The organism is Undibacterium sp. TC4M20W (assembly GCF_049340245.1).
Taxonomy (GTDB): Bacteria; Pseudomonadota; Gammaproteobacteria; order Burkholderiales; family Burkholderiaceae_D; genus Undibacterium.
The window spans coordinates 115,344-173,014 of record NZ_JBMPPI010000010.1; the positions used below are offsets into that span (position 1 = coordinate 115,344).

The following is a 57,671-nucleotide window of genomic DNA, read 5'->3' on the forward strand; positions in this document are numbered from 1 at the left end:
GGGCCACCATCAATACGCATGCCCGTACCCTTGTAATTGATTTGTCCGGTGTGGCAAGCAGCGCAGGTAAAGCCCATGAAATTTTTGCTCAGGTAATTGTCTTTGACAAAGCCCACTGGCAAGGCATCAGGATTGCTGGAAGTCTTTTTCTGCGGCAGGTAACGGTAGCGGTTGATGTTCTCATCACTGCGGAACAACTCCGGCTTGTCAGCTTGTTCCAGCACCAGGAAAAAATCATAAGGCAGCAAATTTGACCCCTGTGTCGTCGTGTAAAACCACAGGCTCTGCTCAGGCTTCCAGTTCTGCTGCAGATACACAATCTTGCTTGCACTGTCTCCAAACACATCCTGCTTGACCGTCATCGCACCACGATCAGGATCACTGTCAGACACTTCCCATCGCTGCGACAAAGTGATGATCAGGGGCGGGATGATGAACAGCAAAATCAGCAGCAAGAAGCCATGCCATATTTTGAATTTTATTTTTGGAAGTTTCATGATTTTTCCTGGCTGAATAAAGGCGGGGGGTTTATGGCTGTGCTTGAGTTTTTTTTATATTTAAGATTGTTCTTTTTGCATGTTCATATTTTAAGTCTTTTTTGCAGACTTGCTGCACAAGTCGAAATGCTTGTGTATTTTTAACAACGCCATTAAGAGTGGCAAGGGTGTGCGTACCTGATGCATCTGGTTGTCGTAGTGAGATGCAGTGCTTTTAAGAAAGGTTTATTGATTAGCTTAAATAAAAGGCCAATTATTTTTCGAATTTGTAATGAAAGTTGTCATAATGCGAACAATCTATTTTTATACTAATGAGTGATGCAAAATGAAACAAATTAAATTAGCTGGTTTAAGCGTAATAACGGCAATGCTGCTGGCAGCCTGCGGCGGCGGATCAGGTGGCAGCACGCCTGCTACGGTGACACCTGTTGATACCAGCACAGGTCCTTTGAGCAAATATGCTGGCGTCTGGAACCAGGGCTGCCAGAACCATGAAATCGACACGACCACGATCACGGCCACCAGCGCTGGGTCGGCGCTGTCGATGTCACAAAAAATTGAATTCTACGAAAACGCCAACTGTACAGGGGCTATCGTCGCAACTGGCACCTATGCCTCGCCGGTTGTGGTGGCACAACATATCAGGACAGAAGCCAACGCCACCGTCAAAATGTTGACTGGCGAAACCGTCGCCTCTTCGGTCGATCTTGTCAATGCGACTGCTAACGGTGCAGTGATCAACTTCGTTGGCAGTGCCGTGTCATCTTCCGTGGTCAATGGTAAAACCACATGGAAATTTGTTTTCAAGGACACAACAATTACCCAGACCATAGAAATCTCATCTGGCAGCGCCCAGGGCGGTTTCACGCTACGTAATGGCGAGCTGTTCTTTGTACAGGCGATTGGCAGCTCAACGACTGCCTTTGCAGTTGATAGCCGCTATGTGCGTGGCTAAGCTCAATAGAAGTGAAGTCCGGTATTGAAGACAATAAGCCACCGCGAGGTGGCTTATTGTTTTTGTGTCTGAAATTTAAACGGACGGACTATTGTTGAGATTGAATTGCCACTGCGAACAAGAGATGGTCGCCCTGACTTCATCTGCCACCCACGATCTTATTTAGCGAGCCGGTTTCTAATCATTTCAACTCTGCAAGTGATTGCATTTTTAATATAGTCGGCAAATAATGAGCCTTGCCGCTGGATGGAAGCATTTGATTGAATACCTGTGGACGCGCAGAATTGGGCCAGGCATGTATTTGCTGCGTATGGCCGGGGTGGTCTTGGTCATACGCAGACTACCATGCGAGATAAATTCCTGGACAACGCGAACATCATCAACTCACACATTTTTCAAGGCGTAGCTCATGTCACTCACACTATACGGTCATCCATTCTCGTCCTACACCCAGAAAGTGCTTATCGCGCTGTACGAGAACGACACGCCTTTTGAATTCTGCTGCATAGGGCCAGATACGCCTGCCTACACAGCAGAGTGGCTGCAACGCTGGCCGCTGGGCAAATTCCCCTTGCTGGTTGACGGTGAGCGCAATGTCGTCGAGACCAGCATCATCATCGAGTATTTGCAACTAGCCCATCCTGGTCCAGTGCGTCTGCTGCCCGCAGATCCCATGCAGGCACTGGACGTGCGCTTTCTTGACCGCTATTTCGACCTGCACGTCATGACCCCGGTCCAGCATGCGGTTGGTGCAGCACTCACTGGCGATACCGTAAAAAGACAGGAAGGACTGGCCCACGCAGCCAGCAAACTCGACCTCGCCTATGCATGGTTGGAAAATAACCTCAAAGGCGACGCATGGGCCAGCGGCGAGAATTTCACACTGGCAGACTGCGCTGCAGCACCTTCACTTTTCTATGCAGACTGGACCCAGCAGATCGCAGAAAAATATCCACGACTGCGCGCCTACCGCAGCCGTTTGCTTTCCCTCCCATCATTCGCCAGGGCAGTGGAAGAGGCGAGGCCTTATCGGCAGTTATTTCCGCTTGGGGCGCCGGACAGGGATTGAGGTGGGATGAAGGAGGGATTGATTTTCCTGAACGCTTGAAGACCTGCAAGCTGGAAAGAGTTGTGAATTTTTTGCGTGTGATTTTCTTGTCTTTAGATAAGAAAATATCCTATGCAACAGATAGCCAATATCATGAAAGGCAGGCCAAACAAGGCGATCCTGGCAAAACCTGTTTGCTGTGGGCGGGCTGGAAATCCCGGTTCAAGAAAAGAAAATGTCACGCCCCGGCCAGCTCTATATTCCAGATTCCATAGCAAGCCCGCGCTAAAATAAAGCACCGAGGATGCATAGATATTTGCCTCCCAGGTAATCGGGTATTGGCCATCTCTGATCAACAGATACAAGTCATAACACCAGCTCGCCGAGAACATCCACAAGCCAATTGCGACCAGCACATGCCTGAGCCTGGCCTTGCCTCTTATTCCCAGGTAGAGCATTCCCGTTGCCCAAGGTGCTGTCAGAAACGTGAGTACTGACATCATGGCCGCATCAAAATAATCCCAGGTCGGGTCAGCGGTGTAAGGTGCGACAACAGTAATCCCAATTGCAGCGATGCTGAAAGTAATCAGCTTCCAGGGTACGTATAAAAATGCTTTGTACGCTAGCAGAGGAAAGGAAGCGCGCTCAGACATGTATAGCCAGATGCAAAGGATGCAGTAGCTGATCCAGGCTGCGAGGTAAAATTTGAGTTCTATGGTCATAGATAATAATGCTCAATCTGAATTCAGCAGCCGTGTAGCGTTCGTCAGTCGCAGCACTTCATTCATGACGTACTCAAATTGTATGCGTTCTTGTTCCAGCCTTAGATTCTTTCCCAAGCGTTGTTCGCGCAAGTCTTCGAATAGTGTCTGTTCTTCAGCATTGAGGCAATTCATCGCATGGGTGACTTGATTAGCTTCTTCACCCCAATGTATTTCATGTCTCAGCAAGCTCTCTCTGTCCATTAAAAAGGAGGTGACATGCTGGAAATGATGGCGCAGCTGGTTGAGAATGGCAAAACCATGCGTATCGATATCACCCCAATAGTAAATTGCACAGCTATTCAGCCATTGAGCGGATGCCAGCGCATCCCAGCCATAGCCAGAGCCGAAAATAACAATCGCATTGGCGACTTTAGGAAAAGCCAAAAAATTAATTTCGTTCTCGGTAATAAAGACAGTTTTCCCAGATAAATCAAGACGGGAAAAACTGTCTGCATCAAGCATGATGTCCGGGTGGCTTATGCCCGCTAAAATTTGCATACTCTGGTCAAGTACCCTGAAGCGCAATCGTAATGGCTTGTCCAGAAATCCATAACGCGACGCAAATTGGCCTATGCCTGTGTAGCGCTCATCAATAGCATCCAGAGGTAATGCCAGATCCAGTAGTTCTGACAATACCGCACGATTTGCCTCAATGAATTTGCTGTGTATGCCAGTAATATCAACTTGACGCAGATAAATTGCAGGGCGTGGATGTTCGCATAACCATGCGATAATCGCCAGCAATTGCGGCCATCGGTCATGCAAGTCGAGTGCCTGCATGGGGCGTTTTTTTAACCATGACTGCAATACCTGGCGCTTGTTCAGTGTTTCATCAAACAGCAACTGAAAACGCGCAGCTTCCCGTTTTTTGCCTGTTATCGCCAAAGCTGCTTCAAGGCTATTTATCCAGACTTGATCTGGCAAGCGTTGCAAACCATGTATGCGGTGGCGCACCTCGCGCCATTCCAAGCGTATATGTGGTAATGAGGCTAGTTCTGTTATCCATTTTCTTACGGCATCAAAGCGGTCGCTGATATCGCTGGAGGTTGGTGCCTTCAAGCTCAAACGTAGCGGGAAGTGCAATTCAGGTTCCAGTTGCATACGCAATAAATCACCACGCTCCCACAGACTTTGCAACTGGGCCTTTAATTCAATTGAGCCAGTCCAATTCATGTAAGCGCATCCGTCAGCACATGTAATTTCTGTTCGCGATACTCTTCTATCGATAAATTACGCAATTTGGATTCCTGACCATTTTCGTTATGCACAAAGCCAACGCTGGATACATAAGGTTCAATAATATGGATTTTTTGCAAAGGCGTGACGATCAGTAATTGCAGATTCAATTGCTGAAACAGATTCAGGCCATATTGCGCAGATTCATCAGAGCCGCGTCCAAATGCCTCATCAATTACCACAAAGCGGAAAGAGCGAGAACGTTGCTTGTCCCAGCCCAGGCCAAATTGATAGGCAAGGCTGGCGGCTAAAATGGTGTAAGCCAGCTTTTCTTTTTGGCCGCCTGATTTGCCGCCAGAGTCGGAATAGTGCTCATGTTCTGCATCATTGCTACGCCATCTTTCACTGGCCGCAAACAAGAACCAGTTACGCACATCGGTGACCTTGCCAGTCCAGCGTTTGTCCTGTTCAGACAGACCTTCACGTCCGCGAAAGCGGTCTATGATTGCTTTCACTTGCAGGAATTTTGTTTCTGAATACTGTGCTTCGTCTGAACCGCTCAAAGTACCCTCGGTACAAGCCCGCAAATCAGACTGAAAATCACGTATGTCAGCATCTGGGCTGATCTGCGATTCGACGATGATGTAACGCTCAGGGTTATAGTCTATCTGTATCAGTGATTCATTGATGTGAGCAATACGCTCTTTGATGGTTTCACGTTCCCGTGCCAATTGCGCATTGAAATTGGCCAGTTCATTGATGGTGTTGACGTTCAACATCTCTTTGAAGCGTGCTTCAAAGCGTGGCAGGTCGTCGCGGTTCAATTGCTCGAGCAGTTTCTTGTATTCAAATCCGGCATCGACATGGGTATCAAAGTCAGTGGTTTCCAGCTTGAATTCGTTCTTGAAAGTGAACATGGCTTCACTGATTCTTTTGCCCAACTTTCTCAATTTGTCGTCTTCTGTTTCCAGATTTTTGTGAATGAAACTGCGCACCTCATGCTCTTGTGGATCACAAGACTCAACCGTGAGTGTGTGCTTGCCCAAAACCTGGTTGCGTATTTTCTCCAGCAGGTGTGTTATGTCGGCTTCCATAGCCTGCTTTTGCAGCACTGCCAGCGCAGCAGCCTGCAGGCCTTCAGCCTGTTGCTGCAGCCCTTCGTTTTTTGAGCGCTTGTCCTTGAAGCTGTCGAGCTGGCTTTCCAGCTCCTTCAGCGCCTGTCTGGCGTTGTGCAAATCCTGATTCAAGGATAGCAGTACATCAGAGGCAGCTTCCAGTCTTTGTTTTTCAAGCTGAAGATTGGCAATCTCTGTAACCAGGCTGGTCCAGTTGATTTCTTCAAAATCTTTGAATTCTTCCAGTTTGTCGAGCACAGTGATCCTGGCTTTGGCGGCGTTTTGCGCAGCTTTGGCATCATTCATCAAGGTCATGACACGGTGCATGTCAGTTTCCAACTGACTACGTTTCTTTTCCAAGGCGGCTATCTTGGGTGCATTCGACCAGCCCAGTACATAGCGGCTGCGGTCATTGATGCTGTGGCTATCGTCTTTCTCGTGGCGGCCACTGGGGTCTTTTATCTGACCAGCCATGGTAATTGCCCTGGCTTCCTGACGGAACTGCGCCTGGCTTGCGCAACAGGCGACATCGAAACGGTGCAACAGCTCGGCTTCCAGCCATTCATACAATGCAGAATCCGGCTTGATGGCGAGTTTCCTGACCAGTGAATCAGCATGCGGGCTGGCCGGTTTGCCACGTCTTTGCTGATGCACCCGAAAATACACGAAACGACCGTACAGATGGTTTGTGTTGACCCACTCTGCAACCTGCTGGTAATACTTTTCTGGCACCAGCATGGACAAGGCAAAGCCACGCATGAGCCGCTCTGCTGCACCTTCCCATTCTTGTTCGCTATCGCGGATTTGTATCAGCTCACCGCAAAAGGGCATGTCATCTTCTGCGATGTTCAGCCCACTACACAAGAGTTCACGTATCTTGATTTGTTTGCTGTCTATATTATTCGGGCGGCGCTTCAGGCTGTTGATTTCAGTCTGTAATTCATCCCTCTCAATCTTGGCTTGCCTGAAGCTGACACCGTGTTCTGCGTGTATGTTTTGAAGGCGGCCTTCATCGGCATGCAAATCCTCAGCCAATGTGCGCAAGACCTGGTTTTTCGCATGGAAATCCTGTGAGTTATCAGCAGGTTTCTCACCAAGGTCGGCCAATAGCTGGCCGTAACGCTCAGCCTTGTTCTTGCGACTGTCGCGCAGGATTTCTTTTTTCCTGATATCCGCTTCCAGCTTACTCAGGCGGTCGCCACCATTATTGGCAATGGCGAGCTTGATATCGTCTATCTCAAAACCTTGCTTTTCACGTTGCATTTCCAATTGCGATATCTGGGCATTATGCCCTAACCATTCTTCCCCTAAATGATTCAGGCGTTGTGTCAGCAAGTGTAATTTCAAGTTGGCAAAATGGCTAGGCAAGCCTTCGCGGCATTGTTTCAGTTGCGCAATGTCGGCCGCTTTCACGATGTGCAGTTCATAATCTGCGACCAGTGGCGTCAGCATATCGGTCTGGCGCTTGGCCTTCAAGACCGCTTCATGGGCGCGGTTCAAGTCTTCAAAGTGAGAGATCAGGGCATCGGTACGGCTGGCTACATCAAAGGGTTCCAGCATGTGGGTTCGTACAAAGTCTGTCAGATTGCCAACCGACTTCATGGACACAGTCTGATGAAACAGTTCCATAGCCTGCTCATTCTCTATGCCAAAACGCCGCCGGAACCAGGCTGCATATTTAAAGAAACTCTCTTCTACATCTGCACCTGAGGCACGTAGTCTTTTGCGCAACTTATTGACATCTGCATCAAAATTGCCAAAGTCAGCGGCTATGGATAATTCTTTTTCTGCCCCGACAAAAAAACGCGCAGGCTGACCGTGTGGTTCTTTCATCCAGAACATCTGCGCCAGCGTCACTGTCTGGTCAAAACCGGCATTGCGAAACACGGCCAGGATGACGGAATAGCTATTGTCCTTGCGCAGCGACACTGGTCTGGCGGTACCACTGACTTCATTACGCTCTGACTTGAAATAGCCGAGCACATAAGAGCGCAAGTTTCTTTCCCGGCTGTCTGCACCTGCAGCCTTGTTATAGGCTGCTTTTTGTGTCGGCACCAGCAGGGTAGTGATCGCATCCACCAAGGTGGATTTGCCTGAGCCTATATCGCCCGTGAGCAAGCCGTTTTTGCCACCCAGATGCAAACTCCAGACTTTCTTGTCAAAGGTGCCCCAGTTAAGCACTTCCAGTCTGTGCAGGCGAAAGCCTGACAGCTCGACCTCTGCCATCAGTTCGGTATTAGCTTGCATCACGTCATTCATCAGTTTTGTCCGATACATCTTCTTCGCCAGCGAGTTGCGCCTGGTAGCTGGCCAGCCTGACATCAAAATCAGCCAGCCATTGTGCATCAACAAAGGCTTTCAGTATGCGCCGCACCTCATAAGTTTGTGGGCTGCTGCCGGTTTTCAATTTGCGTATAAAACCCAGGTCTATCACTTTGTTGATATGGGTTTCGACCTGATCGACCAGTCTGGCTTCGTTACTGCTGTCGGGTAAAAACACACGCATGAGTCCGGCGATGTCTTCCTTGCTTAAAACCAGGCGTGTGTCACCGCCATTGGCATCAAATTCTGCCAGCCTCTTCCTGAGTAACGCTAATAGCAGACTGACAGGAAATGACAAAGGCCGTCGCGCCACCAGACGGGGCAACCGGGTTTTGGTTTTTGCTTCTTGTTCTTCTGGTTCAGGTCGGCTTTTGAGAAAGGCATATCCTTCTGCTTCATCCAGCACCAGATCAAGATTGAGAACATTAACATAGTCGCGCACCCTTGCTTGCAGCTTCAAGAGCGCGCCCCACAATTGCTCATCATCTTCACGGTACAGAACCGTCTTGAGCAAATTGATCAGCAACGGGGACAATGCATGGTCTTGATTAGGCGTGGATTGTTTAGTTGTAGCGTGGCCAGCAACGGAGGCGGTGGTATCCATGCTCACCTCACAAAAATGACGCGTGGCAGGGTAGCCTGTTTTTGTACTTGCTCGCCACGGGATGTGATTGCGTGCCAGCCTATGGTTTCTGCGTGCTCTTCATCGATCACTGTATTGAAAGAGTCATTACCCAAATGCAGGTAACTGACGAGCTCAGCCAAACCATGTTTCAAGGGGTATTTGCTTGTGATTTCTTGCAGCGTCGCTTGGGATTGCAGTTGCAATGCATGTCGTATATGTAGCATCAACTCTGCTTTGTCGATAGTGAAATAATTGTAGAGCGCATTGGTATCAAGGTCAGCATCACCAGCCTGCAAGATCAGGTCAGCAATTACTGGTTTGAAAGAGGGTGTGTGCAAAGGGCGCTCCATCGGCAATTCTATCTCTGCCGTCATTTCATCTATGCTAAAAAATTCACCAGATGGTTGTTGCTGGCGCAAAGCCAGTGACCTGGATTCTATGCCGCGCAAAATGTCCATGATGCGGCGATTTTCCAGCCAGGTCTGATCATCCAGGAAGCGCCTTAGCTGTTGCGATAATTGGGCGACTGTACGCTGGGTATGTTCACCCGCTTCCAGCCAGTCATAGTGCACACGCCTGGTACGTGGTCCAGGTGCAAGTTCCTGTACAGGTGTCAACGTAAGTACGTGATCGAGCAACTGCGTCAGTTCTTCCTGCCTGCGGCTGGACATCAAAAAATCCCAAAAGGCACGAAAACTCTTGCCCTGATCTGAGTCGCTGATCGCATCACGCTCACCCATGATCTGCTCCAGCAAGGCTCCCTTGGAACCCTCCCACAAAGCGATGTGCTCACGCACCCGCCGGTCAAGCTGGCGGAAGTTATATTCAACCTCACGAAAATCCGTCAGAAGATCACGTGAAATCTGCATGAATTGCTGGAAGCGGTCCTTGATACCCGTGTCATCCAGCAAGCCCAGATCACCGCTTAAGACCCGGCTAATCTCCGCATCAATGTCTTCACGTTTCTTTTGCAACTCGGCGATGCGCTTTGCGGGGTCAACTTCGCTACCTTCACTCATTTGCTTGAGCAAGTCAAACAAGGTCAGCAAGCGTGACTCAGTACCGACGAAGCTGCGCTCAGTCAGGCTGCTGAGCCAGTTGATGGCTTTTTCTGTCGCTGGTGTCAGGTCAAATTGTGCCTCGTCCGAGCCCTGTTGATAGAATTTGCGTAACCAGCCTTTATCCGGGCTAGCCCAGTCATTCAAATACTCCTGCGCCCGCTTGGGGAATTCGTTTTCACCCAGACGCTCACGTAGGGCAAACAATTCATCTTCCAGCATCTCAGCCAGATCAGCGGCACTCACAACCCTTACATTGGGCGCGACAAAGATGCGATGCAAAAAACTGGCAATCAAGGGCGCATGGTCAGAACACAACAAGCGCCAGGCGGGATGATGAGTGCGCAGGGCGGACAGAGTAGAAAAGTCCAGGGACATGCAGGCTTGCTCGCTATTCAAATTGGTATATGGGCAGGCAATAATCCTACTGTATAAAGATGGGGGTTGTCATGTATAGTTAATAATGATGCGTCAGTATGAGCCCAAAGTTTTATCACTTGTCGGTTGCATGTAGTTATGGATTGTATTGACAACAGCTATACAATTGATTATCGTGTATATCTATTGTCATTACGAGGAGGTGAGTTATGCGTGCTGCTGCAATTAATATCCGTGCCTTGCCAGAGCAAAGGGATCTCATTGATCAGGCTGCCAACTTGTTGGGTAAAAACCGTTCAGATTTCATGCTTGAAGTAGCCTGTGAACGTGCTCAAGCTGTGTTGCTGGATCAGGTTTTCTTCAATCTTGATGATGAAAAATTCCGCCAATTTAATGCCATGCTTGATGCTCCGGCAGCATCTAATCCTGGCCTTGAGCGACTGAAGGCTGTGAAGGCGCCTTGGGGCAAGCCCGAATGATGTTGGTTTTGTCTTCGCCCCAGCCTTTGGCGGCCGGCCACAAGCTGGACGAATTTTCCTGCGGTGAAGTATCACTGGATGACTGGCTCAAGCGTCGCGCCATGAGTAATCAACTCGCGGGCGCCAGCAGATGCTTTGTCGTGCTTGATGAGCAAACCAAGGTGCGCGGCTATTACGCCATGGCTGCAGGGGCAGTTGCTCATCAGCTTGCTACCGGCAATATACGCCGCAATATGCCTGATCCCATTCCAGTATTGGTTCTTGGTCGCCTTGCGGTCGATCGCGAGGCGCAAGGCATTAAGCTGGGGGCAGCTCTTTTGCAGGATGCAGTGAACCGGGCATTACTTGTCGCACAAAACACGGGCGTGCGCGCTTTGCTGGTTCATGCCTTGAATGACAGGGCGAAGGCGTTTTATGAATACTATGGTTTTCAGGTGTCGCCGCAGGATGGGATGACGTTGATGTTGGGGTTAAATTCTGATCAACTAGACAACATTCATCACATATAGTATTTTGTAATGATTGTCACGCAAAGATTGGGATGTATATATTGCAGCTAAGCAGGATAACTTCATCGAAGAATAAGCACAGTATTCTCTACTTGGGAACTGACCGATGCTGAGATTTCTGTTGAAGAGCTGTTCAAAAGCTTATGAATTTGAAGCCGCTAGGGTCTTCGAAATGTGACTGGCGGCGCTCGTTGAGCCATTTCAATAATACTGAAAGCTATAACATGATTTGTTCACATGGCCGGATTGCGCCGACACCAATTACCAAGCTTCGTTTGTTTGCGGATTCTGGAGGCTATTGTGCTAATCCCAATTGCTCTGAGCCAATATTTAAAGAATTTGATGATGAAGTTATTCACATTGCCGAGATCGCACATATCATTAGCGCAGGAGACAAAGGCCCTCGTGCGGATGCGAAACTAACCGATGAGGAGCGAAGCAGATATGAAAATCTTCTTTTGCTTTGTCCAAATTGTCACACAACGATTGATAAGGCTGAGGATAAGTTCTCGGAAGGATTGATTCTTGAATGGAAAAGACGGCATAAGGAAAAGCTAGCAGTTCTATTTGGGATAAAACTTTTCCCTTCCAGAAAAGAAGCAAGATACGCAATAGTCCCACTTCTTTTGGGAAATAGAGCAATTTTTGATAAATACGGACCAAATACAGACGAGCGATTTAATCCAGAAAGTTCAGTACCAACTCAATGGCGTCGGAAAATAAGGGAAAGCATTATCCCCAACAACCGAAAAATTCTAGATATTCTTGATGCCAATCGCACTTTACTTCGCGAGGAGGAATTCCTCATCATTGAGACTTTTCGCGAGCATGTTAATGACTTTGAGGCAAAGCATTTAGGAGGTGCTTTGCACAGTGGTGAACGATTTCCGGAGCAACTTAATAAAATATTCGAATGAGTTAACACATGACAGTCACAGATGGCAGCACTAATTGGGTTGCGGGCAAATTGTCACACGAGCATGTTTCAAGCGTGCGTGCCCTAGAAAACAATCTGATCGAGCTAGATATTGAAGAGATGGGCTCTGTTTTGGTCGCGGTTATGTCGCTGCGTGTCGCAGGATTGGCTAATATTCCGACTGCAGCTCGCCGACCAGATGTAGAATTTATTTTAAACATACCCAAGGATGCACTTTTCGATGGGGATCTTATAAATTTTGCCTATAATGTCCCGGTTGGACTTGGGGGGATTGGAGATTTGCTTAGGGCGGTCAATCAAAAAGACTTGCGAGGATATATCTGCCCGGAGAGGAGATTTATTTTTCGAGCGTTGTCTCAACATGATGCCGTTTCTCGTGTAGAGATGTTGAATAACAATACGTTTCTTATTCATCGGCACACGATGGCTGCGTATCAAGTTTTGGCTATAAACGAGTATGAAATCACCGCCGATGTAATCAGAGATAATATTCAGAGATTCGGAAGAAGTCGAACCATTCTTGTTAATAATCCAAATGGACGTGTCACGCCCGAAGCCATTGACGCTGCCAGAAGTGCAGGGGTTCGAATCGTAGATGTTCGGCAGTTACTAGGAGCCTTAAATAGTTAAAAAAGAGGAATTACTGCTTGAAATTTACTCTTTCATCTTGGATGCCGCTACTGCATTTACTGGAGGAAAGATTTATTTATTCGGTTCAATTTTAACTAGCAAACCCCAGGTTTCAGATGTGGATATCTTGGTGGTTTATGAGTCGGTGAATGGCCTTGCTGAGTTAAAGGAACATTTTTCCTCGCTAGGCTTAATGGCGCCAATCGATGTAATTTATATGACTACTAATGAAGAGATTTACCTTGACTTCATAAGAAAACAAAATGCTACGCTTATTGCTCCGCGCATTGAGAAATGTTAATCAGTTAATAGTCGGCTTCAATTTTAAAAATTGAAGCACGCAGGTGCTTTCACCTGCCCACACTCATCCCCACGTCCCGCGGATTCAATTTACACAGATCATCAAAATAAAAAAGCCACCCAATAAATTGGGTGACTTTTGTATTTTGGTGGAGACGGCGGGAATCGAACCCGCGTCCGAAAGCACTCTACAGACAGTTCTACATACTTAGTGCTGCCATTTGATTTAATCCTGACGACGCGGACGCACACGCTGCGGCAGGACGAGTTACCTATTATTTAATCGAGAGTCAAGTAACCCGGCTCAAGACGATTCCATATGAATGTCCTTACTGCTGTTGCCAGCCCACCCTATGGACGAAGTGGTGTAAGGTTAGCCGGTATTAAGCGGCTAATGCGTACGAGTTATCGTTTGCAGTTATATAGTTCAGATTGTATTTACGAGGTAGTCTGGCCTCGGTATGCCCTGCGCTGCTTTGCAACCCCCGTCGAAACCTGGTCGTCCCCAAAGCTTTATCAGTATACCCCATTTAGGGGTAGTCCTGCAGTATTCAAGAGGCCATGGCCTGTAAATGTTTGGCGCGTACCAGTTCCAGCAGCTCCAGTGGGCTGTCGATGATGGCGTCGGCTTTCCAGTGTTTGGGCTCGGTCGCGCCGCAATAACCCCAGGCGGCGGCGATGCTGGTCATGCCGGCGGCTTCGGCTGCCTGTATGTCGCGCAGGTCGTCGCCTACGTACCAGCAGTTTTCTGAGCGTATGCCTAGTTGTCTTGCTGCTTCCAGCAAGGGGGCCGGGTGGGGCTTGGAATGAGGGGTGGTGTCGCCAGAAATCACGCAGCGCGCTTCCTGTAAATCCAGCAGCGGGATCAGCGGGCGGGTAAAGCGCATGGCCTTGTTGGTGACTATGCCCCAGGATACGCCCATGACATCAAGACCGCGCAAGAGGTCTGGCACTTGCTTGAACAGTTTACTGTGCCCGGCAATGGCGGATTCATATTGGTTCAAAAATTCAACGCGCATCGCTTCGTAATCAGGGTGTTCTGGCTTGATGCCAAAACCCGCGCCCAGCAAGCCACGGGCACCGGCGGATGCATGGGGGCGCAAGCTTTGATAATGAACAGGTGCCAGTTGCCTGTTTTCTCGCATGACATTGACGGCGGCTGCGAGATCAGGGGCGGTGTCTGCCAATGTACCGTCGAGGTCAAACAGGATTGCTTGTGGAGTTTGCATAATAAAAAATCAAAAACACGCCTTCATGATGGATGAAGGCGTTTTGTTGGCTTCACAGCGGACGTGTACAGGCAACCATGTAGTTGACACTGGTATCAGCATTCAGCGAGTAGATTTGGGTCAGGGGGTTATAACTCAAGCCCTTCATCGCATGTAATTCCATGCCTGCATTGCGTATGTCTTGCGACAATTCTGCCGGGGTGATGAATTTGGCGTAATCATGCGTGCCCTTGGGCAGCATTTGCAGCAGGTATTCTGCGCCGATGACGGCAAACAGGTAGGCCTTGGCATTGCGGTTGAGAGTGGAGAAGAACACATGTCCACCTGGTTTGACCATTTTTGCACAGGCCTTGATGATGGATGCGGGGTCGGGCACATGTTCCAGCATTTCCATGCAGGTGACGATATCAAACTGGCCAGCTGCTGCTTCTGCCATGTCTTCGGCAGCGATTTTTTTATAGCGCACGCTCACGCCAGATTCAAGTCCATGCAGGTCGGCTACCTTGAGGGCCTTGTCAGACAGGTCTATGCCGGTGACGGTCGCGCCTTTTTTTGCCATGGATTCGGCCAGGATACCGCCGCCACAACCTACGTCGATGACTTGTTTGCCTGCCAGCGGTACACGCTGGTTGATCCATTCCAGTCGCAGTGGGTTAATTTCATGCAGTGGTTTGAATTCAGAGCTGGGGTCCCACCAGCGATGGGCAAGTTCACTAAATTTCTGGATTTCTGCGGGATCAGCGTTCAAGGTGGACATGATGTGGTTTGAAGTGCCGGGTCGGGGCATGAGCTGCGAAACCGCTATTGTAGGCGATTCAGGGCTGTACCGCATTGACGGAAAATAAACATAGTATGGAAATACTCTGGGAGCGTTTCCGGCCTTAAGCAAGAATGAATGGCGCGAGCCACAAATAAAAAAACCCGCCGAAGCGGGTTTTTCAGAAGCCAGGCTTCAAGTACTGAATTACTTAACGTTGCGTGTACCAACAACTTCGATTTCAACGCGACGATTTTTTTGGCGACCATCAGCTGTTTTATTGTCAGCTACTGGTTGTTTTTTGCCTTTGCCTTCAGTGTAAACACGGTTGGCTTCGATGCCTTTGCTTACCAGGTAAGCTTTGACAGCTTCAGCACGACGAATAGACAATTTTTGGTTGTATTCTTCAGAGCCTACAGAGTCAGTGTGACCAACAGCGATAACGACTTCCAGGTTGATGGATTTCAGTTTGGATGCCATGTCGTCGAGTTTGACTTTAGCTTCTGGTTTCAGAACAGCTTTGTCAAAGTCAAAGAATGCGTCAGCTGCAAACGTTACTTTTTCAGAAGTAGGTGCAGGTGGAACAACCGGTTTCGGTGGTTCAACTGGAACAACAGCTGGTGCTGGTGTTGGTGGTGCTGGTGGAGCTGGTTGTACTAAAGGTGCATCGCAACCTGGAACTGCGTCAGCAGGAGTCCAGTAGCCAGTACGCCAGCACAGACCAAATGGGTCACGTGCAATTACACCGCGACCATCTTGTACATAGGCGCTGTGTGGCTTGTTAGCCATAATGTCTTGCTGTGCGGAAGCAGAAAAGGATGCTACTGCGGACGCTGCGATAACGAGCTTGACTAAATTTTTCATATTTCTCCTCTCGGGTGAGATTATTACCGCAGATGAACTGCGCAAATTACTGCATAAAACCAGATAGTACCACGGCGATGATGACATTACTATTTCGTCAAACATCATGTCAGCCATAAATCAGCATTCGTTCTATTTTGCCATAATCATCAATATAAAGACGAAAATTGTTAAATCGACAAAGTTACAGTTAGTTAAATATGTCGTATTTTGACAACGAAATGTATGCTTTGGCAAGCTAATACCAGTTCCGGAGCAGAAATGTTTTGTTTTTGACCAGAAAAGCGAAGGATTTTTGCACCGAAATTATTTAGCGAGACCGCGTCCTTCGACGACGATGCGCCTGTTTGGTGCAAGGCATTCTGCCAGTTTTGCCTTGGGTAACTTGTCATCGCAAGACTTGATCTGTTGTGTTTTGCCCATGCCCATGGTTTCCATAGGGGCATTGATGCCTTTGCTGCCCAGGTAGGCGACTACGGCATCGGCATTCTTTTCAGATAATTTCTGGGCTTGCGCATGGCTGCCTGATAGGTCGGTATGACCACTGACGACAATGAGATCGACTTTGGCGCAGGTGGCCAGCTTGGCCATGACTTCATTGTCTATGCGCTCTTTACCCTTATCATTCAGTACAGATAATTGTACGGATTTTTTTTGTTCAAAAATTTCATCGCTTTGCAGAGTGAGGGCAAAGTCGCAGCGTTTGGGTGCAGCAGCAGGGGCTGGGGCGGGTGGAGTAACTGCTGGGGTTGCAGCCGGGGTGGCAATTGCGGCAGATGCAGGGGCTTCGCCAGTTTGTGCCGATGATGCTGGTGCTGTAGCGGTTTGGGCCAGGGCTGTTGAGACGGGCAGGGCGAATGCTGCGAGCACAAAAAGTGCTGTCAAATTTTTTAACATGGTTGTCTCCGTGGGGATATTAATTATTTGTCAGGTGTTTTTATTATGCTTTTGATTAAATCATATAAATTTACACCCCGGCTGTCATTTGAATGACAGTGTTGCACGCCGCCAGTTGGCTATTTGGCTGGCTATTGCCAGTGTTTGCCTGACTTAATTGCTATAAATGGAATTCAGCGTAGGAGGCATGTTAGAATCAAGAGTTAAACGTCAGTCTTTAACAGTCTTAATAAAATCTTATTGGATTTCACTTATTGGATTTCACTTATTGGATTTTAATTAAGGACGTTATTAAAGACGTTATTAATTAACCAAGCTCTAATTCGCCGGCCGCCAATGGATCAATTCGCAAAAGAAACACTCCCGATTTCCCTTGAAGAAGAAATGCGCAAAAGCTATCTCGATTACGCGATGAGCGTTATCGTAGGTCGCGCTTTGCCGGATGTGCGTGATGGCTTAAAGCCTGTGCATCGTCGCGTATTGTTCGCGATGCACGAAATGAACAATGTCTATAACCGCCCCTTCGTCAAATGTGCGCGTGTGGTGGGTGAAGTCATGGGTAAGTACCATCCCCATGGCGATGCCTCCATTTACGACACGCTGGTGCGTATGGCGCAAGACTTTTCCCTGCGGTATACCCTGGTCGATGGTCAGGGTAACTTTGGTTCCATCGACGGCGACAATGCTGCGGCGATGCGTTACACCGAGTGCCGCCTGGACAAGATCGCTAATGAAATCCTGGCAGATATTGAGAAAGAAACTGTCGATTTCGTCCCCAACTATGATGGCAAGGAAAGAGAGCCTTCAGTTCTGCCTACCCGCATCCCGAATCTGCTGATCAACGGCGCATCCGGTATCGCGGTGGGTATGGCGACGAATATACCGCCACACAATATTACCGAGATCATCAACGGCGCCCTGCATGTCTTGCGCAATAGCGATTGCACGATCGACGAGTTGATCGAGATCATCCCTGCGCCTGATTTTCCTACCGGCGGCATTATCTATGGCGTCTCTGGCGTACGCGATGGTTACCGCACTGGTCGTGGCCGCGTGGTCATGCGCGCCAAGACGCACTTTGAAGAATTTGGCAAAGAAAACCGTACGGCACTGATCGTTGATGAGCTGCCATACCAGGTCAATAAAAAATCCCTGCTGGAACGTATCGCTGAACTGGTACGTGACAAAAAGCTCGATGGTATTTCTGATATCCGCGATGAATCCGATAAATCGGGCATGCGCGTGGTCATCGAGCTCAAGCGCGGCGAAGTACCTGATGTAGTGCTGAACAATCTGTACAAGCAGACACAGTTGCAAGACACCTTCGGCATGAACATGGTGGCGCTGGTGAATGGCCAGCCAAAATTGCTGAACCTGAAGGAAATGTTGTCCTGCTTCCTGTCGCACCGCCGTGAAGTGGTGACGCGCCGCACCCTGTTTGAACTGCGCAAGGCACGTGAACGTGGTCATGTACTGGAAGGCCTGGCGGTTGCGCTGGCGAATATTGATGACTTTATCGCCATCATCCGCGCTGCGCCTACGCCGCCTATTGCGAAACAGGAATTGATGACCCGCGCCTGGGACAGTTCCATGGTGCGTGAGATGCTGACGCGTACAGCGGCTGACAATTCTGGTGGCATTGATGCCTTCCGCCCTGAGAATTTGCCCAAGCACTACGGCATACAGCCAGATGGCCTGTATAAACTGTCTGACGACCAGGCGCAAGAAATCCTGCAAATGCGTTTGCAACGCCTGACTGGTCTGGAACAAGACAAGATCGTCAATGAATACAAAGACGTCATGGCCGAGATCGCCGATTTGCTGGACATCTTGTCCAAGCCAGAACGCGTCACCGTCATCATCACTGATGAACTGACCCTGGCCCGCAATGAATATGGTGAAGGCAATAAAGACGTACGCCGTTCAGAAATCACCCATAACGCTACCGATCTGGGTACAGAAGACCTGATCACGCCGCAAGACATGGTCGTGACCCTGTCGCATACCGGTTATATGAAGTCGCAACCCTTGTCTGAATACCGTGCGCAAAAACGCGGTGGCCGTGGCAAGCAGGCGACAGCAACCAAGGATGATGACTGGATCGAGCAACTCTTCGTTGCCAATACCCATGATTACATCCTGTGCTTCAGTAACCGTGGCCGCATGTACTGGCTGAAGGTATGGGAAGTGCCACAAGGCTCGCGTACTTCACGCGGCAAGCCTATCGTGAACATGTTCCCATTGCAGGACGGTGAAAAAATCACAGTCATCCTGCCTTTGTCTGGCGACAACCGTACTTTCCCTGAAGACCATTATGTCTTCATGTCCACCAGCCTGGGCACGGTCAAGAAAACACCTTTGACTGACTTTAGCAATCCACGTAAAGCCGGCATTATCGCGGTGGATCTGGACGAAGGTGATTTCCTCATCGGCGCTGCGCTGACTGATGGCAAGCATGACGTCATGCTGTTCTCTGATTCCGGCAAGGCAGTACGTTTTGATGAAAACGATGTACGTCCTATGGGCCGTACAGCCCGTGGCGTGCGCGGTATGAACCTGGATGAAGGTCAGCAGGTTATTGCCTTGCTGGTAGCTGAAAATGAACAGCAGTCTGTGTTGACAGCGACTGAAAACGGTTACGGCAAACGTACGCCTATCACTGAATACACCCGTCATGGCCGCGGTACCAAGGGTATGATCGCGATCCAGACTTCCGAGCGTAACGGCAAGGTGGTAGCCGCTACTCTGGTCGACACTACCGATGAAATCATGTTGATCACTACTGGTGGCATCCTGATTCGTACCCGCGTTTCCGAGATTCGTGAAATGGGCCGCGCAACCCAGGGCGTAACCCTGATTGCGGTGGAAGATGGCACCAAGCTGTCTGGTCTGCAGCGTATCGTGGAAACAGATGCGGATGTGGATGCGGCGTTGGAAGCTGGCGGTGCTGATGCTGATACTGGCGCAAATGAAGCAGAAGGTAGCGCACCAGAAGCCGACGCAGCGGAGTAAGCCATCATGACGACGATCTACAATTTCTCTGCAGGCCCGGCAGTATTGCCGAAAGAGGTATTGCAGCAAGCTGCTGCCGAAATGCTGGACTGGCATGGCAGTGGCATGTCCGTCATGGAAATGAGCCATCGTGGGCCAGAGTTCATGTCCATCCTCGCCGCTGCGCAAAGCGATTTGCGCGAGCTGCTGGCGGTGCCGGACAATTATAAGATACTGTTCCTGCAAGGCGGTGGCCTGTGCGAAAACGCTATCGTCCCCATGAATCTGATGGGGCGCAAGCCGCAGCCTGCAACGGCAGATTTTGTGCATACCGGTTCCTGGACGGGCAAGTCCATCAAGGAAGCAAAAAAATACGGTAATGCGAACATCGCTGCTTCTGGTGAAGCCAGCGGCTACACCACAGTGCCGCCACGTGACAGCTGGAAGCTGACACCAGATGCTGCCTACGTGCATCTGTGTACCAATGAAACCATCGATGGTGTCGAATACCAGTTTGCCCCCGATGTGGCGGCAGAAACCGGTGGAGCGCCTATCGTTGCCGACATGTCTTCGCACATTCTGTCGCGCGTGATTGATGTATCGAAATACGGCGTCATCTTTGGTGGTGCGCAAAAGAATATTGGCCCGGCAGGTTTAACCATTGTCATCGTACGGGAAGATTTGCTCGGCCATGCCTTGCCCATCTGCCCGTCTGCCTTTGACTGGAAAATCGTTGCCGACAATGATTCCATGTACAACACTCCGCCAACTTATGCGATTTATATCGCGGGCCTGGTGTTCCAGTGGCTCAAGCAGCAGGGTGGCGTGGCGGCGATGGAGCAAAAGAATATTGCCAAGTCCAGCCTGCTGTATGACTACCTGGATTCCACAGGTTTTTATGAAAACCGGGTAGAGAAGGGCAGCCGTTCGCGTATGAATGTGCCTTTTTACCTGAAAGATGAAAGCCTGAATGCGGCATTCCTGGCAGAAGCCAAGGCGAATGGCCTGTTGCAATTGAAAGGCCATAAATCAGTAGGCGGCATGCGTGCCTCGATTTATAACGCCATGCCTATAGAAGGTGTGCAAGTCCTGATCAGTTTTATGCAGGATTTCGCCAAAAGAAATTCATAAGCCCTGGGCTTAAAAAAAGCATTTAAGACATGCTGCGTCTGTTTTGTTTACTATAGACAGACGCCGCTAATTATTTTCATCGTCAGCCCTTTCTGAGCATGGTACTCACCATCACCTGGAAACCGTGGCGCTGATGAACCAGGTCAAAAGCCCGGCGAAAAAAGCATATCCGGCATGGCAGTCATGCGCTACAGTATTACTGCCTGTCCACACCCTATCAAACACGGTTTTTAGGTCATTATGAGCGACAATAAATTACTCCCCCTGCGCATCAAGATTGATGCCATCGATGCACAAATCCTGGATTTGCTGAACCAGCGCGCCCGCGTGGCTGAAGAAGTTGGCCATGTCAAGGCAGAAACCAATGCGCCAGTGTTTCGCCCTGAACGTGAAGCGCAAGTCTTGCGCGGCGTGGCTGAACGCAATCCCGGCCCTTTGCTGAGCGATGACATACAACTGATTTTCCGCGAAATCATGTCGGCCTGTCGCGCGTTGGAGCGCCGTGTGGTCGTGGCTTTCCTTGGCCCGGTCGGCACCTTCAGCGAGCAGGCTGTCTACAAGCAGTTTGGTCATGCCATCCAGCCTCTGCCTTGCGTATCTATTGATGAAGTTTTCCGTGCGACCGAAGCAGGCACGGCAGACTTTGGCGTCGTGCCTATCGAGAATTCATCGGAGGGCGCGATCAACCGCACCCTCGATTTACTTTTGCAAACCAGCCTGGCCATCAGTGGTGAGCTGGCAATACCGGTACAGCATAGCCTGATGAGCAAGTCTGGCAATATGGAAGGCGTCAGCCGTATCTGTGCCCATTCGCAAGCTTTGGCACAATGCCAGGCCTGGTTGAATCAGCATTTCCCCCATGTGGAAAGACATGCCGTGGCATCGAACGCAGAAGCCGCGCGCATGGCCAGTGGTGATTACACGGTGGCGGCGATTGCCAGTGAAATTGCCGGTCATCAGTATAATCTGGGCATAGTCTCCGCCCATATCCAGGATGACCCGCATAACCGTACCCGTTTTGCTGTCATTGGTCGCTTGCGTACTACGCCTAGCGGCAAGGACCAGACGTCCATCGTGCTGGCAACGCCGAACAAGGCGGGTGCTGTCTACAATCTGCTGGCACCATTGGAAAAACATGGCGTCTCGATGACGCGCTTTGAGTCACGCCCTGCACGTACCGGCAATTGGGAATATTATTTCTATGTAGACGTAGAAGGCCATGTGATGGATGTCAAGGTAGAAGCTGCCATGGCTGAGCTAAATGACAAGGCAGCCTTCTTCAAGGTGCTGGGTTCTTACCCTTGTACAGTGTGAGTGCCTGATGCAAAAAGCTTTTCAACGCATAGCAATTTTTGGCGTAGGTTTGATTGGTGGTTCATTTGCCCTGGCTTTGAAAAAAGCAGGGGCAGTTGAGCAGATAGTTGGAGTGGGGCGCAGCCAGGCTTCGCTGGAAAAAGCGCAGCAACTGGGCATCATCGATGAAATAGCCTTGAATGCCGAGCAGGCATTGCGTAACTGTGACCTGGTGCTGATTGCAGCGCCAGTGGCACAAACCGGTGCGATATTGAAGGCGATTTATCCTCACCTGCAGCCGGGTACGATAGTCACGGATGCTGGCAGCACCAAGGCCGATGTGGTTGCCGCTGCACGCGCCAGCCTGGCTGAAAAGATCGCGCAGTTTGTACCAGCTCATCCGATAGCCGGGCGTGAATTGAATGGGCCTGAGGCTGCACTGGTGGATTTGTATGTCGGCAAAAAGGCCGTCATCACCCGTCTGCCAGAAAATAGCGATGCTGACGTGGCGAGAGTGGCATGGGCATGGCAACAATGCGGTGCCATCATCCATCATCTGGACCCAGCATCGCATGATGCTGTGTTTGCCGCAGTCAGCCATTTACCGCATTTGCTGGCCTATGCCCTGGTCGATGATATTGCCCGCAAACCGCATGCAGATACCTTGTTCCAGTATGCCGCCAGTGGCTTTCGCGACTTTACCCGCATTGCCGGTTCATCACCGGAAATGTGGCGTGACATCAGCCTGGCGAACCGGGCTGCGATGCTGCAGGAACTGGATTCGTATACCGCCCGCCTGTCCATCTTGCGCCAGCATCTGGTGGATGCCGACAGTGACGGTATAGAAGGTATTTACGCCAATGCCCAGCGTGCGCGCCATAACTGGATCAGCGCCATTGAGGCAGCCGAGAAACAGCAGCGTGAAGGTGGGGATTGACAGGGCTACGCTCTTCTCCACATCGACAAACTCAGAATTGAATACGACCATGACACAAGCAAGCAAACATTATCCGCATTACCTCGATCTGCAACCAGTGATGCAGGTGCAGGGCACAGTCAAATTGCCGGGTTCCAAAAGTATTTCCAATCGCACTCTTTTGCTGGCGGCGCTGGCAGAAGGCAAGACCCAGATCATGGATTTGCTGGCATCCGATGACACCCTGGTCATGCTGAACGCCTTGACACAGTTGGGCGTGCACTGGGAGCAGGATGGCGATAGCCAGAATTACACGGTAGAGGGTGTCAAAGGTCATTTCCCCAAACACCAGGCTGATTTGTTCATGGGTAATGCCGGCACTGCGATACGCCCGCTGGTTGGTGCATTGGCCGTATTGGGTGGTGACTACACCATCCACGGCGTGCACCGCATGCACGAACGTCCCATTGGTGACCTGGTTGATGCGCTGAATGAAGCCGGTGCGCAGATAGAATATACCGGCAATCCTGGCTACCCGCCCCTGCATATACGCCGTGGCCATATCCATGCCCAGCGTTTGCAAGTGAAGGGTAATGTCTCCAGCCAGTTTCTGACGGCCTTGTTGATGGCTGCACCTTTGATGGCGCGTGAGCATGATGTGACGATAGAAGTGATAGGCGAGCTGATTTCCAAGCCTTACATAGAAATTACCCTGAACCTCATGCAAAAATTTGGTGTGACGGTAGAGCGTGATGGCTGGCAGGCATTCACAGTCACAAAAGGCCAGCATTATGTGTCGCCTGGCGTTATCCACGTTGAAGGTGATGCTTCTTCTGCTTCCTATTTCCTGGCTGCTGGTGCGATTGCTGGCGGCCCTATCCGGGTCGAGGGTGTAGGCAAGTCCAGCATACAGGGCGATGTGCGTTTTGCCGAAGCGCTGGAAAAAATGGGCGCAACCATTACCCGTGGTGATAACTGGATAGAAGCCGGCTCGAATGGTGTCTTGCAGGCCATAGATATGGATTTTAACCATATCCCCGATGCTGCCATGACGATAGCTGTCGCAGCTTTGTATGCCAATGGCACCACGACGCTGCGCAATATTGCCAGCTGGCGCGTCAAGGAAACCGACCGCCTGTCTGCCATGGCAACAGAATTGCGCAAACTAGGGGCAATGGTAGAAGAGGGCGCAGACTATATGACGGTGACGCCGCCTGAACATATCCTGCCAGCGACTATCGATACTTATGACGATCACCGCATGGCCATGTGCTTCTCTTTGGCCACCCTCGATGGCCGGGCGCGCAGAGGTGCTACTATGCGCATCAATGATCCAAAATGCGTGGCCAAGACTTTCCCTGATTATTTTGAAGTCTTTGCCAAGATTAATCACCAAGATTTGTTTTAAAGGTTTTTATAGTTATCTATGACTGTACCAAGTCCTGTTATCACGATAGACGGCCCTACCGCATCCGGTAAGGGTACGGTGGCACACAGGGTAGCCAAGCACCTGGGTTTTCATTACCTGGATTCTGGTGCCCTGTACCGCCTGACTGCCCTGATGGCTACCCGCCATGGCATCGCGCTTGAAGATGAAGCTGCCATTGCCAGCATGGCAAGAACCCTGCCTTGCCGTTTTGTCCACGGCCATGTTTTTCTTGAAGATGCTGATGTCACCGATGCCGTACGGGCAGAAGAAGTCGGCGTGGCTGCTTCCCGCATTGCTGTTTTGCCAGCAGTTCGCCAGGCGCTGGTTGATTTGCAGGTGGCTTTTCGCTATACACCTGGTCTGGTGGCAGATGGGCGAGATATGGGAACAGTCATCTTCCCCGATGCCAGCTTGAAAGTTTTCTTAACAGCAAGTGCTGAGGCGCGTGCAAGCCGTCGATATAAGCAATTGATTGAAAAGGGAATTTCTGCTAATATGGAAAACTTGGTAAAAGATTTGATGGAACGTGATGCGAGAGATAGTGCCCGCACCACAGCGCCGCTCAAGCCCGCGCCAGACGCGATCATCCTGGACACATCTGAATTAACTGCTGAAGAAGCGGTCAATAAAGTGCTGGTCTGGTATGCGCAAACACAGGCAAACAACGCTATTTAAGTAAGTATTTAAGTATCTGGTGTAGTTTGCAGGTGTCGTTTCAAGTGCCTTTATTGACGCAAGGTTAATAAAGGGATGTTCAACCTAACCCGGTAAATAGTGTCTTTTGCACCGTTCCGGCTAACTTGTAAATACTATGTCTACTGTTTTCATGTCCCAAGATTTCGCAACCGGTGCAGATAGCTTCGCAGCTTTGTTCGAAGAATCCCTGTCACGTCAGGATATGCGTTCCGGTGAAGTGATTTCTGCTGAAGTCGTCCGTATCGACCACAACTTCGTGATCGTTAACGCTGGCTTGAAGTCTGAAGCCTTTATTCCTGTTGAAGAATTCAAAAACGACCAGGGCGACCTGGAAGTTAATATCGGCGATTTCGTTTCCGTAGCGATTGATTCGCTGGAAAATGGTTTCGGCGACACAATTTTGTCCCGTGACAAAGCTAAACGTCTGGCCTCCTGGCTCGCGCTGGAAAAAGCGCTGGAGTCTGGCGAGATTGTTACTGGTACAGTAAATGGCAAAGTCAAAGGTGGTCTGACTGTTCTGACGAACGGCATCCGCGCTTTCTTGCCAGGTTCTTTGGTTGATACACGCCCAGTTAAGGATACAACTCCTTACGAAGGCAAAACCATGGAATTCAAAGTTATCAAGCTCGACCGCAAACGTAACAACGTTGTGCTGTCCCGCCGCGCTGTTGTTGAAGCGTCCATGGGCGAAGAGCGTCAAAAACTGATGGAAACCCTGAAAGAAGGCACAGTGGTTACTGGTATTGTTAAAAATATCACTGACTACGGCGCGTTCGTTGATCTGGGTGGCATCGATGGTTTGTTGCATATCACTGATCTGGCATGGCGTCGTGTACGTCACCCTTCCGAGGTGTTGACAGTTGGTCAGGAAATCACTGCAAAAGTATTGAAATTCGACCAAGAGAAAAACCGTGTTTCCCTGGGTGTAAAACAATTGGGCGACGATCCATGGACAGGTTTGTCCCGTCGTTACCCAGCGAACACACGTCTGTTCGGTAAAGTAACGAACCTGACCGACTACGGCGCGTTCGTTGAAGTCGAGCAAGGTATCGAAGGTCTGGTTCACGTTTCCGAAATGGACTGGACTAACAAAAACGTTGCTCCAAACAAAGTTGTTCAATTGGGCGACGAAGTTGAAGTCATGGTTCTGGAAATCGACGAAGAACGTCGTCGTATCAGCCTGGGCATGAAACAGTGCAAAGCCAATCCTTGGGATGATTTCGCGATCAACCACAAGAAAGGTGACAAAGTTCGCGGCGCGATCAAGTCCATCACTGACTTCGGCGTATTTATCGGTTTGTCTGGCAACATCGACGGTCTTGTACATTTGTCTGATCTGTCCTGGAACGAAACAGGCGAAGAAGCTGTTCGTCGCTTCAAGAAAGGTGACGAACTGGAAGCCATCGTTCTGGCAATCGACGTTGAGCGTGAGCGCGTTTCCCTGGGCGTTAAGCAACTGGAAGGCGACCCATTCAATAACTACTGCGCAATGAACGACAAAGGTGCAGTTGTCGTTGGTACAGTTAAATCTGTTGAAGCCAAAGGCGCAGTAATCCAGTTGGCAGACGACGTTGAAGGCTACCTGCGTGCATCCGAAATCTCCCGCGACCGCGTGGAAGATGCTGGTACACACCTGAAAGTCGGCGACAGCGTTGAAGCCTTGGTATTGAACATCGACCGCAAAGCTCGTGGTATCCAATTGTCTATCAAAGCTAAAGATAGCGTTGAAACACAAGAAGCTATGCAAAAAATGTCCGTTACTGATTCCAACGCAGCATCCGGCACAACCAGCCTGGGCGCTTTGTTGAAAGCCAAGCTCGACAATAAAAACTAAGATTAAGTCATAAGGTTTTTACTATGACTAAGTCGGAGCTGATAGCTCGTCTGGCAGAGCGATATCCGCAACTGGTAGCTAAAGATGTGGATATCGCTGTTAAAACCATACTGGATGCAATGTCGGATGCCCTGGCAACAGGGCAACGCATAGAAATCCGCGGTTTTGGCAGCTTTGCACTGAACAGTCGTCCACCACGGATAGGTCGTAACCCCAAGTCCGGTGACAAGGTGATGGTCCCTGAAAAACGGGTGCCGCACTTCAAGCCAGGCAAGGAATTGCGCGAACGTGTTGATGCCATGGTGGGGCAACCGATACACGATGACTAAGTCAGGCTGACTGGTTGTTGAGCTCGGAATGTTGAGCCTATTAGATGACGCAAAGATAAAAACGGCATATCGGTTTTCCGATATGCCGTTTTTTTTCAGTACAATGCTCTTTTCGGGATAAATTGCTTCATTGACGATTTTTCCGCTTATCCATCAAGGATGCATACATGAAATATATTTCAAGATTTTTCGCCATCGTGCTGTTTATCCTGTTCTTTGGCTTTGCCTTGAAAAACGACCAGATAGTCACGCTGCAATATTTCTTTGGCTTTCAACGATCTGCTCCCCTGGTCATCATGCTGCTGGCTTTTTTTGCCGGTGGTGCTGCGTTGGGCGCACTGGCCATGGTGCCTATGGTATTCCGTCACAGACGCGACCTGCACAAACATAAAAAGACCCTGGCAGAAATTGAAAAAGAACGTGAAGCCGCGCAAAGGGCCAGCACACAAGCGCCCCAGCCTGATAGCATTCGCAATATCTGACACGTGTGGGCGCAGCTTTCAGCACATTGAGACCTGCGAACAAAGATTGGCCAAAGACATATCGGCAATTCAGGCTTTGCATCTGAACTGACATTGTTTTCAACAATAAGAAGAAATACACATGGAATTTGAAATTTGGTGGCTGCTAGGCATACCCTTATTCTTCACCTTGGGCTGGAGTGCTGCGCGTATCGATATACGTCAGTTGATCTCTGAGTCCCGCAGCCTGCCGCATGGCTATTTCAAGGGTTTGAATTTCCTGCTGAACGACCAGCCAGACAAGGCCATAGATGCTTTCATCGACATCGTCAGGCTGGATCCTGAAGCGGTCGATTTGCATTTCGCCCTGGGTAACCTGTTCCGCCGCCGTGGTGAGACTGAACGCGCTATCCGCGTGCATCAAAACCTGCTGGCCAGGCCAGATTTGCCCACCGAGCAAAAAACCCAGGCCATGTATGAGCTGGGCCAGGATTACCTGAAAGCCGGTTTGCTTGACCGTGCTGAAGAAACCTACAACCTGCTCGTCAACAGCCCGTTTGAAGCCCAGGCCAGACGTGCCTTGCTGGAGATTTACCAGCGTGAAAAAGAATGGGCACGTGCGATAGAAGCAGCAAATGCCTTGCAGGAATGTGGTGCAGGCGGCCGTCAAAAAGAAATCGCCCAATTCTATTGCGAAATTGCCCAGGATGAGCTGGTGCATACCAATACAGAAGCGGCCCTGGCCAATCTTGAAAAAGCACTGGCGGCAGACCGCAACAATGTACGCGCCATCATCCTCATGGGTGACGTGTATATGGCCAATGGCGATACTGAAATAGCCTTGTCCACCTGGCGCAGGGTAGAGCAGCAAAGCGTGCCGCATGTGGCACTCGTGGCGCAGCGCCTGATGGATGCATACCGCAAGCTCGACAAGTCACAAGAAGGATTGAACCTGCTCAAGAATTACCTGGCAGAGGCACCGTCAATAGATTTGCTGGAAGTCGCTTTCAAGGCCACACTGGAGCTGGAAGGTATAGAAGCCGTCAATAGCCTGGTCAGTGAAGAATTGCGCCGCACACCAACGCTGCTGGGCCTGGATAAATTGCTGGATGGCCGTATCATGGTAGTGCCACCTGAAGTCCGGCCGGAACTGGCCATCATCAAAAATCTGGTGCACGGCTATGCACAAAAACTGGCGCGTTATCAGTGCTCCAATTGCGGTTTCAAGGCCAGGCAGTTTTATTGGCATTGCCCTGGCTGCAGTAAGTGGGAAACTTACCCACCGCGCCGGACAGAAGAGCTGAACGTCATGAATTAATGAACGCTGTCATGCCTGAGCACAGCTTGATTTGCGCAAGGCTTCAGGGATACTCGTTAAGTGTAAAGAATCTTGAATAAGGGCTGTGATCTGAAACTCTATGTGGGTGAAGGATATTTGGATGCACAGAATGACTTATTTTTATTTGGTGATCAAAAAATGAAAATCACAATTATTGGTACAGGTTATGTCGGTCTGGTCACAGGTGCCTGCCTGGCTGAATTGGGTAATGATGTGTTTTGCCTGGATGTTGACCAGCGCAAGATTGACATCCTCAATAACGGCGGCATCCCTATTCATGAGCCGGGTCTGGAAGAAATCGTCGCGCGTAACCGCGCGGCTGGCCGCATACAGTTTTCTACCGATGTTGAAGCCAGTGTGAAGCATGGTGATGTGCAGTTCATCGCCGTCGGCACACCACCGGATGAAGATGGTTCTGCTGACCTGCAATATGTCGTGGCAGCGGCCAAGAATATCGGCAAGTACATGACGAACTTCAAGGTAGTTGTTGATAAATCTACCGTACCTGTCGGTACGGCTGACCGCGTCAGTGCTGCCATCGCTGCTGAATTGACGGCACGTACGGTGACAGCAGAATTCTCAGTGGTTTCCAATCCGGAATTTTTGAAAGAAGGCGCGGCAGTAGAAGACTTCATGCGCCCTGACCGCATCGTCATCGGTTGCGACCAGACACCGCAAGGTGAAAAAGCGCGCAGCCAGATGAAGAAGCTGTATGCGCCTTTCAACCGCAACCATGAACGCACTTACTGGATGGATGTGCGCTCGGCAGAGTTCACCAAATATGCGGCGAATGCCATGCTGGCGACCCGCATCTCTTTCATGAACGAGCTGGCCAATCTGGCTGACCATGTTGGTGCTGATATTGAAGCCGTACGTCACGGCATAGGCTCTGACCCGCGCATAGGCCACAGCTTCTTGTATGCCGGTTGCGGCTATGGTGGCTCCTGCTTCCCTAAAGACGTGCAGGCACTGGAACGTACTGCGCAGGACTATGGTTTGAATCTTTTGATCCTGCAGGCGGTAGAAGCTGTCAATGCACGTCAAAAACAAGTGCTCGGCAAGAAGATACAGCAGCGCTTTGGGGAAAACCTCGCTGGCCGTCATTTCGCCATCTGGGGCCTGGCATTCAAACCCAATACTGATGATATGCGTGCAGCTTCTTCACGCGTCTTGCTCGGTGAATTATTGCGTGCAGGTGCGACGGTAGCGGTGTATGACCCGGTTTCCATGCAGGAAGCCAAGCGCGTATTTGAACTGGATTTCTACGATGCGCCAGAATTGCTGGCATCCATACGCTATGCCGCCAACCCCATGGATGCGTTGCTTGATGCTGACGCGCTGGCAATTGTCACTGAGTGGAAGGCCTTCCGCAGCCCTGACTTTGATGAAGTCAAGACGCGCCTGAAACAGCCTGTCGTGTTTGATGGGCGCAACCTGTTTGAACCCACGGTCATGACCGAGCTGGGCATTGAATACCACGGCATAGGCCGCTCCGTATTGACGAACAAATAATGCAGAATATGGATGCGAGGAAAGATACAAGGAAAGATATAGCGGCGAAGCGTATTCTTGTCGCTGGCGATGTCATGCTCGACAGATACTGGTTTGGTGAAGTCAACCGCATATCACCAGAAGCCCCGGTGCCTATCGTGCGCGTAGAAAAAAGTGAAGAGCGCCTTGGCGGTGCTGCCAATGTGGCCCGCAATGCTGTCGCCCTGGGCGTGCAGGCTGCCTTGATGGGCGTCATTGGTGACGATGATGCAGGCAATAGCATGGAGCGTTTGCTGAAAACTTCAGGCATAGAAGCCTATCTCAGTCGCGACCAGCAAATCTCTACCATCATCAAGCTGCGCGTCATCGGCAGGCAGCAGCAATTGTTGCGCATTGATTTTGAAGAGCGCCCGACCGAACATGTCTTGCGTGACAAACTGAATCGCTTCAATTCTTTGCTGACGGGCTATGATGTCGTGGTTTTGTCCGATTATGCCAAGGGCAGCCTGGTGAATGTCAGTGCCATGATCGCTGCAGCAAAGGCAGCAGGCAAGATCGTGCTGGTCGATCCCAAGGGTAGTGACTTCAAACGCTATGCTGGTGCCAGCCTGCTGACACCGAACAAGTCTGAATTAAAGCAAATCATCGGCGACTGGCCCAATGAAGAAGAGCTGACCTCCAGGGCCCAGCAATTGCGCGCAGATTTAAACATCGATGGCTTGCTGCTGACCCGCTCAGAAGAAGGCATGACCCTGTTCACTGCCGATGGCGTGACCCATGTACCCGCCATGGCGCGTGAAGTATTTGATGTCTCTGGTGCCGGTGATACCGTCATCGCCACCATGGCCGTCATGCTGGCGCAAGGCAAGTCCATGCAAGAGGCAGTAGTGATTGCCAACCGTGCTGGTGGCATAGTCGTTGGCAAACTGGGTACGGCTACCGTGACGCGGGAAGAGTTGTTTCCTGAGTCCGTGCAATAAGTGATATCTGATGACCCGGATGCCAGGAGCACAGACATATATGTGACCTCACTGCTGTTGTGAGCCGTCATGCTTGAAGCTCCTTCCCCTTCAAGGGGAGATTTGTGGGAATTCGCAAAGCGCAGCTTTGGGCCACAAATTTCTAAGCAGCTTGCAAGCTGCGCGGTGGAATGGCCAGGATGGGGATGGGTTTCCGACGTAAATTCATCTATTGTTAATCGACCGAAACCCATCCCCACCCTAACCCTCCCCTTGAAAGGGAGGGAATTTCGTCGTTATTTTCCAGGCAGCAGTGCATGCGACCTGATTTCAAACATATAAGCAAAGAGGCTTGCTATGTCTGCTTTGAGTATCAAACAACTCGTTCATGCGTCGGGCCTGACTTTGCTAATCGCAGCATCGTGTCATGCATCACCCTCAGACGAGATGCCCGTCGGAATGAGGTTGGACGCATCGTCTGCGCAGATTGAAAACGCTTTTTCCCCAGATGCCAAGGCCGAGGAATTGGTACTCAAGGTCATCAATACATCTACCTCCAGCATCAGATTGGCGGCCTACTCGTTTAGTTCGCCAACCGTGGTCAAGGCACTGCTAGACGCAAAAAAGCGCGGCGTCAATACCATGGTGCTGGTTGATTATCGCCGTAACCAGAAAAAACCTAATTGGGCAGCCTTGAACCGCCTCGTTGCTGCAGGCATTGCTACGCGTACCATTTCTGTGTATGCGATTCATCATGACAAGTACATCATCGCTGATGAACAAACTGTGCAGAACGGCAGCTTCAATTACACCCGTGATGCGGCAGAAGATAACAGTGAAAATGTTATTGTGTTCTGGCGTAACCCGGAGTTGGCGAAGTCATTTCTTCGCCACTGGGAAAGCCGCTGGTCTGCGGGCGTGGATTACAAAACCATGCCGCTGGTAAAGTAGCCAGCAGCAGGTATTGACAGACTTCAGGCTATCGCCCCAAAGCGAAAGCTTGATGCCACCACGCCGCCAAAAATGTTTTCTTCGTGATAAACACAACTGGCAACTTCATCCTCTGCCGCACCCACGGCCACCATCAGCGGCAATAAATGCTCTTCCCGCGGATGGGCAACCCGTGCTGCCGGTGCTTCTTCCCAATTGAGCAGACGCTTGACTCTTTCTGTCGTGCTGCTGGCGATCAGGCTGTCCTGCAGCCAGTCATCAAAACTTGATGAGGGTTCTTTTGCCAGTGGGCCAAAGCGGCGCAGGTTATGGTAGCTGAGGCCACTGCCTATGATGAGTATGCCCTCGTCACGCAAAGGGGCGAGCGCACGCCCCAGTGCCAAGTGTTCTGCCGGGTCCAATCCTTTGCGCAGTGATAATTGCACGACCGGCATATCAGCCTCAGGGTACATCACGGCCAATGGCGCAAATGCACCGTGATCAAAGCCACGCTGCGTATCCGCCTGTGCGGGCAAACCTGCATCCTTGATCAGGCCCATTACCCGTTCTGCCAGCTCGGGTGAACCCGGCGCAGAGTAATGTACCTTGTAGGTATGTTCAGGAAAGCCACCGTAGTCATACAGCATGCCCGGCCAGGGGCTGGTCATTACCTTGAATGCGCTTTCTTCCCAGTGCGCCGAGATCATCAAGATGGCCTTGGGTTTGTACGGCAGTTGCCGTGGCATATCGACCAGTGATGCTTCCAGCACATGCATGGTTTTGCGCATGTCTTCCATGTAAGGCCAGGGGCCGCCGCCGTGCGAAATAAAGTAGGTAGGCAATTTCATATGAGTATCCTCCACAGGTCATTTGGTGCCGGGGCTTGCTTTTTCAATTAACTCCATGAAGCCCATGTAAATCATCATAATGTTTCCTGATTGGGAAATCGATGGTGGTAAAGTAATTGTATTGTTTCCAAAAAGTGCAACTATGGTGTATGGAAAGCCGAAGGTGATATATGGATGAACTAGATATCAGTGGCATCAGGGTATTTCGTGAGATTGTCGAATCAGGCAGCTTTACCGCAGCGGCTGACAGGCTGGGCATGGCCGCGCCCATGGTCAGCAAGCATATCGCCAGGCTGGAACGCAAGCTCGGTGCCAGACTGCTCAACCGCAGCAGCCGCAGCATGAGTCTGACTGAGGCGGGCAAGGATTTTTTTTCGCAGGGCAGGCAGGCGCTGGACATTCTTGATGCTGCTGTTGCCTCGGTTGCACAAGAGAGCGGGCCACCACGCGGTGAATTGAAAATCAGCGCCCCGGTCTGGTGTGCGAATCCTGGCTTTGCGAAGGTGCTGGCAGATTTTCGTGAAAATTATCCTCTGGTCAGGCTGAACCTGCATCTTGATAACCACATGGTAGATCTGGTCGCAGACGGCTTTGATCTGGCGTTGCGGGCGACCGATGAGCCATCACCAGCGCTGATCGCCAGGTCTTTGTGCAAAGTCGAGTTCCGCCTGGTTGCCACTCCGGCTTTTGTAAAAAATCTGCAAGCTGGCAACAAAGACGAAGCCGTCAACGTGGCAATGATATTGCCCAATTATGTGCAGCTTGAAAGGTTTCACTTGCCGGTCCAAACAGAGTGGGCGCCTTTAAAGCTGGATGCGGTCATGAAATGCGGTGACACCACGCTCACTTATCACTGCGTACTGGCTGGCATGGGTGCTGCATTTCTACCCGAGTGGCTGGTAGGCGATGATCTTGTTTCTGGTCGCTTGCAACTGGTGGCAGGTAATGAGCCGGGTTTTACCGGCAACCTGTATGCCGTGTATGCCAGCCGCCGTCAGATGCCACCCAAGCTGCGTTGTTTTATCGATTTTTTGATAGACAGGTTGGGCGATTAGTCATATTGACATTTAATTGTGGAATACTTGTCAACGGAATTAACCCAGTTCCGTTGTTAGCTACATAGCCAGCGATAAAAACCAGGCTATGTCGTTTAAAGATTCGCTTTAAATCTTGCTTAAAAAATGTCCAATTATTGAGGGAGTATTCGCATGTTGAAGAAAATTATATTTGGCCTGATGGCTTTGTTGGCTGCTACTGGTTTTGCATTCGCTGATGTCGATGTCAATAAAGGCGACCAGGCTGCACTCGATGGTATCAAAGGCATAGGCCCAGCCAAATCCAAGGCCATCATTGAAGAACGCACAAAGAATGGTGCCTTCAAGGATTGGGCTGATTTTGAAAGCCGCGTCAAAGGCATAGGCGAAAAAAGCTCCACTAAATTGTCTGAAGCAGGTTTGACTGTCAACGGTCAGGCTAAACCTGGTGCAGCAGCAAAACCAGCGGCCAGCGCAGCTCCAGCCAAAGGTGAAAAAGCTGATAAAGCTGCTGCCAAGGCAGAAAAAGCAGAGAAAGCAGAAAAACCTGCGCCAGCAGCGTCTGCAACAGCGGCACCAGCAGCACCAAAAGCTTCTGCTGCGGCATCGGCAGCATCCAAGGCCAGCGCAAAATAAGTCTGATTCTTCAGTTCTTTTGTTGAACTGACAGTTTCACAAAACCCCGGAAGTGATTCCGGGGTTTTTTATTAGCTTATTTAAATTCTGTATAAGCCCGATTAGTGCATGCCAGCGGGTTGTGCAGGCTTGATTTGTCTATGAGAAGCTGATTTTTATCAGCCTTGACGGGGCATTTTTCAAACAAACTGCTTGCTTATGCGGCAAGCGTCTTAAGGTAACTGCGTTTAGAATAAGACTTTGTCTTTTTAAGCTGTTTTTAAGCTGTTTACCATGACCTATCTGACCATCGAAGACACCATAGGCAATACACCGCTCGTTAGATTGCAGCGCATACCCGGCGATGAAAACCTGCGACGTAATAATGTCATCCTCGGCAAGCTGGAAGGGAATAATCCTGCCGGCTCCGTCAAGGACAGGCCTGCCTTGTCCATGATCAAAAGGGCAGAAGAGCGTGGCCGTATCAAGCCTGGGGACACACTGATAGAAGCCACCAGCGGCAACACTGGTATTGCCCTCGCCATGGCTGCGGCCATGCGTGGTTACAAGATGATACTGCTGATGCCAGAAAACCTGAGCATAGAGCGCCGTCAAAGCATGGCGGCCTATGGTGCGCAAATCATGTTGACACCCAAGACTGGCGGCATGGAATATGCACGCGACCTGGCAGAGCAAATGCAGTCAGAAGGACAGGGCGTGATCCTCGACCAGTTCGCCAATCCAGATAATCCGCTGGCGCATTATGAAACAACAGGGCCAGAAATCTGGCGTGACACCAAGGGCAAGATCACCCACTTTATCAGTGCCATGGGAACTACCGGTACCATCATGGGGGTATCGGCTTATCTGAAGGAACAGAATCCACAGATACGCATCGTCGGTGCGCAGCCGGAAGAAGGTTCGCAAATACCAGGCATACGCAAATGGCCAGAAGCTTACATGCCGAAGATTTTTGATAAAGCCAGAGTCGATCAGGTGGAGTCAGTCACGCAGGCAGATGCAGAACAAATGGCGCGCAGGATGGCCGTGGAAGAGGGTATATTTTGTGGTATTTCTGCCGCAGGCGCATGCGAAATTGCTTTGCGTATTGCCCAGACAGTAGAAAACGCCACGATAGTCTTTGTTGTTTGCGATCGTGGCGACAGGTATTTGTCGACAGGTGTGTTCCCGGCCTGAGTAGTCGTATCATCGCGAGTGCAGTCCCGCACTCGCTGATTGAGCCAAAGATGTGGCTTGCTGATCTAATCGCGGGTATGACTGAGTTGATAGCGGGTACATCTTGCAGCTGCAGGTGACAGGACTAAGGCATAGAGCTAAGTTAAATAGCTAATCACTTCGCTAATCACATGGCTACTCACATGGCTACTCATATAGTCAGATCATGAAGGGCAGTGCGGGATGTGGTGAGCTGGTCTGGGCGAGCGGTTTAGCTGCTGCCATTCATGCGCGCATTGTCAAGGCGCTCTGCCATGGAATCTCCAGGCACTCAATTTTCTTGCACTTCTCCCGCAGCTTTACATCAAGCTGTCATAAATCCGGTGCACAATAAAAACAAGAAAAAAAATACCGAAATCACGCTTGTGGCGCATTTTCGGTATTTTTCAATGTAGCAGTTTTCCTGATAACCCGAAGGTCAGACAGGCCAGCAAGCACTGATCAAATTAAAGACTTATGCTGCGTCTTTTGGTTTGAATTGCTTGTCGCTGATACGGAATTTCGCACGACGGTCGCCCATCAATTCGCGCAATTCTTTGATGCTGACATCGCTGATTTCATGCATGCGGATCAGCAGTGATGCGCCGACCGGCAGGCGACGATGCCTGATTTTACTGATTACTGGTGGTGCCACTTCCAATGCTCTGGAGAGTGCTGCATCATTTTTCAAATGCAATTGCTTGATCAGAGTATCCAACAGATTGTTTGGATCATAGTCGATTTCATCGGATTCAAGCTGGGTCAAATTTGCCATAATTACCTCGCTGTGTAGTTTATTGACGCTTAATTAGTTGCTTCAATAAAAAATTAATCAAACGGTAATATTGTATCTTTAAAATATAATTTGCTTGTCAGAAAAATAGCAAACCATTGTTAAATCTCTTGACACTTTGCTTAGTTAAGAAGTAAATGTGTCAACTAGATAACAGCACTTTAGTTTAGAAAATACTGAATGGCAATGTTTATTCCAGTAATTAGTTACTAGAATAACATAAATTAACAATTTTATTTGGTTTATTAAAATCTGTTAAATTGCGAGCTTCTTCTCCCATCACTCTGTGATGCGGCGTTAACCACATTAACTGAGAATTATTTTTGTCTGGCCGCAGCAATGACACGGCCCAGATCATAGACTGACATTGCATAAAAATAACTGCGGTTATACAAGGTAATGGCGTAAAAATTTTCTGTTGCAAGCCAGTACTCTGTTGCGTCATTGCCATTTTGCAGATCGACAAGCCCGTAAGGGATATTTGTTGGCGCATCGCTACTGGCTGTTGTCGCGATGGCTTTCAAATCCTGCAACTGATAACTGGCTTGCAAACCTTTACCCAGGGCCGTGCTGAGTTGTTCATTTTTCTCATGCAACACCAGAGTGGCAGGGAACGCGACAGGCAAATTGCGCTTCCAGCCATGTACTGCCAGATAGTGGGCGACACTGCCTATCGCATCCACAGGTGAATCTGTCAGGTTGATCTTGCCGTCACCATCAAAATCGACTGCATATTTCCTGATGCTGCCCGGCATGAATTGTGGCCAGCCTATCGCACCTGCGTAAGAGCCTTTGAACACAAAAGGATCAAGCGAGGCTTCTCTGGACATCAGCAACATGTTTTCCAGCTCACCCCGGAAGAATTGCATGCGTGCATCACGCGTCGGTGTGTCGGGATAATCAAATGCCAGCGTGGTCAGCACATCCATCACACGGAAACCGCCAGTCTGCTTGCCAAAGATGGTTTCTACACCAATCAGGCCGACGATGATTTCTGGCGGCACGCCATATTCCTGCTCGGCTTTGGCGAGGGCATCGGCGTATTTATCCCAGAACGCGACGCCGGCTTCAATACGGTAAGGCTCGACAAAGCGGGCGCGGTAGGCTTTCCAGTTCTTGGGTTTGCCTGCCGGAGCAGGGCGCATTAGTTGCCTGGCGGTTTCTATGTACCTGGCTTGCTTGAAGATGGCTTTCAATTCTGCTTCGGTATAGCCATGCTTGCTGACCATTTCTGTGATGAAGCTGGATACTTCCTTCCATTGTTCAAAATGGCTTTCATCTTTTTTTGCCTTGACAGCCGGGGAAGAGCTGGCTGCCCCCGTGCTGCTTGCAGGCTTTTTCACATGTTTTTTTTCTGTTGCATGGGCTGCGCCTGAGGTGAGCAGGGCGACTGCGATAATCAGTGAGTAAATGCTATTCAGCAGGATGCCTGGCTGGCGTGATGCGTGGGATGTCAGAGAGATCAAAATACGTCTATTAAAAATTAGCGGCATGCTGCCAGCAAGGTTTTCAAACGCCGGATCAGCGTGCTTTCCGGACCTGGGTCTTTGCCGTAGCGGGCACTTGCGTACAGTGCCAGAAAACGCTCGGCATTTTCAAATTCAGCTGCGGGCAGGCTGCTGCGCAATCTTTCCAGATAGGTTTTTGGCCCCTCATGCAAAGCGCGTGCTGCGGTCTTTTTTTCCATCTTGCGACAGAAAGAAAAGTATACCTTATCAAGCGCTGTGACACGTGGCCGGTTGCGAATTAAGGGCAGGGAGATCAGGCCGAGTATCAGGCTGGTCGCGACAAAAAACAACATGGTCAGTTGTGTCCAGTCCACTTTCATGAGGCCCATGGAGTTCAACAGGCTTCTCTGGGTATTCTGGTTGTAGTTCAATACCCATTGATTCCAGGAGTTATTGACGGCACTCCATTGCATGCGCACCTGGTTGAAAAAAGAAATTCCATCCGGGCTCAGGTTCATAAGGCCCGCCAGGCCCTGGCGCGGCACGGCATAATTGAGTGAACGCTGCACCCTTTCCGGTGCGACGGCTGCCGTTGGGTCTATCCTGAGCCAGCCTTTACCTTCCAGCCAGACTTCGGCCCATGCATGCGCGTCGGACTGGCGTATCTCAAGATAACCATCGACAGAATTCAGGTTGCCGCCCTGATAGCCGGCAATTACCCGTGCTGGGATATTGGCGGCGCGCATCAGCAGGACAAAGGCACTGGCATAATGCTCGCAAAAACCAGCCTTGGTATCGAACAGGAATTCATCGGCACTATTCCTGCCCAGGCGCGGTGGTTCCAGCGTGTAGGAATAGGCTTCACGTCGGAAGTAGTTCAGTATGGCCCAGATCAACTGCATATCATCGGGATATTGTTGTCTCAGCGTCGCAGCAAAAGCCAGGGTGCGTGGATTGTAGCCTTCAGGCAGTTTCAGCGAATCGGCCACCATCTCGCGGTTGCTGCTGGCTTCCAGAGCATAGCTGGTATACGACTCTATCGTGTATTTAAGCCTGTCATTGGTGACTTGCTCGCGCCGGGTTTCCATCAGTCTGTTGATGATCGCAACGGTACCTGTATTGGTGTCCAGTTCGGGTTTGCCTGCGGGCATGTCGAGTGCAAACAGCCAGTTTTGCCCATTCGCTTCCAGCGTGATTTCCTGGCGTATGGCCTGGCCGCCATATTTAATCCAGTTTTTGTCCTGGTCAGTTTTATAGGAAGATCTTTTTTCTTCCTGAGACCAGCTGCGCCCATCGTATTTATTCATGACGATGCCACGCCAGTAAAGCTGAGGTTTGGCCGGGATGAATTTATCGAACTTTACTCGAAAGGCAATTTCTTCAGACTGTGCCAGTTCGCTGATATTCCCTGGAGACATTGAGTTCGACAGACCGCTGCGGCCAGATTGCGCATCGCCTGGCAAACCCCACAGTGGCCCCTGTATGCGCGGGAATAGCACAAAAGCGATGATGGTCAGCGGAATTGCCAGCCCCAGTACGCTGGCGCCAAGCTTGAGCCTTTGCAGTAAAGGCGGTACTACACCTGTGTAATGGAAGGATAACTGCGCTGTCAGCAACAGGCACAGCCCGGTCAATGTCAGTATGGCGGCGAAGATGCTCTGCTGATAAAAGAAACTCGTCAGTAACAGGAAAAAGCCCAGAAAAATCACCACGAACAAATCTCTCTTGGCATGCATTTCCAGTAGCTTGCAGGTCAGCAGCAAGACCAGCATGGTGACGCCAGCTTCCCGGCCAAAAAAAGTCCTGTGTGTCAGATAGACCCCGGCCATCATCATCAGGGCAACTGGCAGCAGCAGCCAGGCAGGGGGCAGGCGGCGTCCGCTCAGGGTCAGCCATCCACGCCAGGTCAATAACAGGGCGCAAGAGGCATTCACCCACCATTTGACGTGATCAGCATGTGGTAATAATACGAAGACGCAGGCAAAGATCAACAGCAGGGTATCTGCCTTGTCGCGTGACAATATGGTGCGGAAGACTGGCAATTTCATGATGCTGGTATCTCGTAGAGCGCCAGTGCGCGCAGGCAGGCTTCACAGTGCTCTGGCCCAGTAGTGGGCGGATACTGCGTATGCGCCAGCCTGAAGCCATAAGTCAGGCCGCGCTGATCGGCTTCCAGTACCCAGCTGGTCAGGCGTGAAAGTTTTAGTTCTGTATCGAGGTTACGTGGCAGTGCGGCAAAGTCCAGCATGACATCGTTGCCAGAACCTCCGGCGAATTGCTTGGTCACCAGTGAGCCACCCAGGGCTGTATCGACTTTGGCAATCTGTTTCCAGGCCAGGTGTTTCATGGGGTCGCCAGGCTGATAGGCACGCACACCGGCAAAATCTTCATCACCGGCATGGCCTGGCGCTTCTGTCTTTTGCCCGGCACCTGACATCGGCAAGGGCGGTGGATTTGCCTCTGGTTGTGGGTAGACCAGCGCATTGGCATCTGGCAGCCAGGTGCTCCAGGCGCGTAACAGACCCAGCGGGAAGTTAGTCTGCAAACGTATTCTGGGTATCGCCTGCAAACCCCGGTTCGTCGTCGGGTAGCTGAGCTGCACGGCAACGCGGCTGTCAGCAGCGATATCAACAAATTTTTCCGGATGGCCTTTTTCAGCAAAACCCACGCTGATGGCATAGCGTGGGTGAATGCGGCGGTTGATCAGATACACTGTATATTCGGTTTCTTCACCAGCAAAGACAGCCCGGGCTGATCCTGGCAGCAAGTGCAGGTAGGCCAGGTTGCGAAAGCCATAAAATACATTGACCAGTGCAACGCCACCCAGGACATAAGTCAGGCCAAAGCCCAGGTTCAGGCTGTAATTGGTTGCTGCCAAAAACATCAGTAGCAAAAGGACGACATATACCAGTCCGGGTTTGCTGGGCAGGGTGAATACCCGCCGCTGATTCAGGAACACTTCACCACTTTCTGGCTTGTGTTCCAGAAAAACGATCTTGCGCAGTCTTTTTTTTATCGATGTGAACATGCCGTGATTGATCTATGGCTGTGCAGTTCAGACGCTGACGCGTTTCATCAGTTGTGCCAGCAATTCGCTGCTCGCACTGACCTTGCCTGTCATCGACTTCAAAGGGCGCAGCCTGTGTGCGATGACGGGTATCAATACTGCCTGCACATCTTCAGGCAGGACGTGGTCACGGCCTTCCATGGCAGCCCAGGCACGCGCGGCCTGCAATAGGGCGATAGAGGCGCGCGGGCTCATGCCCTCGGCAAATAAATCGCCCTGGCGTGTTGCATGGGCCAGTGATTGCACATAGTCGATCAGCGCTGCTGAAGTATGGATTTTTTTGAGTTGCTGTTGCGCTTCCATCAATTCTTCCGGCTGCATGATGGCAGGCAATTGCGCCAGCAGGCTGCGTCTGTCTTCACCCAGCAAAAGGGCACGTTCTGCTGCTGCATCCGGGTAACCGAGCGACAGGCACATCAAAAACCTGTCGAGTTGCGACTCAGGCAGGGCAAAAGTACCCACCTGATGGGCAGGATTCTGGGTGGCGATGACAAAGAACGGTGAGGGCAGGTTGCGCGTTTGCCCTTCTACCGAGACTTGCCTTTCCTCCATGGCTTCCAGCAATGAGGATTGGGTTTTGGGTGTGGCGCGGTTGATTTCATCTGCCAGCAGTACCTGGGCAAACACGGGGCCGGGATGAAAGACAAATTGTGATTTTTCCCTGTCAAAAATCGAAATGCCAACCACGTCTGCCGGTAACAGGTCGCTGGTAAATTGCAGACGGTTGAATTTCAGGCCCAGGGAAATCGCCAGTGCATGCGCCAGTGTGGTTTTGCCTACACCAGGCAAATCTTCTATCAGCAAGTGTCCACCCGCCAGCAAACAGACCAGCGCCTGCCTGATCTGCTGTTCCTTGCCGATGATGACGCTATTGACCTGTTTTGCTACTTTATGTACTTTGGAAAACATGTTCTTCCTTGCTGAGCAATATTTATTGTTGCCTGAAAATCATGATGGTTCAAGCCAGCCCAGGCTGACGAAGCATATGAATTGTCAAATTTCTGTGACCACAGTGTAAACCGAAATGTGAAAAACTGTTGCCCATAGTGAAAAGATTCAGACAGACGGATTTGCAAAATCGGACAAATAGGGTGAAACTGATAATAAGATAGATAAGATAAACAGAACTGAGATCACTTCTACTGCGCTGGCATGCATGTGCCTTACCGGGTTTGTGGTAGTTCTGGCACAGAGACATGACAACTGCGTACTTCACCCATGCTGACTGCAAACGCCATGAAATGGGTTCATGGCACCCCGAATCACCGGAACGCCTGCAAGCCATAGACGATCAACTGATCGCCAGCCGCATCAGCAGCTTGCTGGATCACCGCGAGGCACCACAAGCGACGGAGGCTCATCTGGCGCGTGTGCATACTGCCGATGCCATTTACCGCATACGGGAAAACTGCCCCTCAGAGCGCTCTGACTACAGCCATTTCCCGCTGGATGCGGATACTTCACTAAATGCTTACACCTGGCGCGCCTCTTTGCGTGCCGCTGGTGCTGCTGTAGCGGCAACCGATGCCGTGCTTGATGGCGAAGTGGAAAATGCCTTTTGTGCGATACGCCCGCCAGGACACCATGCGACCCCCAGTGAAGCCATGGGTTTTTGTATGTTCAATAACATTGCCGTAGCGGCCAAACATGCATTGGAGGTACGCGGTCTGAAGCGTATTGCCATCGTTGATTTTGATGTCCACCACGGCAATGGCACGGAAGAAGCATTCAGGGATGATGAGCGCGTGCTGATGGTCAGTTTTTTTCAGCATCCTTATTATCCCTATACTGGCACTGAGCACCCGGCCAGCAATATGGTGAACATCCCTGTCCCGGCGCATAGCTATGGTGACGTTGTGCGCCAGTTGATTACTGAGCAGTGGTTGCCCGCCTTGCGCAAGTTCGAACCAGAAATGATCTTTATTTCTGCTGGTTTCGATGCCCACCGTGAAGATGATATGGGACAGATGGGTCTGGTCGAAGCCGACTACGCCTGGATCACCAAAGAAATCATGAAGATAGCCCAGCAGTTTTCCAACAAGCGCATCGTCAGTTGCCTGGAAGGTGGCTATAACCTGTCTGCTCTGGGGCGCAGCGTGGTGGCTCATCTTAAAGTCCTGGCAGACCTGGATTGAGCCATGATTAATTACGGTAGCCTGAGTCCGTTGAAGACGGAACGTCTCCTGTTGCGCAAGATGGAGCGTAGCGATATCGACAGCGCCGCCATCATCCATGGTGATCCCGCCACCAATATTCATAACCCCACCGGCCCCAGATCACGTGAAACCACCAGGATATTGCTGGATGACTGGGCAGGTGCATGGGATAGGCAGCATTTTGGTTATTGGACCGTCTGTTCTATAGACGAGCCAGACCAGGTATTGGGTTTTGGTGGCGTCATGCGCAAACAGATAGGTGATTTCAGTGGCCTGAACATCTATTTCCGTTTTGCTGCGCACACCTGGGGCAAGGGCTATGCAACGGAAATGGCGATGGCTGCCTTGCGTGCTGCTTTTGTCGTGCTGGCTGAGGATGCTGTATATGGCCTGGTCAGGCCTGCTAACATTCCTTCGCGCCGCACCCTGGAAAAAATCGGCATGCAGTTGTACTCGGAAGTAGAAGATGTGCCAGGCGAAGCCGCCAGCCTGATTTACCGCATCACCCGTGCAGATTACCTGAGCCAACGAAACTGATATCCCGATCCGGCTATGAAAACCAGGATGTGAAAATGAAAAAGACACTAAGTGCTTTATTGGCAGTGTGGGCCATGCAGACTACATTGGTTCATGCCGCAGATGATATTGCAAGCGTCACGAGCAAAGTTGCCCAGTTCATTGATGAATGGCATGACGATGCTGCCCATGCACGCCTGCAGTATTTCGACAAGATGGCAAAAGATGGTGTGTATATAGGTACCGACAAGACCGAACGCTGGACGCGCGATGAATTCAAAGCCTGGGCCAAGCGGTTTTTTGAACGGCCATCTGCCTGGGCTTTCAAATCCTTCAACCGCCATATCAGCATGTCGGCAGACCACAAATTTATCTGGTTTGATGAGCAGTTAAAAACCCAGATGGGTATCTGCCAGGCCACTGGCGTCATCGAGCAAACTGCCAATGGATTTGAAATCAGGCATTATCAGCTGTCGCTGACGGTGCCTAACGAGCTCACTGATTATCTGGCCGATGGCGTGAAAAAACTGACTGAAAAGCAGGCTGAACAAGCGCAGAAAAAATGAATTCGCACGCTGCGTCAGCCTTATTTGAGTACTCTCAGTACTTGATGATATAAGTCAGCGCAAAATACGGTGGGCGGTTTTCGTGAGCCCCGTTGCCGCCGGTGTTTGTCGTACCGTAATAATAATTGTCCTTGTCAATCCCGCCTTTGCTACCCATCTGATTCTTGCCCTCTAGGCCCATGGGCCAAGAGGAATCCGATTCACCAAATCCAAAATGCTGGTGGCTGGGTATCTGGTTGACATTGAGAGTCACGGTTTCAACACCGCCTGTGCTTTTGAGCGGGTAGTTGCTGAGGCCATTACCTTGCCCGGTGCCGATGACAAAACGGCTGCGCAAATCGGGTACCGTGCCGCCTATGACGGCAAACAGGTTGGGGTAGGTCGATTGGCTGATGGTCTGCCCTACACAAAGCAGCCAGCCGTTAGGTGCATCGCTGCCGCCAAAGGAAATGATGGAGCCGACTGGCAGGGGATTGATTGCAACCGTCTCAGCTGACTGCGAAGGCGCGGTAGTGGTTAAAGTGCTCATGGTAGTTTTATCTGAAAAAGAGTGAAAATGGTGCAAATATAGGTCTATGTTTGCACCACTACGATAAGTCGTCGCTTTGTGCTTGGTTGCGGTAATCTAGTATTTGATGATGTAGGTCAGCGCATAAAATGGCGGCATATTGTTATGTGCCCAAGTTGAGCCTGCGCTGCCCGTCCAGGTTGTAAACGCCGAACTGGTTGTTGACCAGCCCTCCGAATTCCCTGTGCCGTTATTACCTCCGCCGTTACCGCCACCAACACCATAGGAATGATTGTGGCTTGGTATTTCATTGAGGTTGAGTGTGTGATTTTCTTCTCCTCCAGTGTTATTCAGGGGGCGGCTTGCCAGTCCATTGCCCTGGCCTGCTCCGACGATGAAGCGGCTGCGCAGGTCAGGTACATTGCCGCCGATCAGGGCATACAAAGCTGGATAGGTGGATTGAGCAATAGCTGTTCCGTCGCATATCAACCAACCGTTTGGTGCTGCGGATCCTGCAAAACTGACAACAGTGCCAACTGGCATCTGTATAGTGGCTGTGACTGTGGCGCTTGGATTTGGCATGGGATACTCCGGTCAGTTATTAGTGTTATCGCCATACACATTCAGTGTATAGATGGTTTGTGGTGAAGTCGGGTTGACGATATAAGACGTCGCGGTTTGTGGTATCGGTAATTGGCGCGTGGTACCTGAACCATCATCGGCAACGATTTCAAAACTGTTTTGCCCCTCGATATTCCAGTTCAGCTGGAAAGCATAGCTGGCTGGCGGCACAATAGTGGCCGTCTGTATCGTGAAGCTGTTGATGACAGGGGGGAAGATCAGTGGCACCGTGCACTGTATCTTGTTCAACAGGTTTTGCCAGTTGCTGTCAGAGTACGCCCAGCAATACACAGTCAGGGTCTGCGTCTTGGTAATGCCGGTGATCTGTGGATGCTCACTGTCATAATTGAGCGCAGGATGCGCGGTAGTGCCGTAGGTATACCTTTGTTCTGGTATGGTCATACCGGGGATGTAAAAGCTCAGCTTGACACTGCCGACACCAAACATGCTCCAGGTCAGCGGGATAGAAACTAGTTCGGTGGAACTGCTGACGTGGATGGTTTCTGCCAGGCTGTAGATACCGATCGCACCAGGATTCGGTGGAATTTGCTTGCTGATGGGGACGACAAATACCGTATCGTTATAGTGCGTACCATCGTTTGCCATGAATCCTGAAAACTGCACATACATCTGCGTAGGGCCAGTCGGCGTCATCGAAATGATATTGGCGAAAGAGAACGTCACATTTGACTGATCACCGGTCCCTATGATCTGTTTGTTGGTATTGTTGGGTGTCAATGTCCAGGTTGGCGAATTTGCCTGGCCGGTCACTGAAGGGTTTTGTACACTCCAGCCACCAGTCTGATCTACATAGACACCAGCACTGATCGCCCAGGCTGAACCCAGTTGAGTAGATTGCTGTTTGTCGTCCGGTGCCAGTGAGCCACTGGTCGTGCCATACACAAAACTGACCGATACCTTGGGCGAACCCGTCCACATATTATTGCCATTGAATAGAGGCGTGCTGCCGATATTCTTGAGGTTCAGGTACAGGGTATTGGTCAGTGGATTGCTAATGGCGGACACATAGACCGCGCCGCCAAATTCTGGTGCGACGCTGAGTACGTCATGCAAATTCAGGTTACCCGGCGCAGGTTGCGCAACCAGCGCCAGTGGTGACGATACCTGGCTAGGCACGTTGGCACCACTGATGTCATTGAAGTTGATTTGCACGACGTCAGCAGCAGGCGTGTTTGATGTCAGTATATTGTTGATGCTAAAGGTGACGGCGCCATTGCTAGCCCAGGGGGCATTGCCGCCTGTCCATTTCAGTTGCAGGGCCATGTCAGTGCTGTTGTAGCTGAAAGTCCAGCCTGCAGGCGCGATATTGCTGATTGTCATTTGCTCCAGCTGTGGTGCTGTGAAATACAGCGGCATAAACACTTCGAGGCTGGCAGCGTTAGTGAGATTGATATCAGCCCCGGTATCATTGGTGAGCGCGATATTCAGGCTGGCTGTGACCCCTGTATAAATGGTAGCGGGCGTGCCCGGTACCGCAGGGTTGTTCATGGTCATTATTACTGAGCTCATAATTTTTTCTGTCTGTTAGGGTTGATCAAAATAATAAATCTTCAGTAGTGCTGGCTTGTTTGTTACTGCTTGTATGCATGCTTCATTTATTATTGTCCGGAGTGAGTTCCAGCCAGCCCTCCTGTAGGGTCTGTGGTGAGTAACCATAGACCGGGGTCTCGTTGGCAGCATTGGCAGGCAGTGCTGTTTCGTCGGCACTGCCAGGCGTAATCCACGACCAGACATAACCAGCCTCCGCAGGCAAAGGCACGACCAGGCCCTGACTCATTTTCAGCATGGGTCTGGTGACGAAATTGACTTGCAGGCTGTTCATTGCGCTTGAATACTGGTCAGGCGGTATGCTCAGTTCATTGACGGGCAAGACGCCTGTCGTGGCATGCACTGCCGCACGCGGATCAACCAGCATGGTCAGGTGGCGTGATGCTGCATTCAGTGTTAATTGCACCGTGGTTTCAGCCGGTGCCCGGATACCACCCTGCATGCCAGGATCAGCCGCAGGTGCATAGAAAATCGAATTGGTATAGGGATTGTCACCGGTTCCATCCATCAGGTAACCAACCAACCCGTCATCCAGATTGGCGAGGTCACCCAGGCGCAGCGGGAAATTGAGGTTTGGCAGGTTGGCACTGCTGTAAGCCATGCGGTCTGTGTAATTGACGCGGTTATTGTTAACGTCTTGCGGGAATGGCGCACCAGGGCCGCTGCTAGCCTGGCTTATTGGCAGCAGGTTGCCAGCAGTTTCCAGTCCGACCGAGGCCCTGACCAGCGCCAGCGGATTTCCAAGCAGTACTGACAGATTCGCATCCCTGGCGTAATTGGCTGGGTTGATATAGTCGGCAGAATCCAGTATGACCTTCATCAGGTCTTGCAGATAGCTGGCATTCTGGCCATTGATGTACCACATATAGTTGGCCAGATTGGCATTCACCTTGGGTGAGCCTGGCTCGCCTATGTCATACGCCAGACTGCTGGTGGCATTGGCCAGGTTGCCAGCACGGGTGCGATAGATCAGAGTCGGATTGGTGCTCAGATGTTCTATGCCAAAAGTGCCTATCGCGCTGCCATCGGCATTGTAGAAGAACAGGTTATTATCGAGGTGATTCGGCATGATCCAGCCGCACACGGGCGAAGTGGCGGGGTGACGGCTCATCTCTTCGAAGTCCCCGGTGATACCGGCAATGCTGGTGTCATACGAGGCTGACAGCCATTGGAACCACAGGCGACTGGAGGCCAGTAACCTCGGTGGCAGGTAAATCTTGCCCTGGTTCGCTGTATCTTCGGCGGGCGGTGTCATGGAGTAAGCGGTAATTACTTCCAGCGAACCATCTGGATTGCTGGCTGCAGTCGCCAGGTCCATGCGCTGGCCGAAGGCATCGACGATTTCTATGCTCATGATTTCCAGGAAACCAGAACGCAGGGGCCCAAAATTACCCTGCGCCAGCAAGCCCGTGGAGATAGGTTGCTGGCTGTTGAAGCCAAAGTCATACCAGTTGTCCCAGGTATTTTGTTTGGCAGCGTTGGCGACAGCAGTGGTTACACTGTCACGGCTGCCCTTGGTCAGGTCCTGGACTGCTACCTGGGCGACATCAGCAGTCAATATTTGCTGGATATTGAAGCCGCTGATCGATTGTGCCAGGAAGTTCTTGTCGGCATACAGATCGGCTATGCTTTGCAGGGTAGGGTTATCCGGGTCAGCGGGGTGGCTGGCTATATAGGAGTTGATTTGATACACCAGCACGCCAGTGGAATTGGAACTCATCGTCGATGAGTTGCCATAAGTGATGGCGTCAGGCGAGGTGAAGTTTACAGCCTGGCTGCCATTCATCTTATAGACATAATCGACCGCATCTGTGTCCAGGGTAAAGAAGTCCGTGAGATTCGATGGTGAATAAATCGCGTTACCATTGCTGTCTTTGGCTTCCCATAACAAAGGATTGAGCCTGACATTCCAGACCATGAATACCGGCAGGAAGGGATTGACCTGGCTGGATGGGAAACCGGCTGGTGTAGCCTGGGTACTCCAGCCTATGGTATTCGGTGCCCAGCCATTGCTGGCGGCATTGCTGAACGTGATATTCAGTGACTGTGGTGCGCTGACTGCGATGGCGGGATTGGCTGCAGCCTGGTAATTGTCACTTGCTACCGTCGTGAACAAACTGGACTCAGGCGAAGCGGGCGGGGTGGGCACACCACCTGCGTTCGGTGCTATATCCAAAGGACTCAGGCCGCCTTGCGCATACATCAGGCTGATAGTGAAAGCAGCGGCTGAAGCAACTGCCGGATTATTCGCCCCCCCTTTTGTTGCAAGTGCCGAGGTCACCGCCGTTGTCAGCATGGGCGTGATCAGGCAGGCTTCGCCGAGCAGGGCGCTGACATCAGCCCCCATGGGAATATTGCTGTTGATGGCCGGTACGATACCTGTGCTGCTGGCGGTGATCTGGAATTCAGTGCTGTTGTAGCAGATATTGAGCTGCCCCAGTATCTCCTGGCTCAGGCGCACAAAGGTCAGTGGATTTTTGCCATTCCTGCGCGCGGGTTCCATCATGTCACCCTGCATCAGTACCAGGGGCTCATTCGGCAAATAGAAAGCGTCACTCTTCGTGCATTGCACTTGCCAGGCCGGGTAAGCAACCAGGGCATTTTGCACCACCTGATAATTGTCCCAGACCTTGTAGGCCAGACTGGAGACAGACACGCCGCTGACTGGCTGGCTGACACCGGTGACTGCACCTGATTCTTCATTCGTGATATACGACAATATGCCAACCGCCGTGCCCTTGGCAATGACGGCATTCAATTCACCACCGCTGGCAGTGTTGATGAAATTTGCCATATTGTTGATGCTGATATTCGGGTCAGTGATCTCACCCGTGTAAAGCTTCACATAATGTGTCCAGTCCATGAACAATTGCTTGCGCATGGTGGCGAGTGCAGCGCGACCCATGTCGTAATTTTTTTGCGCCTGGTTCAGCAGGTAGAGTTGTTCGGCCAGATCCAGCGGCAGGGTGACTTCGATATCAGGATTGACCGGGGTGTCACCATTGACTTCCTGGCTGCCTATGATCCACAGGTAACCACCCGGGTCGGTAGAGAAGGCATTGCTGTGCAGTGCTTCTTCCAGCGTAATCAGTTTGTTCGGTGTTTTTTCCAGATCCGCCAGCAAGCCCAGTTGCAGGGCATCCAGCAGGTATTCATAATTGCTCAATACATTTGGGTCATCGGTCTGCTGGCCCATGTCAGTCTTGAGCATGGCAGCCACGGCTTCTTCAGTTGAATTGCCGACGGCAATCTCAACCTGGGTATCCCAGACAGAAACATTGCCTGCATTATTCGACTGCAAAAAGTAAGTCGTGCCGGGATTGCTGAGCATGTTCCACACAACTTCCTGACTGGTGCCGGCAGACAGGGTTTCTTCCGGGTAGTTGAGTGAGGCTATCGTGTGATTTTCATTGAGCTCATAACCCACATCGGCCAGATTGAAGGTCCACTTCATTTTTCCGGCAGTGATCTGCTTGAAAAAATCATTGGGTGTCAGTTCAGGGGCGACATGGTTGTTATTGCAGTCAGTCAGGTACTGGTTATAGTCGTCGGTGATATGGGCATCAATATTGGCCAGCGGATCAGACAAGCTTTCATTGAGCCAGCCCGTGACCTGATAACTGGTGCGGAACTGTATTGTCGCATTCGCCTTCAGGGCTTCATACAAAGACTTGTAGCCGGGATAAGGCACGTCAGAAAAATTATCCCAAAAGCCAAACACACTGCAGCATTCAGGGTAGTAAGAACCAAAATAGGCACCGACAAAACCTATCGATGTCAGGTACAGTGAGCTGCCATCAGTGGCTTTGTAATTTGGCAGGTAATTCGATACAGGTGTATTCGCCGGGTTCCAGCTTGCTGCATCGACCACCCGCCCCATGTACATGAAAGGCTGTTGCTGGAAACCAGGCTGGGCTGGGATAGGCACAGAGATGACAGGCCGTATGATGCCGGAAGCATCGGCCTGCAGTGTCGATGACAGGTAATCACTCTCAACCACCCAGCTCTTGCTGCTGATACTGCCATAAGCCTGGGTTTGCGTATCATAGAAGCTCAGGAAGCGGGTTACCAGCCAGCGGTTAGGCGCAGCCGGGAAAACCAGATTGCCGCCTTCGGCTGGTTGTGTCCCCTTGCGAAAATAATCAGGCAGCTCCCATTGCAAATGCACCCCCACACCGAGCGGGTTGGCCGGGCTGTTGAGCGGGTTGCCGCCGGCTGTACTGCCGAGCGGCGCATAAATCTTGTCACCGGTACTGGCCGCTGCCGGTGGCGTGCCACCATTCGGGTTATACCAGGGCATGGAATTGAAGCTGGCCGTCTTGCCCTGCAAGCCGCCGACGACATTGGTGGCATCATTGTTATTGACGCGCAGTGCAGCAATATTGAGTGGAACGATGGCGTTCATCATGATTTTCAGTCGCTGGCTTAATTAATTTGATTTATAAAAACTGACCATGCCCACACCCTCGGTCATCTCAAAGCCCATCTCGGCAGAATCGATACTGCTGGGGGCAGTGGTACCCGGTGGTGGCGCGACAGAGCGGTTGGCTTGCAGGATAAGCTTGGACAAACTGTCCATGCCCAGCACGCGCGGCGATATGCTGCGGAAACATGAGCTGATGTCAGTCTGCGTCACCGTCTGGCTCATGGTGACGCTATTCGTCGTAGTGCCATTGTTATTGGCAGCAGCATTGCCAAAGGTGTACAGATTCTTGACCGCTGTGGCGGCCTGACCCCTGACGGTACAGCTATTCTGGAAACAATCAATACCGTAATGCAGCGCCTGTGGTGCTTCATGTATATCAACACGGTAGGCGTCACCCGCAACCAGACAGATCAGCGTGTCAGATTGTGGCCCCAGTTGCTCCAGCCGCAAGATTTGCAGCATGACAGGTGGCACGTCTTTTGGTGTGCCACCGAGAGGATAGACATTCACGCCCATGCTGGGGTAATCAAGTACCAAAGAAGAGCGCAGGACAAAGCCGCTGATGACGGTGGAATTGTTCTCGTTGAGTTTGGCAGTAGTACCAAAGGCCTTGGCCCTGACTTGCGAAGCAGTACCCTTGACCTGGCTGGTCACCTCCGGCAAGACGGCAGATTGCAAATTCATTTCTGGCGTATCGACCTGTGTCGTCAGGTTGCGGCCTATGCTCATGGCACCGTCAGTCAGTGCAGAAATCCAGTTACTGTCGAGATAAAAAAAACGCAGGGATTCTGGCGGCAGCATGTTTTCATCTGGCACCAGATAATTAAACGGCACGCCATGCAGCAGTGCCAGGTTGGCCAGCCAATCGACCAGCACTTGTGGCATGGCAGGATTGACCAGGTTGGCCTGCACATTGGCAGGAGTGGAATAGGCAGTCTGCAGGTTGCTGATCAGTGATGAGCGCTTATAGACGGATTTCATATTAAGCCTCAGGGTTGAGTGACATGATGGTGCGCTTCAGCAGTGAATTTGAACCATGTGGTGCTGGCGCGCCGACCATAAGTTTCATTTGCTTGGCTTGTGGTGCTAAGTCCAGCGAGGCACCCAGGCTTTGTTCCAGCATCTGGTCTTCGACGGATTGCTGTACCTGCATTTCCAGGTCGCGCTTCCAGGTGTAATAGGCGGTTGAGAACGAGGTGTCCTGCAAGGCCACCATGCGGCCTATGGTCCAGGCGGCGGCATAAGAGGTATCCAGCAAACCCGTAGTCGGGTCAAAGATGGTGGCCGCATCTGGCGAGGCTATTGGCACCTGCAACCACGACTGCGTGATTTGATAAGGCGTCAAGGGGCCACGATACCAGGACACGGTCTGGCCGGACGTGCGCAGGGTTTCATTGAGCGGCACATAACCCATATTCAATGCGCCGCGCACGACCGCATTGCTGCCCTGATAGGGGAGACGCAGATTGGTATTGGCGGCGGCTGGTGGAGGTTGCTTTTTCGGGTCATCAATGACGCGATCATTCAGGCTCAGCAACTGATGGACAAAGGTCGCTGGCTGACCAGTGCTGAAGAAAGTCCAGTTGCTGAGTACTGCCAACCTCAGCGACAAGTTGCCATTGTAAGTGTTGCCCGCCGGTGCACCGCCACTGCTGGTGCTGGGTAAAAAGTGTTGCAATTCTTCTAGCGACACCAGGAATGCTACGGTCTTCTTACCGGTAGCTGGCAGGCGGTTGCCAAATACGACGGAGAATGAACCGGTAGGCTCACCAGGGTCTGGCGTATTGGTGGTAGTCGGTTGGTTGATCAGGCTGACTACGCGGCCATGCGCCATCTGCTTCAAGTCATCGACACTCGGTGCAATTTTCCAGAACAGGCTCAAAGGGACATCGATGGTCTGGATGGCATCTGTCAGTGTCTCGCCGGGTTCCAGCCCCAGTATGCCTGTTGCACCATTGAAGTAGGAATAATTGCTACCCAGGCTGCTGTTCGTGCCGGACGGCAGGGCAGCCTGCGGGAACAGGTCGGCCACACTGCGGGTCGCTGCAGACAGGCTCAGGCTCAAACCTTCAGCGGTGCAGGCATCGATATCATCTTCATCCAGCAGCATGACCCATAGCCAGGTTGGTACATCGGCATCGGTATCCGTGCCTGCCTCTGGCGGTGAGTATGGCAGTTGATTGGTCGGGTAACGTACCCAGGGGAAGGTCTTTTGTGAAAACACCACATGTGGCAAGACATTGCTGAATTCACCCGAGGCATTGTCCGAAGGGAAGACCGAGCTGATCACATTGCCGGGCTGCGAAATCGCAAAGCGGTCTGCCGTTACCGCAAAGGTATAGCTATTGTTATAGTCTGCGCCGCTGACAGCATTACCTGCGTTGTCGAGTATGTTTTGCCTTACCTTTAACTGATAACCACCAGCATCCAGTCCAGGTAAAAAATGCTGGATAAAGGATACCTGCTGGTTAAGCAAATAGGTTTCATCGTCATTGACAGCCATGTTGATTCACACCTTCAGAAAAAATATTCATCTATGCATTATTTGTTGCGCTATTCCGTACAAGCTGCAATTGCCAGGCTGCGATTTTTAGGCTGCGATTGCTTCCCCCAGTACACCCACTAGCGGCCAGTCTGTCAGGGCTTCTGTCGTGGTCATGGCTGTCAGGTTCAATTGTGCAGGGGTATAAGTAGCAAAGCCATTGGCCGTCAGGTCATCCAGCACGGTATTGCGCTGGCTGCTGACCCAGCTATTCGTCAGCGAGCTGAGTACATAATTCTGGTTGCTCAGCGTTTGCGTGCTGGCGCCTGTGACATTGATCTGCAATTCCTCTGCCGGGCTGGTGATGGTCGAGGTCACCGTGTAATTCTGGTTGGATTGTTGCGATGTATAGCTGAAGGTAGTCTGGTTACCTGCCGTAAAAATCAACTGTATCAATGGCACATTGTTGACCGTCAATGGATTGCGTGGCAGGGCCGTGATATTGAAACCCATCAGTGTATGTGGCAGCAGGGCTGCAGCATTGGCGTCCTTGCTGGCATTCGGGTCACCCCAGAGGGCAGTGTTCGAATTACCCAGCACAGGCTGTATCTGAACTTCATTGATGTAGTCAGTGAAGTTACCGTTATTGTCTGCCTTGGTCAGCGTGATGGTATGTATGGTCTGCACACCCGAAAGCTTCATGGGTTTGACGCTGATCGTCGTGTTCCATATCTGTGTGCTGGAGTAAGACTCGCTGGCCGCCACCAGATGTGGCAAGGCTGTGGTGCTGGCAATGGGCAAGACATTGGGTATTGTCGTTGTCGTGCTGCTGCCGGTACTCCAGCGTGCGACATTCGATGGTATGGTCGAGGCAGTCATCAACTGGAACTGGTTGGGATCAATGATCCAGTCCCAGGTGCGGCCTTGTGCATCAACAATGTCCTGTTGCAGTAAGCCTACGGCGACGGATGCCGACGCATTGGTGTCTGTGCTGGCGTTGGCATTTGCCGCGCTAAGTTTGGCAGTCTTTGCCATGCTGGCAGACTTTTGCATGTTCAGCATGCCCATGCTGCGTGCAGACACAGACTTGACAGAGTTTGACGATGTTGAACCGCTGCCAGGCAAGAAGTTATCTGCCACATTCTGCCAGCTGACAGGTGCAGGGTTCGGTGTAGAAGAACCAAAGCTGATGGTGAAGCTGACGATGTCGAGATCAACTTCAGCACGGCCACCAAATGATGGCCCCCATACCTGCAGATTTGCGCCCACACTGACACGTATCGTGAACAGGCCAAGATCAACCGAGCAGCCTACATTGACATAGGCATCTGCGCGATAAACAAATGGGGCCCAGGCGATCAAAAAGTCCATGCCGCAATTGAACCAGGCCTTGATGGAGCCTAGCGAAAAGCTGGCAGAAAACTGCATGCCCGCCATGAACATCGCCGGTGTCAGCGCCAGGTAGGATGAGCCCGATGCCTGGAAGGGGCCGAGCGCAAAACCCATTTGCATACGGGGTACGGCTGGGTACCAGGCTGGTTTGCTGTATGCACTGTTATAGCCGCCCAGTGTTACAACAAAGTCCCCCTTGTGGGCACCGCTGAACCAGATATTGAAAGCAAAGCCGCCGCTGATCTTGACGAAGTCGCCATACAGGTAGGAGGCAGGCGTGACCACGCCAGCCACGGACAGTGCACCACTGTCCGGTGTGAACGAGGCGACGATATCGATTTCTATATACGCGAGCGGGCTGCTTGCTCCCTTGGGCAAGGTGATGGAGCAAGAACCCAGCAAACCTATCTGCGTGCTGACACCAAACGATACCGTGACCAGGGCAAAGGCCGACACCATATTGAAAGACGTGAACTGTATGCCCGCCGCCACCCAGTATTGACCAGGCTGGTTGGTTACAACGGGATTAGTGCCACTGGCCAACTGTGTCAGTACAGCGCTAAAGGCCGCACCCGCATTCGATGGTTGTGCCGGTGCCTTGCCTGGCAACAGCAGGTAACCGGGCAGGGTAGCAATGGTAGGCAGGTTCAACGCATAGTTGACACCAAAACCAAAGGCCAGGCCGGATACATACAAGAAAGGCGGGCCACCCAAAGGCACCTGCAAATTGGCATAGATAAAGAAGGAGGCCGGATTATTATTCTGTGCCGGAGCATAACCGCCTATGGCTTTGAAACCATAGCTTGCAACCTGCACGACGACTTCACCAAAATAATTGGTGATGTCGTTCTGTTTGACTTTCAGGAAAGCGCCACCCAGCCTGAGATTGCCGCGCTGGAAATCCATCGCCAGACCATCAAGATCGAAGCTGACAGTGTTACCCGCTGGCATGCCGGGCAGTGGCAGGGGGAAGGTGATGGACAGGCCTTGCAAGTCCAGCGAAAAACCACCCATGGAAAAACCGGCAGACAGACCAAACGTCGCTTCACCGCTTTTATAATTCAGACCAATCTTTTGCAGATCAACCGGGCCAAAGGTCTTGTTGATATTGATCCAGTTGATGGGGCTGGCTGGCGGGCTGGCTTTGACACTACCACTAGCCTGGTAATAAGTTGCTGGTGCAGTAGAAGCCGGGGCAGCAGGCAAGGCCATGGGCAAGGAGAAATTGCTGACTGCAGTATTGCTGCCCTTTCGCAGAAGACCTGCAGTAAATGCAAAGCCTTTTTTATTGAGGCTGAATGTAGTCTGGTCGCTTTTGGTATCTATCGCATAGGTATTGCTTTGATTCGAGGTCGGTGAACCGGCTGGCTTTAATGGATTACTGCTTTTCGACACCTGGGGGATATTGAAGCTGACAGGCTTGCCATTATTTTGCGCCGGGTCAGCATTGGTATAGCTGAAGCCCAGATGCTGTAGTGTGAATTCATTAAACACCGGTATGCTGCCGACCAAGGGCAAATCCTTGAATGCCAGGTTGGTGTCTATCGAAGCACCGACCACATAGTTGCTGGTAGCAGAACCACTGGTGAGGATAGTGTCGGCATAAAAACTGAAACCGAATGTCTCGGTGCTGCTGCCATTCTGATAGACCAGTTCAAACTTGGCTGCCATGCCCATTTCTGTCGTCGTTGCACCAATAGCAGGTTTGGTATAGGTGATTTGCCCGGCCACATAGTCGATGATAGCTTCCAGGTTCAGTTCCGGTGGGAACTGCACATCGACGCCAAATTGCTGACCGATATAGCTCATGAACTTGCCTATATCAATCGTGGCATCCGTCACAGAACCACTGAAGGTGTAAACAGATACGCTCGATTTGCTTTCCACTTCCGCGCTCAGCGAAACAGGAACCGAACCGATTTGCAGGTTCAGGCCGAGGGTAAGGTCTATGGCAGTATTGGATGTGGTGGGCATGGCGGCGCGGAGTCTGGATTATTCAGGGTTGATCAAGGTGATCAGGATTGACTGCTGGCAGAAAACGAAATCGCCAGACTCTCTATCTTGAGCCAGTTCGAC

50 protein-coding genes and 1 other RNA gene (2 of these 51 cut by a window edge) are annotated in these 57,671 nt (G+C 51.0%); 26 read left to right on the plus strand and 25 right to left on the minus strand.

Annotated elements, in window-relative coordinates; translation table 11 throughout:
- A protein-coding gene (locus tag ACO0LL_RS14470; protein WP_422951555.1) for a di-heme-cytochrome C peroxidase crosses the window boundary here: on the minus strand, positions 1–497 show its start. 1,537 nt of this gene lie to the left of the window's left edge; only the first 497 of its 2,034 coding nucleotides appear in the window; it begins with the start codon at positions 495–497; its stop codon lies beyond the left edge, outside the window.
- A 325-nt stretch (positions 498–822) separates the two neighbouring features.
- Here ACO0LL_RS14470 and ACO0LL_RS14475 point away from each other — a divergent pair, with 325 nt between their 5' ends.
- Positions 823–1,452, plus strand: coding sequence for a hypothetical protein (locus ACO0LL_RS14475; protein ID WP_422951556.1), 630 nt, complete (start codon positions 823–825; stop codon positions 1,450–1,452).
- Positions 1,453–1,861: 409 nt separating this feature from the next.
- The gene (locus ACO0LL_RS14480; protein WP_422951557.1) at positions 1,862–2,521 is read left to right on the plus strand and encodes a glutathione S-transferase family protein; all 660 of its coding nucleotides are present in this window, start codon (positions 1,862–1,864) and stop codon (positions 2,519–2,521) included.
- 92 nt (positions 2,522–2,613) lie between these two features.
- Here ACO0LL_RS14480 and ACO0LL_RS14485 read toward each other — a convergent pair whose 3' ends face one another.
- From ACO0LL_RS14485 to ACO0LL_RS14505, 5 genes are read right to left on the minus strand one after another with little or no spacing between them, the layout of a single operon-like run.
- Positions 2,614–3,222 (minus strand): hypothetical protein, encoded by a 609-nt coding sequence (locus ACO0LL_RS14485; protein ID WP_422951558.1) that lies wholly within the window; start codon positions 3,220–3,222, stop codon positions 2,614–2,616.
- A 12-nt stretch (positions 3,223–3,234) separates the two neighbouring features.
- On the minus strand, positions 3,235–4,437 hold the full coding sequence (locus ACO0LL_RS14490) for a Wadjet anti-phage system protein JetD domain-containing protein (protein ID WP_422951559.1): 1,203 nt from the start codon (positions 4,435–4,437) through the stop codon (positions 3,235–3,237).
- Positions 4,434–7,802 (minus strand): ATP-binding protein, encoded by a 3,369-nt coding sequence (locus ACO0LL_RS14495; RefSeq protein WP_422951560.1) that lies wholly within the window; start codon positions 7,800–7,802, stop codon positions 4,434–4,436. Before ACO0LL_RS14495 ends, ACO0LL_RS14490 begins: the two co-directional genes overlap by 4 nt.
- A 4-nt stretch (positions 7,803–7,806) precedes the next feature.
- Positions 7,807–8,481, minus strand: coding sequence for a DUF4194 domain-containing protein (locus ACO0LL_RS14500; RefSeq protein WP_422951561.1), 675 nt, complete (start codon positions 8,479–8,481; stop codon positions 7,807–7,809).
- A gap of 2 nt (positions 8,482–8,483) precedes the next feature.
- Entirely contained in the window at positions 8,484–9,938 is a 1,455-nt protein-coding gene (locus ACO0LL_RS14505) for a DUF3375 domain-containing protein (RefSeq protein WP_422951562.1), read from the minus strand.
- A 209-nt stretch (positions 9,939–10,147) separates the two neighbouring features.
- On the opposite strand from ACO0LL_RS14505, the gene ACO0LL_RS14510 reads away from it, so the two are divergent.
- From ACO0LL_RS14510 to ACO0LL_RS14530, 5 genes are all read left to right on the plus strand, one after another.
- The gene (locus ACO0LL_RS14510) at positions 10,148–10,417 is read left to right on the plus strand and encodes a DUF1778 domain-containing protein (RefSeq protein ID WP_422951563.1); all 270 of its coding nucleotides are present in this window, start codon (positions 10,148–10,150) and stop codon (positions 10,415–10,417) included.
- Positions 10,414–10,926: a GNAT family N-acetyltransferase gene (locus tag ACO0LL_RS14515; protein ID WP_422951564.1), complete on the plus strand. Its 513-nt coding sequence runs from the start codon at positions 10,414–10,416 to the stop codon at positions 10,924–10,926. Before ACO0LL_RS14510 ends, ACO0LL_RS14515 begins: the two co-directional genes overlap by 4 nt.
- A 224-nt stretch (positions 10,927–11,150) precedes the next feature.
- Positions 11,151–11,843 carry an HNH endonuclease gene (locus tag ACO0LL_RS14520; protein ID WP_422951565.1) on the plus strand — a complete coding sequence of 231 codons (693 nt, stop codon included), beginning with the start codon at positions 11,151–11,153 and terminating at the stop codon, positions 11,841–11,843.
- Between the two features lie 8 nt (positions 11,844–11,851).
- A complete protein-coding gene (locus ACO0LL_RS14525) occupies positions 11,852–12,493 on the plus strand; it encodes a hypothetical protein (RefSeq protein WP_422951566.1) in 642 nt (213 codons plus the stop codon).
- A 37-nt stretch (positions 12,494–12,530) separates the two neighbouring features.
- Positions 12,531–12,794 (plus strand): nucleotidyltransferase domain-containing protein, encoded by a 264-nt coding sequence (locus tag ACO0LL_RS14530; protein WP_422951567.1) that lies wholly within the window; start codon positions 12,531–12,533, stop codon positions 12,792–12,794.
- Between the two features lie 146 nt (positions 12,795–12,940).
- Here ACO0LL_RS14530 and ssrA read toward each other — a convergent pair.
- From ssrA to ACO0LL_RS14555, 5 genes are all read right to left on the minus strand, one after another.
- Positions 12,941–13,300: a transfer-messenger RNA gene (ssrA, locus tag ACO0LL_RS14535) on the minus strand.
- Positions 13,301–13,344: 44 nt separating this feature from the next.
- On the minus strand, positions 13,345–14,022 hold the full coding sequence (locus tag ACO0LL_RS14540) for an HAD family hydrolase (RefSeq protein WP_422951568.1): 678 nt from the start codon (positions 14,020–14,022) through the stop codon (positions 13,345–13,347).
- A gap of 52 nt (positions 14,023–14,074) precedes the next feature.
- A complete protein-coding gene (gene ubiG, locus ACO0LL_RS14545) occupies positions 14,075–14,779 on the minus strand; it encodes a bifunctional 2-polyprenyl-6-hydroxyphenol methylase/3-demethylubiquinol 3-O-methyltransferase UbiG (RefSeq protein ID WP_422951569.1) in 705 nt (234 codons plus the stop codon).
- 207 nt (positions 14,780–14,986) lie between these two features.
- Entirely contained in the window at positions 14,987–15,643 is a 657-nt protein-coding gene (gene ompA / locus ACO0LL_RS14550) for an outer membrane protein OmpA (RefSeq protein ID WP_422951570.1), read from the minus strand.
- Between the two features lie 306 nt (positions 15,644–15,949).
- Positions 15,950–16,540 carry an OmpA family protein gene (locus ACO0LL_RS14555; RefSeq protein ID WP_422951571.1) on the minus strand — a complete coding sequence of 197 codons (591 nt, stop codon included), beginning with the start codon at positions 16,538–16,540 and terminating at the stop codon, positions 15,950–15,952.
- A gap of 336 nt (positions 16,541–16,876) precedes the next feature.
- Between ACO0LL_RS14555 and gyrA the strand changes: the two genes are divergently transcribed.
- From gyrA to ACO0LL_RS14620, 13 genes are all read left to right on the plus strand, one after another.
- Positions 16,877–19,552: a DNA gyrase subunit A gene (gyrA, locus tag ACO0LL_RS14560; RefSeq protein ID WP_422951572.1), complete on the plus strand. Its 2,676-nt coding sequence runs from the start codon at positions 16,877–16,879 to the stop codon at positions 19,550–19,552.
- Positions 19,553–19,558: 6 nt separating this feature from the next.
- Positions 19,559–20,662, plus strand: a complete 1,104-nt coding sequence (gene serC, locus ACO0LL_RS14565) for a 3-phosphoserine/phosphohydroxythreonine transaminase (RefSeq protein ID WP_422951573.1) — start codon at positions 19,559–19,561, stop codon at positions 20,660–20,662.
- A gap of 240 nt (positions 20,663–20,902) precedes the next feature.
- Complete coding sequence (gene pheA, locus ACO0LL_RS14570; RefSeq protein WP_422951574.1) at positions 20,903–21,976, plus strand: prephenate dehydratase; 1,074 nt, start codon at positions 20,903–20,905, stop codon at positions 21,974–21,976.
- Between the two features lie 7 nt (positions 21,977–21,983).
- Positions 21,984–22,892, plus strand: coding sequence for a prephenate dehydrogenase (locus ACO0LL_RS14575; RefSeq protein WP_422951575.1), 909 nt, complete (start codon positions 21,984–21,986; stop codon positions 22,890–22,892).
- A gap of 49 nt (positions 22,893–22,941) precedes the next feature.
- A complete protein-coding gene (gene aroA / locus ACO0LL_RS14580) occupies positions 22,942–24,279 on the plus strand; it encodes a 3-phosphoshikimate 1-carboxyvinyltransferase (RefSeq protein WP_422951576.1) in 1,338 nt (445 codons plus the stop codon).
- An 18-nt stretch (positions 24,280–24,297) separates the two neighbouring features.
- The gene (gene cmk / locus ACO0LL_RS14585) at positions 24,298–24,975 is read left to right on the plus strand and encodes a (d)CMP kinase (protein WP_422951577.1); all 678 of its coding nucleotides are present in this window, start codon (positions 24,298–24,300) and stop codon (positions 24,973–24,975) included.
- 151 nt (positions 24,976–25,126) lie between these two features.
- Positions 25,127–26,830: a 30S ribosomal protein S1 gene (gene rpsA / locus ACO0LL_RS14590; protein WP_186952926.1), complete on the plus strand. Its 1,704-nt coding sequence runs from the start codon at positions 25,127–25,129 to the stop codon at positions 26,828–26,830.
- 23 nt (positions 26,831–26,853) lie between these two features.
- Entirely contained in the window at positions 26,854–27,159 is a 306-nt protein-coding gene (locus ACO0LL_RS14595) for an integration host factor subunit beta (RefSeq protein WP_110256992.1), read from the plus strand.
- Between the two features lie 167 nt (positions 27,160–27,326).
- A complete protein-coding gene (locus ACO0LL_RS14600) occupies positions 27,327–27,641 on the plus strand; it encodes a LapA family protein (RefSeq protein WP_422951578.1) in 315 nt (104 codons plus the stop codon).
- Between the two features lie 121 nt (positions 27,642–27,762).
- Positions 27,763–28,938: a lipopolysaccharide assembly protein LapB gene (gene lapB, locus ACO0LL_RS14605; RefSeq protein ID WP_422951579.1), complete on the plus strand. Its 1,176-nt coding sequence runs from the start codon at positions 27,763–27,765 to the stop codon at positions 28,936–28,938.
- A gap of 159 nt (positions 28,939–29,097) precedes the next feature.
- Positions 29,098–30,471 (plus strand): UDP-glucose dehydrogenase family protein, encoded by a 1,374-nt coding sequence (locus tag ACO0LL_RS14610; RefSeq protein WP_422951580.1) that lies wholly within the window; start codon positions 29,098–29,100, stop codon positions 30,469–30,471.
- Positions 30,471–31,430, plus strand: a complete 960-nt coding sequence (gene rfaE1 / locus ACO0LL_RS14615) for a D-glycero-beta-D-manno-heptose-7-phosphate kinase (RefSeq protein WP_422951581.1) — start codon at positions 30,471–30,473, stop codon at positions 31,428–31,430. Before ACO0LL_RS14610 ends, rfaE1 begins: the two co-directional genes overlap by 1 nt.
- A 438-nt stretch (positions 31,431–31,868) precedes the next feature.
- Positions 31,869–32,360, plus strand: coding sequence for a phospholipase D family protein (locus ACO0LL_RS14620; protein WP_422951582.1), 492 nt, complete (start codon positions 31,869–31,871; stop codon positions 32,358–32,360).
- 23 nt (positions 32,361–32,383) lie between these two features.
- Here ACO0LL_RS14620 and ACO0LL_RS14625 read toward each other — a convergent pair whose 3' ends face one another.
- Positions 32,384–33,187 (minus strand): DODA-type extradiol aromatic ring-opening family dioxygenase, encoded by an 804-nt coding sequence (locus ACO0LL_RS14625; RefSeq protein ID WP_422951583.1) that lies wholly within the window; start codon positions 33,185–33,187, stop codon positions 32,384–32,386.
- Positions 33,188–33,357: 170 nt separating this feature from the next.
- Here ACO0LL_RS14625 and ACO0LL_RS14630 point away from each other — a divergent pair, with 170 nt between their 5' ends.
- The 3 genes from ACO0LL_RS14630 to cysM all read left to right on the plus strand — a co-directional run bounded on the left by ACO0LL_RS14630 (position 33,358) and on the right by cysM (position 36,033).
- On the plus strand, positions 33,358–34,242 hold the full coding sequence (locus ACO0LL_RS14630) for a LysR family transcriptional regulator (RefSeq protein WP_422951584.1): 885 nt from the start codon (positions 33,358–33,360) through the stop codon (positions 34,240–34,242).
- A gap of 153 nt (positions 34,243–34,395) precedes the next feature.
- Positions 34,396–34,857, plus strand: coding sequence for a ComEA family DNA-binding protein (locus ACO0LL_RS14635; RefSeq protein WP_422951585.1), 462 nt, complete (start codon positions 34,396–34,398; stop codon positions 34,855–34,857).
- A gap of 273 nt (positions 34,858–35,130) precedes the next feature.
- Positions 35,131–36,033, plus strand: coding sequence for a cysteine synthase CysM (gene cysM, locus ACO0LL_RS14640; protein WP_422951586.1), 903 nt, complete (start codon positions 35,131–35,133; stop codon positions 36,031–36,033).
- Positions 36,034–36,526: 493 nt separating this feature from the next.
- Here the strand turns inward: cysM and ACO0LL_RS14645 are convergent, their stop codons facing one another.
- The 5 genes from ACO0LL_RS14645 to ACO0LL_RS14665 all read right to left on the minus strand — a co-directional run bounded on the left by ACO0LL_RS14645 (position 36,527) and on the right by ACO0LL_RS14665 (position 42,268).
- Complete coding sequence (locus ACO0LL_RS14645; protein WP_110257001.1) at positions 36,527–36,826, minus strand: hypothetical protein; 300 nt, start codon at positions 36,824–36,826, stop codon at positions 36,527–36,529.
- Between the two features lie 335 nt (positions 36,827–37,161).
- Positions 37,162–38,313: a lytic murein transglycosylase B gene (gene mltB, locus ACO0LL_RS14650; RefSeq protein WP_422951618.1), complete on the minus strand. Its 1,152-nt coding sequence runs from the start codon at positions 38,311–38,313 to the stop codon at positions 37,162–37,164.
- 14 nt (positions 38,314–38,327) lie between these two features.
- Positions 38,328–40,340 (minus strand): transglutaminaseTgpA domain-containing protein, encoded by a 2,013-nt coding sequence (locus ACO0LL_RS14655; RefSeq protein WP_422951587.1) that lies wholly within the window; start codon positions 40,338–40,340, stop codon positions 38,328–38,330.
- Entirely contained in the window at positions 40,337–41,320 is a 984-nt protein-coding gene (locus ACO0LL_RS14660) for a DUF58 domain-containing protein (protein ID WP_422951588.1), read from the minus strand. Before ACO0LL_RS14660 ends, ACO0LL_RS14655 begins: the two co-directional genes overlap by 4 nt.
- 27 nt (positions 41,321–41,347) lie before the next feature.
- Positions 41,348–42,268 (minus strand): AAA family ATPase, encoded by a 921-nt coding sequence (locus ACO0LL_RS14665; protein WP_422951589.1) that lies wholly within the window; start codon positions 42,266–42,268, stop codon positions 41,348–41,350.
- A gap of 287 nt (positions 42,269–42,555) precedes the next feature.
- Here ACO0LL_RS14665 and ACO0LL_RS14670 point away from each other — a divergent pair, with 287 nt between their 5' ends.
- Genes ACO0LL_RS14670 through ACO0LL_RS14680 form a run of 3 tightly spaced genes read left to right on the plus strand, consistent with a single transcriptional unit; the run spans position 42,556 to position 44,597 of the window.
- Positions 42,556–43,494, plus strand: a complete 939-nt coding sequence (locus tag ACO0LL_RS14670; protein ID WP_422951590.1) for a histone deacetylase family protein — start codon at positions 42,556–42,558, stop codon at positions 43,492–43,494.
- A 3-nt stretch (positions 43,495–43,497) separates the two neighbouring features.
- Complete coding sequence (locus tag ACO0LL_RS14675) at positions 43,498–44,052, plus strand: GNAT family N-acetyltransferase (protein WP_422951591.1); 555 nt, start codon at positions 43,498–43,500, stop codon at positions 44,050–44,052.
- 35 nt (positions 44,053–44,087) lie between these two features.
- Positions 44,088–44,597, plus strand: coding sequence for a nuclear transport factor 2 family protein (locus ACO0LL_RS14680; RefSeq protein WP_422951592.1), 510 nt, complete (start codon positions 44,088–44,090; stop codon positions 44,595–44,597).
- Positions 44,598–44,631: 34 nt separating this feature from the next.
- On the opposite strand, the gene ACO0LL_RS14685 is transcribed toward ACO0LL_RS14680, so the two are convergent.
- From ACO0LL_RS14685 to ACO0LL_RS14720, 8 genes are all read right to left on the minus strand, one after another.
- Entirely contained in the window at positions 44,632–45,126 is a 495-nt protein-coding gene (locus ACO0LL_RS14685) for a phage tail protein (RefSeq protein WP_422951593.1), read from the minus strand.
- Between the two features lie 96 nt (positions 45,127–45,222).
- A complete protein-coding gene (locus ACO0LL_RS14690) occupies positions 45,223–45,687 on the minus strand; it encodes a phage tail protein (RefSeq protein WP_422951594.1) in 465 nt (154 codons plus the stop codon).
- Between the two features lie 12 nt (positions 45,688–45,699).
- The gene (locus ACO0LL_RS14695) at positions 45,700–47,256 is read right to left on the minus strand and encodes a hypothetical protein (RefSeq protein ID WP_422951595.1); all 1,557 of its coding nucleotides are present in this window, start codon (positions 47,254–47,256) and stop codon (positions 45,700–45,702) included.
- Between the two features lie 82 nt (positions 47,257–47,338).
- On the minus strand, positions 47,339–51,700 hold the full coding sequence (locus ACO0LL_RS14700) for a hypothetical protein (RefSeq protein WP_422951596.1): 4,362 nt from the start codon (positions 51,698–51,700) through the stop codon (positions 47,339–47,341).
- Positions 51,701–51,724: 24 nt separating this feature from the next.
- Positions 51,725–52,702 (minus strand): hypothetical protein, encoded by a 978-nt coding sequence (locus ACO0LL_RS14705; RefSeq protein ID WP_422951597.1) that lies wholly within the window; start codon positions 52,700–52,702, stop codon positions 51,725–51,727.
- Position 52,703: 1 nt separating this feature from the next.
- Entirely contained in the window at positions 52,704–54,224 is a 1,521-nt protein-coding gene (locus ACO0LL_RS14710; protein ID WP_422951598.1) for a hypothetical protein, read from the minus strand.
- 87 nt (positions 54,225–54,311) lie between these two features.
- A complete protein-coding gene (locus ACO0LL_RS14715) occupies positions 54,312–57,569 on the minus strand; it encodes a DUF6603 domain-containing protein (protein WP_422951599.1) in 3,258 nt (1,085 codons plus the stop codon).
- Between the two features lie 41 nt (positions 57,570–57,610).
- Positions 57,611–57,671, minus strand: the final stretch of a protein-coding gene (locus ACO0LL_RS14720; protein WP_422951600.1) for a hypothetical protein. It continues 464 nt past the right edge of the window; 61 of the gene's 525 nt are visible here — the last part of the coding sequence; the start codon falls outside the window, past its right edge — the gene reads right to left on this strand; its stop codon occupies positions 57,611–57,613.

Excerpts from the sequence above, each read along its gene's own strand:
- ACO0LL_RS14475 (WP_422951556.1), top strand. The coding sequence starts at position 823 with ATGAAACAAATTAAATTAGCTGGTTTAAGCGTAATAACGGCAATGCTG.
- ACO0LL_RS14480 (WP_422951557.1), top strand. The coding sequence starts at position 1,862 with ATGTCACTCACACTATACGGTCATCCATTCTCGTCCTACACCCAGAAA.
- ACO0LL_RS14485 (WP_422951558.1), bottom strand. The coding sequence starts at position 3,222 with ATGACCATAGAACTCAAATTTTACCTCGCAGCCTGGATCAGCTACTGC.
- ACO0LL_RS14490 (WP_422951559.1), bottom strand. The coding sequence starts at position 4,437 with ATGAATTGGACTGGCTCAATTGAATTAAAGGCCCAGTTGCAAAGTCTG.
- ACO0LL_RS14495 (WP_422951560.1), bottom strand. The coding sequence starts at position 7,802 with ATGCAAGCTAATACCGAACTGATGGCAGAGGTCGAGCTGTCAGGCTTT.
- ACO0LL_RS14500 (WP_422951561.1), bottom strand. The coding sequence starts at position 8,481 with ATGGATACCACCGCCTCCGTTGCTGGCCACGCTACAACTAAACAATCC.
- ACO0LL_RS14505 (WP_422951562.1), bottom strand. The coding sequence starts at position 9,938 with ATGTCCCTGGACTTTTCTACTCTGTCCGCCCTGCGCACTCATCATCCC.
- ACO0LL_RS14510 (WP_422951563.1), top strand. The coding sequence starts at position 10,148 with ATGCGTGCTGCTGCAATTAATATCCGTGCCTTGCCAGAGCAAAGGGAT.
- ACO0LL_RS14515 (WP_422951564.1), top strand. The coding sequence starts at position 10,414 with ATGATGTTGGTTTTGTCTTCGCCCCAGCCTTTGGCGGCCGGCCACAAG.
- ACO0LL_RS14520 (WP_422951565.1), top strand. The coding sequence starts at position 11,151 with ATGATTTGTTCACATGGCCGGATTGCGCCGACACCAATTACCAAGCTT.
- ACO0LL_RS14525 (WP_422951566.1), top strand. The coding sequence starts at position 11,852 with ATGACAGTCACAGATGGCAGCACTAATTGGGTTGCGGGCAAATTGTCA.
- ACO0LL_RS14540 (WP_422951568.1), bottom strand. The coding sequence starts at position 14,022 with ATGCAAACTCCACAAGCAATCCTGTTTGACCTCGACGGTACATTGGCA.
- ubiG (WP_422951569.1), bottom strand. The coding sequence starts at position 14,779 with ATGTCCACCTTGAACGCTGATCCCGCAGAAATCCAGAAATTTAGTGAA.
- ompA (WP_422951570.1), bottom strand. The coding sequence starts at position 15,643 with ATGAAAAATTTAGTCAAGCTCGTTATCGCAGCGTCCGCAGTAGCATCC.
- ACO0LL_RS14555 (WP_422951571.1), bottom strand. The coding sequence starts at position 16,540 with ATGTTAAAAAATTTGACAGCACTTTTTGTGCTCGCAGCATTCGCCCTG.
- gyrA (WP_422951572.1), top strand. The coding sequence starts at position 16,877 with ATGGATCAATTCGCAAAAGAAACACTCCCGATTTCCCTTGAAGAAGAA.
- serC (WP_422951573.1), top strand. The coding sequence starts at position 19,559 with ATGACGACGATCTACAATTTCTCTGCAGGCCCGGCAGTATTGCCGAAA.
- pheA (WP_422951574.1), top strand. The coding sequence starts at position 20,903 with ATGAGCGACAATAAATTACTCCCCCTGCGCATCAAGATTGATGCCATC.
- ACO0LL_RS14575 (WP_422951575.1), top strand. The coding sequence starts at position 21,984 with ATGCAAAAAGCTTTTCAACGCATAGCAATTTTTGGCGTAGGTTTGATT.
- aroA (WP_422951576.1), top strand. The coding sequence starts at position 22,942 with ATGACACAAGCAAGCAAACATTATCCGCATTACCTCGATCTGCAACCA.
- cmk (WP_422951577.1), top strand. The coding sequence starts at position 24,298 with ATGACTGTACCAAGTCCTGTTATCACGATAGACGGCCCTACCGCATCC.
- rpsA (WP_186952926.1), top strand. The coding sequence starts at position 25,127 with ATGTCCCAAGATTTCGCAACCGGTGCAGATAGCTTCGCAGCTTTGTTC.
- ACO0LL_RS14595 (WP_110256992.1), top strand. The coding sequence starts at position 26,854 with ATGACTAAGTCGGAGCTGATAGCTCGTCTGGCAGAGCGATATCCGCAA.
- ACO0LL_RS14600 (WP_422951578.1), top strand. The coding sequence starts at position 27,327 with ATGAAATATATTTCAAGATTTTTCGCCATCGTGCTGTTTATCCTGTTC.
- lapB (WP_422951579.1), top strand. The coding sequence starts at position 27,763 with ATGGAATTTGAAATTTGGTGGCTGCTAGGCATACCCTTATTCTTCACC.
- ACO0LL_RS14610 (WP_422951580.1), top strand. The coding sequence starts at position 29,098 with ATGAAAATCACAATTATTGGTACAGGTTATGTCGGTCTGGTCACAGGT.
- rfaE1 (WP_422951581.1), top strand. The coding sequence starts at position 30,471 with ATGCAGAATATGGATGCGAGGAAAGATACAAGGAAAGATATAGCGGCG.
- ACO0LL_RS14620 (WP_422951582.1), top strand. The coding sequence starts at position 31,869 with ATGAGGTTGGACGCATCGTCTGCGCAGATTGAAAACGCTTTTTCCCCA.
- ACO0LL_RS14625 (WP_422951583.1), bottom strand. The coding sequence starts at position 33,187 with ATGAAATTGCCTACCTACTTTATTTCGCACGGCGGCGGCCCCTGGCCT.
- ACO0LL_RS14630 (WP_422951584.1), top strand. The coding sequence starts at position 33,358 with ATGGATGAACTAGATATCAGTGGCATCAGGGTATTTCGTGAGATTGTC.
- ACO0LL_RS14635 (WP_422951585.1), top strand. The coding sequence starts at position 34,396 with ATGTTGAAGAAAATTATATTTGGCCTGATGGCTTTGTTGGCTGCTACT.
- cysM (WP_422951586.1), top strand. The coding sequence starts at position 35,131 with ATGACCTATCTGACCATCGAAGACACCATAGGCAATACACCGCTCGTT.
- ACO0LL_RS14645 (WP_110257001.1), bottom strand. The coding sequence starts at position 36,826 with ATGGCAAATTTGACCCAGCTTGAATCCGATGAAATCGACTATGATCCA.
- ACO0LL_RS14655 (WP_422951587.1), bottom strand. The coding sequence starts at position 40,340 with ATGAAATTGCCAGTCTTCCGCACCATATTGTCACGCGACAAGGCAGAT.
- ACO0LL_RS14660 (WP_422951588.1), bottom strand. The coding sequence starts at position 41,320 with ATGTTCACATCGATAAAAAAAAGACTGCGCAAGATCGTTTTTCTGGAA.
- ACO0LL_RS14665 (WP_422951589.1), bottom strand. The coding sequence starts at position 42,268 with ATGTTTTCCAAAGTACATAAAGTAGCAAAACAGGTCAATAGCGTCATC.
- ACO0LL_RS14670 (WP_422951590.1), top strand. The coding sequence starts at position 42,556 with ATGACAACTGCGTACTTCACCCATGCTGACTGCAAACGCCATGAAATG.
- ACO0LL_RS14675 (WP_422951591.1), top strand. The coding sequence starts at position 43,498 with ATGATTAATTACGGTAGCCTGAGTCCGTTGAAGACGGAACGTCTCCTG.
- ACO0LL_RS14680 (WP_422951592.1), top strand. The coding sequence starts at position 44,088 with ATGAAAAAGACACTAAGTGCTTTATTGGCAGTGTGGGCCATGCAGACT.
- ACO0LL_RS14685 (WP_422951593.1), bottom strand. The coding sequence starts at position 45,126 with ATGAGCACTTTAACCACTACCGCGCCTTCGCAGTCAGCTGAGACGGTT.
- ACO0LL_RS14690 (WP_422951594.1), bottom strand. The coding sequence starts at position 45,687 with ATGCCAAATCCAAGCGCCACAGTCACAGCCACTATACAGATGCCAGTT.
- ACO0LL_RS14695 (WP_422951595.1), bottom strand. The coding sequence starts at position 47,256 with ATGAGCTCAGTAATAATGACCATGAACAACCCTGCGGTACCGGGCACG.
- ACO0LL_RS14700 (WP_422951596.1), bottom strand. The coding sequence starts at position 51,700 with ATGAACGCCATCGTTCCACTCAATATTGCTGCACTGCGCGTCAATAAC.
- ACO0LL_RS14705 (WP_422951597.1), bottom strand. The coding sequence starts at position 52,702 with ATGAAATCCGTCTATAAGCGCTCATCACTGATCAGCAACCTGCAGACT.
- ACO0LL_RS14710 (WP_422951598.1), bottom strand. The coding sequence starts at position 54,224 with ATGGCTGTCAATGACGATGAAACCTATTTGCTTAACCAGCAGGTATCC.
- ACO0LL_RS14715 (WP_422951599.1), bottom strand. The coding sequence starts at position 57,569 with ATGCCCACCACATCCAATACTGCCATAGACCTTACCCTCGGCCTGAAC.